The following is a 57552-nucleotide window of genomic DNA, read 5'->3' on the forward strand; positions in this document are numbered from 1 at the left end:
CGCTCCCGTCGGGTTCGGACTCGGCGTCGGTCATTCGGTCGGACCTACGCGACCGAAACCCATAAATCGTGTTATGCGGAATATTCGGTATATGGTGAATATAGGGAATCGAGTCCAAGACGGCTCCGAGACGTCCGACGGAAGAGAATCAAGCGACGAGTCAGACGGCGACGAATCGAGCGACGAACTGGCGGGCGACGTCGTGGTCCGCGGGCGAAATCTGACTAAGACGTACGACTCGCCGCTCCCGTTCACCCGTTCGGTCGAAGTGCTCCGGGGCGCGGACCTCGACGTTCGGGCGGGCGAAATCCTCGGCATCGTCGGCGAGAACGGGTCGGGAAAGTCCACGCTGATGAAGACGCTGGTCGGCGCGATGGAACCCGACGACGGCGAAGTGGTCGTGGACGGCGTTGCGGGGTGGTGCCCGCAAGACCCCCTGCTGTACGACCGACTGACGGTCGCCGAGACCTTTCGACTGTTCGGGACGGCCTACGGCATGACCGGCGAGGAGATTCGAGACGCCCGGGACCGACTCGCCGACCGACTCGGCTTCGAGGAGTTCCTCGACTACCGAGTCGACCAGTTGAGCGGCGGGAACCGCCAGAAGGTCAACCTGAGCGTCGCCGTCATGGCCGACCCGGACGTGCTGTTCCTCGACGAACCGTACACCGGGTTCGACTGGCAGACCTACCTCGCGTTCTGGGGGTTGACCGACGAACTGACCGACCGGGGCATCGCCGTCGCGGTCATCTCCCACTTCGTCAGCGAGCGCGAGCGGTTCGACCGCATCCTCGAACTGGCGGACGGCCGCCTGACAGACGTGACCGACGCCGACCTCGCCGACCGGCCGACCGAGGACCCCCGAGACCCGACCGGCGGGGCGAATGCCAAGGGGGACCAGTCGGCGCGGGAGGCAGAGACCGATGCCTGAGAGCGCGAATCCGGCGACCGGCGCCGGACGCGCGAGTCGCCTGCGCAGACTCCGGGTCGGGGTCGCTTCGCACGTCCGAGCGTTCGTCCGCACGCCGCTCAACGTCGCGCTGCTCGTGGTTCTCCCGGTAGTCGTCGTGGAGGGCTACGGGACCGCGATGTCGGCGTTCCCGCAGCTCCCGCACCTCGCCGGGGGAACGATGGCCGAGACGGGCCGGGTCAACGGCGCGATTTACGCCGCGGCCTTCCTCGCGGGCATCCTCGGCCTGTTCCAGAGCATCAGCGCGGTACAGGCCGACGAGCGACTGCGCATCTGCGGCTACGACCGGGCCGAACTGTTCGCGTCTCGACTGGCCTCGGTGGTCCTCGGGAGTACACTCGTCGCGGGCGTCTCGACGGCCGCCCTCTGGCGGAGCGTCGAACTCGCGGCTCCGACCGCGGCGTTCGGCGCGCTGACCCTCGCCGCGCTGATTTACGGGCTCGTCGGGATGCTGGTTGGCGCGGTCCTCCCCAGAGCCTTGGAGGGGTCGCTCGTCCTCGTGTTCCTCGTGGACCTCGACGACTTCCTCTCCAGCGGTCTGCTCGACGTGGAGTCGCCGGTTCTGAAGCTCCTGCCGCTTCACTACCCACACGACCTGTTCCAGTCCGCGACGTTCGAGGGGTCGGTGGCGACCGGCGACGCCCTCCTCGGGGCGGCGTACCTCGGTGGCGTCTTCCTGCTCGCGCTCGGGGTCTACGTCCGCGTGACCGGCGAGGGAGGTGTTCTCGCGTGAGTCGACCGCGGACGGGGAGGGCCCGGACCGCCTTCGAGATGGGCCTGCGCGAGTACGCCCGGACGCCGGTCCTGCTCGCGCTGTTGGTCTTCCTGCCCGCCTACTTCGTCGGCGTGTTGGTCTTCCTGCTGCCCGAGTCGTCGGTTCCGGTCGAGGTGGCGGGCCGGGGGACGGTCGCAGTTCCCTCGTCGGAACTCTACGGCATCCTGCTCGTGCCGCTCGTGAGCGGTCTGGTCGGCGGTGTCGCGGGCCTGTTCCTGATGCTGGCGGCGCGCTCGGCCGACGGTAGACTCGTCGTCGCTGGCTATCGCCCGGTCGAGTTACTGGTCGCGCGGGTCGGTCTGCTGGCGGTCGCCGGAGCGGTCGCGGCCGTGGTCTCGCTCGGCGTCCTCTCGGTCGAAGTGGTACCCGAGCGACTCGGCTGGTTCGCGCTCGCGTCGGTGCTGGCGGGGGTGACCTACGGACTGGTCGGCACGCTCGCGGGCCTCGTCCTCTCGCGCTTGGCGGGGGTCTATCTCCTGCTATTCGCGCCGATGGTGGACGTGTTCTTCTTCCAGAATCCGATGGTCAGCGACCCCCACTGGCTGGCGGCGTACCTGCCGGGCCACTTCGCGACCGAGGTCGCCGTGGACGCCGGACTCTCCGCGAGCGTGGCGCTCGAACCGCTCGGGTGGGCCGTCGCGTATCTCGCCACCGTCGGCGTCGTCACCGCAGTCGCGTACTACCGGACGATGCGAATCGGGTAGTGAACCGGGAGAAGCCGACCCCCGCAGTTTTATTACCCGGTAGTACAACCTAGTGATTCGTGACGCAGTTACAGCGCGCCCGCGAGGGCACGGTCACCGACGAGATGGAACGAGTCGCCGAGCGCGAACGGGTCGCGCCCGAGTTCGTCCGCCGGCAGGTCGCGGACGGCCAGGCAGTGATTCCGGCGAACGTCGAACACGGCCGACTCGACCCGATGATTATCGGGAGCGAGTTCGCCACGAAAGTCAACGCGAACATCGGTAACAGCGAGGAGGCGAGCGGCGTCGAAGACGAATTGGAGAAACTCCACGCCGCGGTCCACTACGGCGCGGACACCGTGATGGACCTCAGCACCGGCGGGGAGTTGAACCGGATTCGGGCGGCGAACGTGGAACACTCTCCGGTCCCGGTCGGCACCGTACCGATTTACGAGGCGGTCAAACGGGCCGACGCCGTCGCGGACATCACGCCCGAACTCCTGTTGGACGTAATCGAGAAACAGGCCCGGCAGGGCGTCGATTACATGACGATTCACGCCGGAGTCCTGATGGAACACCTGCCGCTGACCGACGGCCGCAAGACCGGCATCGTCTCCCGCGGCGGGTCCATCCTCGCGCAGTGGATGGAGGAGAACGGAATGCAGAATCCGCTCTACGCTAAATTCGAGGACATCTGCGAAATCTTCGCGCGATTCGACGTGACGTTCAGTCTCGGTGACGGTCTCCGGCCGGGTTGCCTCGCCGACGCGGGCGACGACGCCCAATTCGCGGAGTTAGAGACGCTCGGAGAACTCACCAGCATCGCGCGGGACCGCGGCGTGCAGGTGATGGTCGAGGGGCCGGGCCACGTCCCGATGGACCGGATTTCCGAGCAGGTCGAGCGCCAGCAGGAGGTCTGCGACGGCGCGCCGTTCTACGTCCTCGGCCCCCTCGTGACCGACGTGGCGCCGGGCTACGACCACATCACGAGCGCCATCGGTGCGACCGAGGCAGCACGCGCCGGGGCCGCGATGCTCTGCTACGTCACGCCGAAGGAACACCTCGGTCTCCCCGACGCCGAGGACGTGCGCGACGGACTCGCGGCCTACCGCATCGCGGCCCACGCCGCCGACGTGGCGAACGGCCGCGAGGGCGCACGCGACTGGGACGACGCCCTCTCGGAGGCCCGCTACGACTTCGACTGGGAGCGCCAGTTCGAGTTGGCGCTGGACCCCGAGCGCGCCCGGTCGTACCACGACCAGACGCTCCCCGGCGACAACTACAAGGAGGCGCGCTTCTGCTCGATGTGCGGCGTCGAGTTCTGCTCGATGCGCATCGACCAGGACGCTCGCGACGCTGACGGCGAGATGAGCGAAATCGAGACCGAGACCGACGTGGAGGAGTCGCCCGCGGCCGAGGTGAATCGCCCGCCTGTCGGCACCCACGAGGTCGAGGGCGCACCGCTGGCGGACGTGGACCTCGACCGCGAATACCCCTCGGCGGACGACTGACGGCGCGTCCGGACGATGCACAGGTACTGACTGCTCGGGAGTATTTCGACCGAAAAAAGAGGGGACGACCGCGTCAGGGGTCCGTACACTGGTAGTACGAGCAACACGACGCCTGCGTCGCCACGCGGTCTCCCTCGTACGTGACCGCACTCGACGCGTAGCACGACCCGTCGGCCTCGGGGGGACAGGCGTACTGGCTACAACTCTGGGTCGTCGCGGTGTCGTCGGCGTCGAGCGTTCCGACCTCGGGGTTGAACACGGTCACGGACTCGCCGTCGTCGAGGAGCGCGTACGACTCGCCGGTCTCCGGTTCGACCGAGGCGGTGAGCGTGCCCCCGGCGACTTCCGTCACGGTGACGAGTCTCGCCGGACTCACGCCGGAGTCCACGAACGCGGTCCCCGCTTCGCCGCGGAGCGGAGCGTAGGGTGAGGCCGGGCGGTCGGTCGCCAACTCGGCCGCGTCGCCGGCGTCGAGAACGCCCTCCTCGGAGAGCAACGCCAGCAGGTCGCCACCGTACGACTCCAGCAACTGCTCGGCCTCGGCGGGGTCGGCGGAGCGGCCCGGTCGGTCCGCGGCGGTCGCGCCGGCGCTTCCCGCGGCGAGTCCGGTCGTCGCGCCCGCCACCGCGACCTTCTTCAGGAGCGAACGTCGGTCGATGGTCGTGTCATTCTGTGTCATGGACGGCACGACTACGTATGCGGTTAATTTACTTATATTTCTAGCCTAAATAATTCGGGCTGGGCAGAATACTCCCGGGGTCACTCCACGCGCTCTAACACCACGCCGTCCTCGAACCGGCCGCGCTCCTCGGCTTTCTCCGCGCGAAGGCGCTCGACACGCTCGGCGTCGAACTCCTCGGCGTCCCGAATCGCGTCGAGGACTTCCAGCACGTCGGCGAGTTCTTCGGGGTCGCCGGACTCGCGGAACTCTCCGGCCTCCTCACAGAGTTTCTCGCGGAGGCGGCGTCGGTACTCGTCGCCGTCGGCGACGTGGGTGACGGGCGTCTCGCCGTTCTCGCGGACGACCTCCGGAATCCGGTCGCGCACGAGTTTGTCGTACTCGGTCACGCGGGAGACCGACTCCCGGCGGCGAAAAAGAGGTTACGGTCAGACCGCTTCGGCGCTGTCGGGCGTCGCCTCGCCCGCTTGGAGACACTCCTCGACGGAGTCGGTGAGCGCGTACAACTGCTTGCGGGCGTCGGGGATGTACACCCGCTCCTCGATGACGTCCCGCTCTTTCAGTCGCTTGATGGAACTCCGGACCGTCCGGGGCGAGAGCCGAGTCCGGTCGCTGATCTGCTGCTGGGTCAGCGCGTCGTCGTTGTATTCGAGAACTTTTACGACTAGCTTCGCGCTCGGTGGGGCGTCGTCGTCGAGGCAGTCAGACATCGTGTTCCATTCGTGGACGCCCACCGAATTATACGTTTGCTAACTCCGGTGAAACGAGGTTACTTCGAGGTAACCGCGAGCGAGACGGGCACGGCGGCCGCCTCGGGCCGAGGTCCGCAATCGAGCGCGGGCAAGAACTTTACCCGCTGGCCCACGGCGTTGCGGTATGTACCTCGCAGACCAGGCGTGGCCGGAGTTAAGCGACTACGTGGCCGAGGAGTCGGTGGCGGTCGTGCCGCTGGGTTCGACCGAACAGCACGGACCCCACTTGCCGCTCTCGACCGACCACAAGATTGCGGAGGGGTTGGCCCGCGAGGCCGCCGACCGGACCGGCTACCTCTGCACGCCGACCGTGAACGTCGGCGTGAGCGTCCACCACAAGCAGTTCCACGGTACGATGTGGGCAGACGCGCCCGAGTTCCGCGACTACGTCGAGAGCTTCTCCCGGAATCTGGCGTACCACGGCATCGACCGCATCGTCTTCGCCAACGCCCACGGCGGCAACCAGACCCACCTCCGGGAAGTCGGCCGCAGACTGCGCGAGGACGAGGTCGCCTACGCGGTCGAGTGGATGTGGGACGAGTCGATTCCGGGCCTCGTCGACGACCTCTTCGAGACCAACGGCCCCCACGGCGGGCCGAAGGAGACCGCGATGATGATGCACCTCGACCCCGAGAACGTGCGCACCGACGAACTGGAGGCGGCCCGCGACGGCGGCCTCGTGGACTGGGCCAACAGCGACGAGGCCTACGTCCACGGCGCTCGCAACTTCTACGACTCCATCGACAACACCGAGAACGGCGTGTTGGGCGACCAGACCGACGCGACCCCCGAGAAGGGCGCGGAGCTGTTCGACGCCGCGAGCGAGCAGTTGGCCGAGCTGCTGACGTGGCTCGACGACCGGCGGTTCGCCGACCTGATGGCGAAACCGCACGTCAACCCCCAACCCGGCAGTCGGCGGTAGCGTTCGCGACCCCGCGGCCCGAACCCATAACCCCGCTCCGCCCGTCCCTCTGCCCGTGAGCGAAACAGAAAACGTGACCCGGACGACCGACGGCGATGACGGTGACGGGTTCTGGGACTTCGGCATCATCACGACGCTGGTCCTCCTCGGACTCGCGCTCGTCGTCTTCCCCGAACCCGCGACGACCGTGACGGGCATCCTGATGGTGGGCGTCGGCGTCAGTCTCGCGGTCCTCAACACGTTGGGGTGACGCGTTAAGTGCGACCAACGGCCACAGGCCCTAACCCCGTCAGCGTCTAGTTTCTTGGCGTGAGCGACAACCCGTACACCGACGACGAGTACGACAGCACGTACAAGGACGTCCACGGGGACGAACCCACCCGCGACCAGTACACCGACGAGACGACCGACGACACGTTCTTCCCGTCGGGCGTCGGCAACTCGCTGTACCCCTCCGGGTGGGGAATCTGGCCCGCGGGCGACGCCAACGACGCGAGCACCGAGAACGAGGCAGGGGACGACTACGACCGGCGCACCGCCGACTACGACGACTCCGAAGGCGACGACGACGGATGGTTCGGCGAGGGCATCGCCGGGACGCTCCTGCTCATCGGCGCCGTGCTGTTCTTCTTCCCGGAGCCATCGACGTCCGCCATCGGAATCGGACTGATGGCGCTGGGCGTCCTCACGTGGGTCGTCGACGCACTGGCGTAGGGCCGCCGAAGACGGCCGGAGACCCGCGCCGCAACCTACAACCGCCCGGCGACCGTCCGTCGGGCATGGGCAATCTGAACCCCGACTTCTCCGATTCGACGGTAATCGTCACGGGCGCGAGCGCGGGCATCGGTCGCGCCGTCGCGCTCGCGTTCGGCGACGCGGGCGCGACGGTCGTGAACGCCGACGTTCGCGAGTCGCCGAAGGCCGACGGCGAGTCCACGCCGACCCACGAGCGAATCCGCGACGCGGGCGGCCGCGCCGAGTACGTCGAGACCGACGTCTCGGACCCGGACCAGATTCGGTCGGTCGTGGCGGCGGCCCGCGACTCGGGCGGCGTGGACGTGATGGTGAACAACGCGGGCGTCTACACCAAGCGCCGGTTCCGCGAGGTGACGCCCGAGGAGTTCGAGGAGGTCCACGCGGTCAACGCGCGGGGCACCTTCTTCGGCACGCAGATAGCCGCGAACGACATGATAGACCGGGGCGACCCCGGCGTCGTGGTCAACACCTCCTCGGACACGCAGGGCCGGGCGGCGTGGGACCACTCTCACTACGCCGCGACGAAGGGCGCGATTCGGATGGTGACCCGGAGCGCGGCGCTGGAACTCGCCGACGAGGGCGTGCGGGTCAACGCCGTCGCGCCCGGCCCGGTCGCGACCGAAATCCGGGAGGGCTGGTCCGAGGAGGCCGAGGAGATGGGTCCCGAGGGCGAGACGCCCGACCTCCCGCTCCGAGCCGCCGACCCCGAGGAGTTGGCCGGCGCGTACCTCTTTCTGGCGAGCGACGAGGCGTCGTACGTGACCGGCGAGACCGTCTGGGTCGACGGCGGCGGCCACGTCTGTTGAATCGCCGCGGCGTCGCTACGCCCTGTCCCCGAGGCGGAAACTCACCGCGATTCCCTCGCCCAGCGGAAGCGCCACCGTCTCGAAGTCGGGGTCGTCGCGCACCGTCAGGAGGTAGTCCGCGATGCCCCGCGTCTGGTCGTCCACGTCCGCGGGGTCGTCGCCTTCGAGCAGCGCGAGGATGGTCTCGAAGTCCTGAATCCCGCTCTCCATCGCGTTGTCCGCGATTATCACGCCGCCCTCGGCGACTTTTCCGCGCACCGCGTCGAGCGCGTCGGGGTAGCCGTCCTTGTGGCAGTCGACGAGTACCACGTCGAACGGACCGTCGTAGCGCTCGACGGTTTCGAGCGCGTCGCCGTCCTCGAAGGCCGCGCGGTCGGCGTAGCCGCCCCGCGCCAGATACTCGCGGGCGTCGTCGAGTTCGTCGGCGTCGTGTTCGGTCAGGACGATTTCGCCGTCGTCCGGGAGCGCCTCGGCGAACCAGTAGGCCGAGTAGCCGAACCCCGACCCGAACTCGAAGATTCGCTCGGCGTCGACCATGCGCGCCGCGAGTCGCAGGAACGACCCGACCTCGGGGCCGACCGTCGGGAAGCCGATTTCCTCGCCGTGGGCCTCCATCTCCCGGAGGGTGTCGTCGCGGTCGGGGACCATCGCGCGGACGAATCGCTCGGTGTGGTCTGGCAGCAGCGTCATGGTCGAACCGTCGCGCGTCGAAAAGTTAATTGTTCGTAAGGCGGTCGAGCGGGAGTCGAACCCCCGGTCTCACGCGCTCGGTGCGACCCGACTCGCGGTGGTCGTCGTGCCCCGGCGCGTCTCGTTGCCCACGATGACGAACGCGACTTGGCTGATGGGCAGGCCGTTCTCCTGGAGGTACGGCCGGTCGGTCGCGTTCTCGACTCCGACCTGTTGGGCGTTGGTGGCGTTGAAGCCGAACGTCTGGTCGCCGTCGGTGTCGAGGTGCGGCGCTGCGATGACCACCTGCGAGGCGTTGATGCCGGTGTCGAGCGGGATGGTCAGGTTCTCGTGCGTGCCGGGTTCGAGGTACGAGGTGTTCCCGAGGACCGTCCCGTTCTGGGCGAAGACGACGACGTACCCGCCCGCCGAGAGGTTCGTCTGGTTGACGGTGACGACCGACCCGTTGGTCCGCTGGTCGGTGAACGTCACGCTCGCGGACTCGTTGGCCGACTCGTTGCCCTGCGCGGTCGTGGTCTCCTGTGCGAGCGGTGCGGGCGAGGCGTCGGCGGCCCCGTCGGCGGTCGGATTCGCCCCGACCGCGCCCGATAGCCCCGTGGTAATCAGCAGTACTGTGAAGACGAGCGCACCGAACGTCGATTTTCGCGTCATTCTCGCGTCTGACCTGTACCTGACGACGAATAAACGAGGCCGACTGTTTCCGGTCGTTCACGCCCGTAACGCCCGAATACGACGATTACGCCCCGTCGAACGCCGGATTAAGTTCGACTTAGCGGGTGCAGACAGGTCGTGCCGCGAGCAGTCCGCTCGGAGGACGACCTTGCGGAACGATTCTTGTTTTCTTTAGGATGGAGAATGATTCTTTGGTAACGGTGTAACAGTCTAAGTCACAGGATTTTCCCGAAACGACCGCCAGCGGCCGACCGCCGGAACTAACTTCGCGGGTCGAGACCCGCCGACCGATGGTATCCGTCGAGGCCGCGAGGACCGCTCACGCCGACGGCATCGGCCGCGTCTGTGCCGCGAGTTGGCGCGACGCCTACGCCGACCTACTCCCCGACGAGTACGTCGAAGCGAACCTCCGGACGTTCTACCGACCCGAGCGCCTCGCCGACGAAATCGAGGAGAGGCGCGACGAACCCGGCGGCTGGTTGGTCGCGCTCGCCGCCGACGAGAACGCGAAAGCCGCGTCCCAGACCGTCGTCGGCGTGGTCCGCGACGACCGGCCCGAGGCGGGGGTCGGTGAGGTCTCGGCGCTCTACGTCCGCCCCGACCGGCAGGGCGAGGGCGTCGGCACCCGACTGCTCGAAAGGCTCACCGAGCGCCAGCGCGAAGCGGGCGTCACCGATCAGAGCGTCTCCGTCTTCGCCGGCCACGACGAGGCCGTCGACTTCTACGAGTCGAAGGGGTTCGCCGCCGACGAACGGTCCCCGGCGACGGAAGTGGACGGCGTGGACCCGAACTGCGAGGCGATTCGGTTCACGCAGGAGATTCAGAAGAGCGAGTAGACGGCCAGTAGGACCCCGGCGAGGACGATGCCGACGCCGCTACCACGAGGTGTGACCGGACCCTCCGGGTCAGTCCCGGGGACCGGAACCGGGTGGACGACTTGGAGGACGCCAACGGTGAGGAGCGTCCCCGGAAGCGCTAACCCGGCACCGGTTTGGGGGGACCAGAGCGTAAAGAACACCAGTCCGAAGAAGATAGCGGCGACGGCGAACGCCCGAGCGCCCGGCGTCACGTCCTCGTTGGAGAACGCGACGAACACCGCGGCGGGCCACCACCACATGAGTACGCCGATACCGAACCAGAGACCCCAAACAGGAGTATTCCGTTCATCGTGACGTTCCTATTTCCGGTCCTCTGTTAAAAATTCTTGCAATAATTATATGAGATAATTTAATCAAATCAGTATTCATGTATTTATTTCATGTGCTGCGTAAAATATCGAGTTCAGCTGTATATTTTCGATCTAGGAACGTTCGTAGACCTACGCTCCCGCCAAGTCCGCCAGCGCCCCCGCCAACACCCGCGTCGCGGTCGCACAGTCCTCCCAGTCGGTCCACTCCTTCGGGTTGTGCGAGACGCCATCGCGCGACGGCGCGAACAGCAGACCGGCGTCCGTCACCTCGGCGACGTGCATCGTGTCGTGGGCCGCCCCGGAGTGCATGTCGAGCGTCTCGATGCCGGCCGCCTCGCCCGCGTCGCGGGCCGCTTTCCGAACCCGGTCGCTCATCGGCGTCGGTTCGAGGTCGAAGGGCCGCCGAAATTCGGTCTCGACGCCGCGCTCGCGTTCGAGTCTCGCGAGGCTCTCGCGGGCGCGAGAGACGAGTTTCTCCATCGCGTCGCGGTCCACGTCGCGGATGTCCACGCCCGCCTCGACCGCGCCGGGCACGACGTTGGTAGCGTTCGGGCGCACGTCGAGGCTCCCGACGGTGCCGACCGCGGTCTCGCTGTCGGCGGCCGCGACCGCCTCGGCGGCCCGTTCCACGTCGAGGACGAACTCGCTGGCCGCCGCCAAGGCGTCGGTTCGGTCGCCCATCGGCGTCGCTCCGGCGTGGTTCGCCTCGCCGCGGACGACCGCCTCGCAGTGAGTGATGCCCGTAATCGAGGTGACGACGCCGACCGGCACCCCGGCGTCGGTCAGGCGCTCGCTCTGCTCGACGTGGAGTTCGAGCCATCCGTCCCACGCTCCGGCGTCGAGGCGGCCCTCGCCCCGGAAGCCGATTGCCTCCAGCGCCGATTCGAGTGTGGTCGTACCGCCCTCGCCGTCGTCGGCTTCGAGCGCGAGCGCTTCCTCGACCGACCGCTCGCCGACCGCGACCGACGACCCGAGCAGGCCCGACGCGAACCGCTGGCCCTCCTCCTCGGTGAACGAGACCACCTCGACCGGCCGGGCGGGGTCGAGGTCGGCGTCTTGCATCGCCCGGACCGCTTCGAGCGCGGCGTAGACGCCGAGCGGACCGTCGAAGATGCCGCCCTCCGGCACCGAGTCGAGGTGGCTCCCGGCCGCGACCGGCGCGGCCGCCGGGTCGGCGCTGTCCGGCGTCCACCGGCCCGCGACGTTGCCCACGGCGTCGATTCGCACGTCGAGTCCGGCGTCTTCCAGTCGCGCGACGAGGTACTCGCGGGCCTCGCGGTTGGCCTCGGTGCCGGTCAGGACGGTCCGTCCGCGGCCCTCGTCGGCATCGATGTCGCCGAACGCGGCGGTCCGCTCGATGTCCTCGCGCAGTCGCTCCCGGTCTACGTTCGGTCGGTCCCCGTCTGCGTCCATGCGAGAGGACTGGCACGCCGGGGTAATGAGTAGTGGGTTCGGGGCAGACGACGGACTCCGATTCGCGTCCAGATAGTCCGATAATAGCGCGAGTCGCGACCTCGCGTCAGTCGGCGGGCGTGACCTCGAACAGACCGCACGGGTGGACGTGTACGTCGTAACCGGCGAACGCGAACGAGATGCGACCGTCCACGTCGGGGAGACCGCCCTCTCCCACGAACTCGTCTATCGTCGCGGGGTCGACCGCGTCGTGGAGCGGTTCCAACTCCAGCGGGTCGACCTGGGCGACGTCGGCGACCCCGACCACGAGGACGTGACTCGGGGGCGCCGACGACGCCGGGTCGTAGGTAATCTGATGCGTCTCGGAACCGCGGTCAACAGCGTCGTTTCGCGTCTCGTCGCCGTCGATCATGCTCTCACTCCGACGACCCACCGAGGAGGTCCCCACCGTCCCGACTCGTCGGCCCCTTCGGTACGTCTAACGACGAACGAGTAGGACACCGTTCGGCATATACTTACCGGCTTCGGGGCTCAAATTAGAACGGCCGTCTCCGCATCGAATCTCGCCCGTTCTCGTCCGAAATCCGTCGGGTCGCTCAGTCGTCTCGGACCGCCTCGTAGAGTTTCAGACACGCCGAAACCCGGTCTCCGCCCCAGTATCGGACCGTCTTCGAGCGCGGGTCGTAGTCGACGAAGGCGTCGTCCGATAGCTTCGGGAGGTGGTTGTGGTGGAGCGAGATGGCGACCCGACGGCAGTACTCCTCGTCGGCGGCGTCTGCGTCGACCGACGACGACGCGACCTCTCGCTCGGCGACGTACTCCACGAGGTCGTCGAGTTCGGCGGCGTCCACCGAGGCCGAATCGAAGTACGACAGCACCAACCGCGACCGCCGGTCGGCTATCGTCTCGAACAGCTGGTCGATAGACCGTCCGTCGCGGTCCGAGAGGACACGGGCGAACGACGGGGCGTCGCCATCGTCGCCGCTCGAAGCATCACCACTACACATGATAACTAGTATCATAGTCATGCTACGCTTAATTCTGACGGGTAAACGCGCTCACACCGGTAAATTCAAATCGAGGCGTCCGGAGTGTTTACGTTTACGTAAACGGAAACATCAATCGGCGTTCACCGCAAGTCACCGGCGAACGGGTCCGTCGGTCGGTGCGCACGTTCGGCAGATATTCGCCGCAAGCGGCTATCTGCGGCCACAATTGTCCCGGAAGCAATACGTTGCGAGAGACCGACCGTCCGGACATGCGAGCCTACAAGTCGAAGGTCGTCTCCCCGATTCGTCTCCCCGACCGCGACGAGCGCGAATCTCAACTCGAACGGGCGGGTTACAACGTCTTCAATCTCGACTCCGACGCCGTGTTCGTGGACCTCCTCACCGACAGCGGCACCGGCACCATGAGCGAGTCACAGTGGGCCGCCATGATGTCGGGCGACGAGGCCTACGCCGGGAGCGCGAGTTTCGAGCGCTTGCGGGAGTCGGTCGCCGACGTGATGGGCTTCGAGCGCATCCTACCCGCCCATCAGGGCCGCGGAGCCGAGAACGTCCTCTACGGAGCGCTGGTGGAGGACGGCGACTACGTGCCCAACAACACCCACTTCGACACGACCCGCGCCCACATCGCCAACAACGGCGGCGAACCGGTCGACTGCCCGCACGACGACGCCCTCTCGGGCGACCGGGAGTTCGCGGGCGACATCGACGTGGAGCAGGTCCGAGCGCTGGCCGACGAGGTCGGAGCCGACAGGATTCCGGCGGTCCTGCTCACCCTGACCAACAACTCGCTGGCCGGCCAACCGGTCAGCGTCGAGAACGTCCACGAGGCCCGGAAAGTCGCCGACGAACTCGACGCCACGTTCGTCGTGGACGCCTGCCGGTTCGCCGAGAACGCCTACTTCGTCAGGGAGCGCGAGGCGGAGTTCGCCGACCGGTCGGTCGCCGAAGTCGCCCGCGAGCAACTCTCCTACGCCGACGCGCTCGTCATGAGCGGGAAGAAGGACGGACTGGTCAACGTCGGCGGGTTCGTCGCCCTGCGCGACGACCCGGCACTCGACGACCTCCACGCGAAGGCCCGCGAGCGGGCCATCCTCTACGAGGGGTTCACGACCTACGGCGGGATGGCGGGCCGCGACCTCGAAGCGATGGCGGTCGGCCTCCGGGAGGCGGTCGAGGAGTCGTACATCGCCGACCGGGTCGGACAGGTCCAGCGTCTCGGCGACATGCTGGCCGAGCGCGACGTGCCGGTCCAGCGCCCGACCGGCGGCCACGCGGTGTACGTGAACGCCGCCGAGTTCCTGCCCGAGATTCCCGCCGAGCGGTTCCCGGGACAGGCGCTGGTCTGCGAACTCTACCGCGAGGGCGCGGTCCGGGGCGTGGAGTTGGGTAGTTTCGCGTTCCCCGACACCGACCGGCCGGAACTGGTCCGACTGTCGCTGCCCCGCCGGACCTACGGCGCGGACCATCTCGAACACGTCGCCGAGACGTTCGAGAAGGTGGCCGAGCGCCGCGACGCGGGCGAAATCTCGGGCCTCGAAATCACCGACGAACCCGAGATGGCCGAGTTGCGACACTTCAGCGCAGAGTTGCGACCGGTCCGAGAACAGGAGACTACCACGGCCGACTGACCGCGGTTCGGCGTGCGCTAGCGCGCGGTCATCGCGCTCCGTCGAGACCGCGCACTGTCCTCCCGTCCATCTGCTAGGAAGACGAACCGCAGGGGTGGCTCAGACGCCGTCCACCGTCTCTCGGTAGGACCGAACGCTTTCGAGCGCCGACCCTACTGCCTCGGCGTGTTCACCGTCGAGGTCCGACCGCACGTCCTGAAGGTTGTGTTCGAGGCGCGCGAGTTGGCCGTGGTCCGGGCCTCGCTCGCCGTCGGCCATCCGCCGGAGTCTGTCGGCGAAGCCTTCGAGTCGGTCCTCGATTTCGGCGTCCGAAACCGCGTCGCCGAGTTCCGCGAGTTCGTCGGCGGCGCTCCGAAGTTCGTCCTTGTCGTCGGTCATACCGGGAGCTACGTCGAAGCGCAGGAAATGGTTTCTGTCGGTGCCGAATTCTGCCGGAAACATCTTTATTTCCTGTACGGAAATCTATTAGTCAGACGGTTGCCATATATTGGTGAAGAGAAGATAGAGTCATGAGAAATAGAATAAAAGCTGCCTTGTTGTTTACTATTGGTGGCATCCTCGGACTCACGTATCTGTTTGTGGTTATGGGTGACCCGTTTTCGATTTCCGGGCCGCAACGACGACCACCGATAGTTTACACTATCGTTATGATACTCGGATTGGCTACCGGAATCGGTCTCTTCATCGATATCGACTTTCTCGTCGACGTATTCGTCGCCGACGACTGAATCTGGCGGCCTTAGAGGGGGTTGGTAAACGAACTTTCACTCGGCGTACATCACCATCAGTAGCTCCAAGTAAACGAACTCGAAGGCGAAGCGGCAGAACGACACGACGTACGTGATGGCGAGTAGAGTCAGCGTCTTCGTGCGAACGGCGACCTTCGACAGGGATTTGGGAGGGCAGACCGGCGGACCGCCGGTTCGGCGTTACGGGCTTAAATCCGCGGGGAAACTTTCCACTGCTTCTGGATTTCGTAGCCGTCGCCGGTGATCTGTTGGCTCACCTCGAAATCGACGCACTCCCAGTCGAAGTCGTGGCCGTTCTTCCCCCTGAGTTCGGCCCCGACGCGGTACCAGCCCTCTCGCTCGACGGCGCAGGTCTCGGTGTCGTTGGGATTCGACACCCGGCAGTCCCACGGGACGGGACCCGCGCCGGGCGCGTTGTCCTCCATCTCCGAGGAACTCCCGAGGGAGGCCACGCCGAACGCCGAGACGCCGACGCCGTACTTCGTGACCGCGTCCTGGTGGTTGTCGTACCAGTTGACGGCGTAGTTGCCGCCGTGCCACCACGCCCGGCCGTGGTGAGTCTTGGGTGCGCTGCTGTACCCGCCGGTGGCGCGGCCGGTGGCACCGCGGCCACCGCCGCCCTTGCCCATCGCACGGACGCTTCCGACCGGGTTCAACCCGCCGACTTCGTCGGGGTCGGGGAGGGCGTTCTGACTCCCGCCGTCGTAGCGGGACTTGACCCACGTGTCGTCTTCGAGGGCGACCTGAATCTTCCCGTCTCGCGCTTCGATGGTCTCGAAGACGTTCGACTTGCGGGGTGGCGGGGACTTGCTTCCGGCACAACCGGCGAGGGCGGAGGCGGCGAAGATGCCGGTACCGGCGATGAATTCGCGGCGTCGCATGCGGAGAGCTTTCGGATGAGGCGTATAAATTCTTGTTGAAAAAACATCTTTTTCATAAAGGAGACGCCCGCAGAGAGGAAACGAAGAATCTCAGCGCGAAATCGCGCCGGTCGGCGCCGGAGTGCTCCTAGGATTCCAGCCACGGTATCCAGAGACTCGGGCCACGGCGTCCGCAGATTCAGACCATCGCGTCCGCCGACACGTCGGGGTGGTCGCGGTAGAACCGGACCAGTCGGTCCGCGTACTCCTCGAACGGCGGGCAGGAGACGCCGGTCCCGCGCAGGTCCCGGACCGCGTTCTGGCAGGTGTAACTCGTCGGGTGGACGAAGTAGTCGAGGACCGCCGGTTGGACGCCGAGCGCCGACGCGAGGCCGGGCGTCGATTCGAGCGCGCGGCGGGCCAGCGTCGCGCCGCCGGGCATCGGCACCCGAAAGACGCGGACGCCGAGCGCATCGCCGAACGCCCGGACCATCCCCGCGACGGTGGGCGGGTTCGGGTCGCAGAGCTGGTACACCTCGCCCGCCGAATCGTCGCGCCGACTCAGGCGGTCGATGGCGTCGACCACGAAGTCCCGCGGGACAACGTTGACCTCGTAGTCCCGCGGGTCGCCGAACACGGGCACGACGCCGACGCCCGCGCGGACGGTGGGTTGCCGGTCGAGGAGTCGCAGGACGTTGTACGGCCCGTCGTACTTCTGGGTCGCACCGGTCTCGCTGTCGCCGACCGCGATTGCCGGGCGGTAGACGGTGGCTGGCAACCCCTCGTCCATGCGGCGCTGGACCTCGACCTCCGCGAGGAACTTGGTCTCCTCGTAGTGGTTGTTGAACGACTGGCCCACGTCCAAGTCGCGGTGGGTGAACACGCCGTCGTGGCGCCCGCTGACGTAGCACGTCGAGACGTACTGGAACCGCCGGAGTTCGGGGGCGCGCTCGGCGAAGTCGAGGACGTTGCGAGTGCCCTCGACGTTGACCGCCATCCCCACGTCGCGGGCGACGCCGAGGTCGTACACTGCCGCGAGGTGGTAGACTTCGACCGCGTCGGCGGCGAGGGCGTCGTAGTCGCCGCCCAACCCGAGGTCCGATTCCGTGATGTCGCCCTCGCTGAGTTCGATTCGGTCGGGCGAACCCTCCGTCAGTTCCGCGGCGCGCTCCTCGGCGAGGTCCCGGTACTTCGGCTGGACCAGACAGCGAATCGCCACGTCCGGGGGATACCTGTCGAGCAGGCGCGCGACGAGTTCGGAGCCCAGAAATCCGGGGAACCCGGTGACGAACACCGACCGAGATGCGCCGTCGGCCGCCGCTCGGTCCCCGGAATCGTCCGCCATCTACCGCACCCCCGGAATCCGCTTCATCGCGTGTAGCGCCAGCGTCATCCCCTTCGCGTACCACCCGTCGGGCACTCCGCGCGGCGCGCCGACCGGCGGGCCGCGCTGCTCGGCGACGGTCTGGGCCTCGGTGTACTTCAGGAACCCCTCGTCGCCGTGGCGGCGGCCCATTCCGGAGTCCTTCATGCCGCCCATCGGCGCGTCCACCGAGGCCCACGCCGCGGCGTAGGCGTCGTTGACGTTGACGGTCCCGCACTCGATTCGGCGAGCGAGCGCCCGACCCCGCTCGCCGTCCTCGGTCCAGACGCTCGCGTTCAGGCCGTAGTCGGAGTCGTTGGCGAGTTCGACCGCCTCCGCGTCGGCGTCGAACGGACTGACCGCGACCACCGGGCCGAACGTCTCCTCGCGTCCGGCGTTCATCTCGTCGGTCACGCCGGTCAGAATCGTCGGTTCGTAGAAGTACGGCCCGAGGTCGGGGCGGGCGCGACCGCCCGTCAACACGTCCGCGCCCTTCGATACGGCGTCCTCGACGTGTTCTTCGACGGTTTCGAGTTGGTCCGGGCCGACGAGCGACCCCGCGTCCGGCCCGTAGTCGTAGGCCCCGCGGAGGTCGAGCGCGCGGGTCCGCCGGACGAACCGGTCCAGAAACTCGTCGTAGACTTCGCGCTGGACGTAGAGGCGCTCGAACGAGATGCAGAGTTGGCCCGCGTTGGTGAAACAGCCACCTATCGCGCCCTCGACCGCGCGTTCGGGGTCGGCGTCCTCCAACACGACCATCGGGTTCTTGCCGCCGAGTTCGAGCGAGCAGTCGGTCAGGTTCGCGCCCGCCCGCTCGGCCACCGTCCGGCCGGTCTCCGTGCTTCCGGTGAAACAGACGTAGTCGGCCCGCTCGACGACCGCACCGCCCGCCTCGCTCCCGGTGCCGGTCACGACCTGAAACGCGTCGTCGGGGACCCCGGCCTCCCGGAGCAGGTCGCGGAGTAGCAGCGCCGAGAACGGCGTCTCGCTCGCGGGCTTGAGTACGACGGCGTTGCCCGCCAGTAGCGCCGGAAGTGCGTCCGAAATCGCGAGAGTGAGGGGGTAGTTCCACGGCGAGACGATGCCAACGACCCTGACCGGCTTCCGGTGGACGGTCGCCCGCGTGAGCAGCGGGAACGCACCCTTCCGGCGGTCGGCGTCTAGATAGCCCTCGGCCCGGTGGGCGTAGTGGCGCGCGGTCGTCGCCACGTCCAGCACCTCCTCGAAGCCGTCGATTCGGGCCTTCCCGCTCTCGAGTTGGACGACGTCGAGGAGTTCGGCCCGGCGGTCCAACACGAGGTCGTGAAATCGCAGGACGATTTCGGCGCGGTCCGGGACCGGTCGGTCGGCCCACGACCGCTGTGCCTCGCGGGCGCGCTCGACCGCGGCCCGCACGTCCGCATCCGTTCCCGCGGGAATCGTTCCGATAGTCTCGCCCGAGTACGGCGCTTCGACCCGAATCTCGGGACGGTCCCCGTCGGTGGGGACCGAAGCCGCGAGTCGGGAGAATCGGGCCGAGTCGGCGCGCTTCGGAGTCGAGAAAGTAGTCATAGCTACCTATTTCACCGTCAGATTCATTAGGATTCTGCCGCGCCCGAGTTCCGGGCCGTACGGGCTCGTACGAGGACGGTGGTCGCGAGTCGCGTCACCCGCCGAGGTACAACCGACCGACCTCCTCGTCTTCCAAGAGTTCGGTCCCGCTCGCCGCCCGAGAGCATCCCGGCCTTCTGGTCGCGGCGCTCGTCGAATCGGGCAAACTCGCCGTAGAGTTCCTCGGTCCACCGGGCCGCCCGGTTGTCGTCGGCGAAGACGTACCCGCCCATCAGCAGGTTCTCGTGGACCGTCATGTCCGGGAAGACGCTGGACGACTGGAGGACGTAACTCACGCCAGACCGGAGGCTTTCCTGCGGACTACGGTGGGTCACGTCCTCGCCGTCGAACGAGATGCGGCCCTCGAACACGTCGGCGAAGCCGCAGATGGACTTCATCACCGTACTCTTGCCCGACCCGTTCGACCCGACTAGGCAGGCGATTTCGCCCTCGGGGACCGCGAGGTCCACGTCGTGGACGACCGTCGTGTTACCGTACCCCGCAGTCACGTCCGAGAGTTCGAGGAGCACGGCGGTCGCCTCAGAGTGGGTCTCGGCCATCTTACTCCCTCCCCAGAAAGGCATCGATGATGTGGTAGTTCGACCGAATCTCGTTGGTCGTCCCCGCGGCTATTCCTTCGCAGTGTGCGAGGACGTACAACCGGTCGGACACATCCAGCACCAGGTCCAAGTTCCGAAGTGATTCACTGCTTGAATATATCAGAACCATCACGACCCAAGATCAGGAGAGAACCATATTATGACTATTATCTTTTATACGGTGTTGAGTGGGGGTTGTGAAGGAAGGGGGGAGGCTAAACTAAACCAACTTCAGGAATATCAGCTTGGTCGATGGTTGCGGAAATCGATACCCGGAACTAGCGTCAAAACCACCAATGTAGTTGTGAATCTAACTAATGTGGTTCCGATACACTTCCTTCGGGGGATTTCGTACAGACTACTGCGCAGTTTTAGCTTGCCATCAGCATCGTCATCGCTTCTGGCATCCAGTATTTCGAGAGTCTTAACCAACAATCACCCCTACTTCAGCCCGTATATTGGTTAACTCCGCTACCCTCGATACTTACTGAAGATGAGTTCTCTAGTTCCGGCCTCGTCAGTCGACCTGCGAATGTGACACTACTCGGCGAGCAGAAGCCCATCAGTCAGAGTCGTCCGACGTCCGCGGGGACGAGTGTGAATCCGAGTGTCCGAAAGTCACTATCGAACGCGAAGATGTGGTTGATGTCGCGGCTTCCGGCGAGGACACTACTGGTGTGGTCGACGAACGAAATCTGGTGGTCGTCGTACTGGGCAAACTCATCGCAGGCCGCATTGAATGCGGGTTTGTCCACGGGAAGGATGTTGAAGCTCTTGGACGCTCGGATGGTCTCAAGCGTCTCTACGGCTTCAGCGTGCCCGACCTTCCGCAGTATCAACGTCGTGAGCTCTGAGAGAACTGACCGACTCGTGTAGAGCGGACGGTATGGGAGGTCGCCAGCGGCGATCGCATCGCATACGTCTCAACCGCGGTCGTGACGTTTGGCCTGCTCGTAGGCCCACGCGAAGAACGTGCCTGTATCGATGAACAACGGGATTGTACCTGTACCATTACGATTCAACCGCGCCGTAGAGAATATCATCGATGTCGTCCTCGCCGACGAGTTCGTCCTCATCACCGGCGTGCGCCTCGGCATCCCAGAACGGGTCGTCTGGATTAATCTCGGCTGTGGTGTCCTCGGTGTCGGTGAGCCACCAGACGACGGCGTTTGCGCCGACGGTGCGGCGTTCGACTCGGCCTTGTTCGTGGAGCGTGATCAGTTTCTGGCGGGCGGCTTCAGAACTACAGTCGAGAAGTTCACCGAGTTCTTTCGCGGTGGCGACGGGACTGTCAGTTTGGCGGATGGCTTCGAGGACATCCTCAAGGGAGATTGTCCCGATATATTGGCCGTGGTCGTTCCGTTCGCGGTCCTGGCTCATGACTACTCGTTCGTTAGCTACCTACCTAAACCTATTGCCACGAGACAAGAGGCCTCATATAGACAATTTTCACGTTGGTAGAGTCTATACAGGTACAGTATTTTCCATTACTTTGATAGCGCTAGAAACTAGGATGAGTAATCCTACTGCACGACCTCTTATCGTATAGTACCGGCAATCTCGGAAAAGGTGTCCATCGAGGCGATTCGACCTGACGATCATTTGTTACACGAAGTCAAGATCACTCATGACGAACTACTCGGCGGGAATCACACGGCCTCGGATCGACGTTCGCGCCATGTCTGAACGAGCGGGAGGAGCAACGACGCGATCGCTAACAGGAGAATGGCGAGTGTGAGCGGTTTCTCGTAAAAGATACCGAGTGATCCGCCGGACAACTTCAGCGACCGCCGGAGGTTCACCTCGGCAATTGGCCCGAGAATCAGCCCTAGCACCATGGGCGCTAATGGATAGTTCTCGGCCCGCATAACGTATCCAAGCACGCCCGCCCCAAACATGACCCAGACATCAAGCATATTTCCTCGTAGGGCGTAGGCTCCCACGAATGACAGCACGAGGATTGACGGCCAAAGGTACTTCGCCGGGAAGTCAATAATCTTCGCCCAGTAGCGTGCGCCAATCAACCCGATAGCGCCGACGACCAGATACACGACAAAGAAGCCCACAAAGATGGCATACACTAGTTCTGGCTCGGTCTGGAACAGTTGAGGCCCAGGACGGATACCGTGAACCATCAACGCACCGATGAGGATGGCCGTGACGGAGTCGCCTGGTATACCCAACGTCAGGGTCGGGATGAGTGCGCCGCCCGTACTTGCGTTATTCCCCGATTCGGCCGCTGCGATGCCCCGGATGTCGCCGTCGCCGAACGAGGTTGCCGTGTCGTGCGCCCAACGCTTGGCTTCGTTATACGTGATGAACGAGGCAATATCACCACCGGCACCCGGGATGGAACCAATAAATGTACCGACAATACTTGAACCGAGCACGATGGTCTTAATCTCGTTGAGGTCGGACATCTCCGGCAGTAGACTCGCGATCTCCTGGGAGGACTCTTGATGGCCGAGACCGCTTCTATAGCGGTGCAATCCCTCAGCGATACCGAACAACCCAATCATCACTGCGATGAACTGGATACCTGACGTGAGCGGTTGGTATCCGAATGTGAACCGCGGGTAGGCCAGAATTGGGTCTAACCCTACGGTCGCCAGAAGCATCCCAAGCAGTCCCGAGATGAGCCCCTTAACGAGTGAGTCCCCACTTACACTGGCGATAATCGTCAATCCAAATACTGCCAGCGCAAAATACTCGGGCGACCCGAACTCAAGTGCGACGGCGGCGATCTGCGGTGAGAGGAGTGTAAGGAACACCACACTAACAGCACCACCAACGAATGAGGCGACTGTGGCGATGGTAATCGCCCGGTCAGCTTCCCCGCGCTGGGCCAGCGGGAAGCCATCGAAGACGGTCGCCGCGGCGCTCGGCGTGCCGGGTGTTCGGATGAGGATCGCAGGAATTGAGCCTGCGTACAGCGCTCCACCGTAGATGCCAAGTAGCAACATCATCCCTTCAACAGCCTCCATGCCGAACGTGAATGAAACGAGCACGGCGACGGTCATCGTCGCAGTCATTCCCGGGAGCGAACCCATCGTGATGCCGATGAGCACGCCGAGGATGATGAGCGACAGCGGGAACGGCTGGAAGACGATGCCGATAGCCTGGATGAGGTTTGTGAGGAGGCTCACAGTAACACCCCGCTCACAATAGGTAATGGCGGTAACCACCGAGCAACCGGAAGTATGCTGCCTGCAGGTAGTGGGACGTGAAGGAACTCCACGAACACGTATTGGAGAACTAGCGCGATACCTGCGGCGAGTGGCGCGACTGTTCGGGCCTCGGTCGCGCCAGAGTACCACATTGTCACGATCAGGAAGGCGAAGGTATCGAGTAGGAATCCCAGTACCGGCAGGAGGAGCGCATATCCGACTAGGAGGGCTATCGGCACTACCACTCGTTTGGTCTCCTCGGTCGTGATTCGCTGAGTTCGATCGTCGCCTGTTGTGACGCTCCGTATAAACAGGAACGCCGCGACCCCTGCGATGCTGGCAGCAATGACTCGCGGGAAGAATGCGGGACCCGGAGTTCCCGTGATACCGCTTGGGAAATTACGGCTCGCAACGAACACGCCTGCCGCAAGTAGTATCAACAGGAGGGACGCGACCTTGTCTATATGCCTAATTTGGAAGGCCATTGGTGTAGGAGTACAAAACAGTCAAATGAGATTACTGCCCGATGCCGAGCGTTTTGATCAGGTCCCCGAATCGTTTGTACTCAGACTGCATGAACTGGTCGTACTCGTCGGAGCTACGATACACCATTCCGAACCCGTTGTTTTTCATGAACGTCTTGAATTCCTTAGAGTCGTAGACAGACTTGAACGCCTCGTTGAGAGCGTTGACCCGATTTTCGGGCGTTTTCACGGGAACGCCGAGACCACGCCATGCCCCGCTCTTCACATTGAATCCCTGTTCCTGAAGCGTTTTTGTCTCCGGGAAGATGTTGACCCGGTTTTCGCCCATGACGCCCAGTATCTTCAACGGTCCGTCCTTCACGAGCGGCGCAACCTCGGCCGCGCTGGTGGTCGTAGCGTCAACTTCACCGCTGGCAACCGCCTTGGCTGCTGGCGCGCCGCCGTCATAGCCGACGTGCTTGACCTTGTTGGAGATGCCAGCCTCTTGTGCGAACATTGCCGCCGAGAGGTGCCAGATGGCACCAATGCCAGAGTTGGAGAAGGCAAGCTGTCCAGACTGGTTCTTAACGTGTTTAACGAATCCCTCAACCGTGTCATACGGTGCGTCCTGGTGGACAGTCAGCGACGCCGGATCGAAGTTGTACTGCATTACTGGCGCAAAGTCGTCCGGGCGGATGTTCGAGATGTTGAGGTGCGAGATTGTGCAAACCTCAACTGTGAGAACGCCCACGGTGGTCCCGTCGGGTTTGGCGTTCGCAGCCCGACGAAATCCGGCGCTCCCACTTCCACCCGTGATATTTGTTACAAAGTACGACGCGTCCGTCTGATTCTCGGCAAGTGACGCGAGTTTCCGTGCCGTTCGGTCCGTCCCACCGCCAGCGGCCCATGGGACAATAAGCCTGATCTCCCCGCTCGGGAACTCGCTCTGTTGACCTGCGGCCCCGGTCACTCCGGTGGCCCCCACGGTAGCGCCCACGCCGAGTGCTTTAATAAACTGTCGCCGCTCAACCGTAGAGTCTGTTTTGGTACTCCCCCACATACTCCCGTCGTCCAGTACCATATTTTACGTAAAAAATATTGTGGCTAATGGCCCGAAGATGAAGACAATAGGTTCTACACCGTGTATATGAGATTTAACACGCCTAATCGGGTACCCCGATTGGCCAAGTAGAAATGAGACGCATCTGGTGACGATATGTTCGCTGGCACTTACTGATGAATACAGCCCCTGTGTTCAGCATACCTACCAAGTTCAAAATCTCCAACAGTTCTAAGTTAACCAACATCCAAAGCTAAGATGGTCGGATGCGATGGTTAAGGCAACGATGGTCGAAGGTATCTCGCTACCGGAGGACCTCGAAGAGTTGCTTGAGAGTCTGACGCCCGAGGAGTTGGATGACGTAGAGCGGGCGGTTGCACGACTCGCCGAGGAGAAACGTCGGCAACAACGCATCGAGGAAAAAGAGGCAGAGCAAGAACGGATTGAGGCGGAGAATGAGACACCAGCGGGTGTGCCACCGAAGGCAAACAGAGTCGTCAAAACAATCAACGAGAACGACGATTATTATTGGCAATGGCGGGAGGGCGATTCTGTCAAGTCAGAATACGATAAGCCAGTTAGCGATACAGAGTAACAACCGCTCTTTCTTAGCTTCGACTACATTTTGGCTTTCAGGTCTATACAGCATGAAAACGCCGAGAGATATCGAGTACAGTTGACCTGACAAGGATTGCTCAGAGCAATTAAGACAGATGGCTTCAATACCAAACTTACGGTGCATATATTCCGAGAATCCCCGACTAAACCGATAAAACGAGTAGTAAATATAGATATTCTAGAAGTAGTATTCCCATTATCGTATAGTTCTGTTCCTCACGGAGAGCAGACGCCGGTTAGCGGCGGAATATTCGGTTTGAGTCACTAAGATGGGAGGCCGAGACACGCAGGTGACGGTGTACGTTACTGACGAACGAAAGACGGAACTCGAAGAACGTGCAGACGAGGCGGACACCTCACTCTCTGGCATCATCAATAATATGCTCGACCAGCAGCTCCAGCAAGAGGCCCAAGACGCGATTGCGTCTGAAACACGCGCCGAGGAGCGCATCCAAGAGTTGCTGACTGTTGGAACAGAGGAAATGGTGGAGACCGCACGAGAGATTCGAGAGATGAACGCGAAGTTCGGGGCCTACGCCATTGCGAACTTCGAGTTGATGAAGCACGAGCAGTCTGACCACGTCCGCAAAGACGCTCTCAAAACCGGTGCGCGTCGCATCCGCCAAGATATCGACACAGGAATCGACGGTCTCGACGGCGAAACAGCATCGACAGAGACAGACGCAGAGTCCACGACTCCGACCTCCAAAACCGTGACTGCAACCTCGGCCACATCCGACTCACACGTCGATACGAGCGAGCAGTCTGGTCACAGTAACGAACTGGACTCACGCCAAACTGATACTGAGACACCCGTCTCGACCGAGAACGCCGACAGTCCTGAATCGGTTGGAAGTACTGCGAACGATACCGAGAACGGTACTGAAACTGAACCGAGTGACGGGAGCGATGGCGCTGACGACTCCAGGGATGACGATAGCGATGGGAGTAACGGGAGTGATCTGTTCGATAGGCTTCGGCGAGGACGGAGATGAGGGTCTTTACGGATACTAACTACCGTGAGCATGGGGCCCGCGACCTCGTCGAGTACCTCGACAAAGAGCAGGGCCTCGAAAATCGCTTCGGTGAGCAGATGACCGAAGAGGAAGTTACGGCATTCATCGAGAAATCCGAGGAGTACGAGTTTGAGCGCGAAATTATCCTCTCACCCTCGAACGGGAGCGAGCTCTCGGACGAGCAGTTGAGCCTGCATACCCGACAAGTGATGAGCGAGTTCTGTGAGGGCCGGAACACGGCGACATACTGTTATGCAATTCATCGCGATACGGACCACCCACACACGCAGGTCGCGGTCACGGGCACGAAACGCGACCTCTGGATGGACGTCGAAGACTGCGAGGACCTCCGTGAATGCGCGACCGAACACTTCCACGACCACCACCGCGAGCTCACGAACGAACTCGGCGAGCAATTTGAAACCGAACTTTTGCAGGAAGCCGACTTAGCAATGGACACCGAGCTACACCCAGACCAAGACCACGATCAAGATTGGAACCAGGACGCCGACCACGCAGATGAACAGCAACAAGGGCAGGCACAAGAACAAGGGCAAGACCGAGGTCAAGCGCAGAGTCCGGGTGTCGACCGCGAGCGGACGCGAGGGCCTGAGTCGTGACGACACGAACAGGGTCACGCTCAGGGTCAAGCGCTGGTTCTGGGTCGTCGTCCGGGTCGTCCTCAGGGTCAGGGTCGGGGTCGGAGGCAACCTATGAGCATGATGAAGTTGAGATATTCTTCATCATCGCGCTGGTGTCAGCCACGGCACTCCTCATCCCATGGATTTACGCGATTTTGGAGCGCGCGAATCTCTCCGGACTAAAATTCGAAGGATTGCACCGGAGTCGTGCTCTCTGGGTCCTTCCCGTGTTCTATGGGTTCGGCGCCCTCGGGACCGTCCTCCTGTTTCCGGCGCACCTCCAGTTGTTCTGGGCATTCCACATCCTCTTGCTCGCACAACTCGCCGAACTCGCCATCCACGCAACCGGAAACTTGGTGGGAATGTCACTCCCGCTCGTCGAGCAGTTCACGCTCTGGCGTGTCGGCGGCTTCCTCCTCCTATTCGTAGGGACGGTGCGTGCTGGTCTGTGGTTTCGGACGTGGGATACTGCTCGGGAGTGCCGCCGCCACATCTCGGATGGAAAGTATGTGCTGCCGTTCCGCCAGCCCTCGGACTCAAGCGAACACATGAGCCTGAAGCGGTTCGTCCCACTCGAGAAAGACCGCTCACTCCTCGTGCTTGGCGAGACCGGTGCGGGTAAGACCGAGACGATGAAGCTGTTCGTCCATCAGATGCGCGCGAAACTAGACGAAGCGTTCGTCGTCTTCGACTACAAGGGTGAGTACCGCCAGATATTCACAGAGGCACAGGGCGAAGAGAACGTGATTTGCTTGTCTTCACGGGGTGAGACGGTGTCGTGGAACCTGTTCTGTGAGATCAAGTACGAGCGAGATATCGAGGAGATCGGGCGAGCGCTCTTCCCCGAGACAGATGAAGGTGAATTCTTCGAGAATGCGGCCCGCCAGTTGTTCGTCGCGGTCGTCACCTACCTCCATCGGGAGGGCCTAATGAGTAAGACGGTGCCGACGAACGCGGATTTAGTGGCGTTCGTCGAGCAGACTGACAAACAAGAGCTGTATGAACGATTGGCCGAGTATCCAGATTTGGTTGCCGCGGCGTCAGCAATCGATCCTGATGCCGACCGCCAGGCAGCGGGTGTCTACGCGAATTTCCAGCAGGTGATTGCAGACCTCTTCCGGGGTGACCTCGCAGATGATGGCGAGTTCTCGATCCGAGAGTACATGGAGGACCCACAAGGCCGGACGTTGGTGTTGGACTTCCCGATTACGGAGGGTGAGGCGGTACAGCCTGCATTCCGGTTTTTCATCGACTGGGCAGCACGATTCGCGCTCTCAGACGACCGGAACACGTACTTTGTTCTCGACGAATTCGCACGGCTACCAAAACTCCGGAAGATAGGGGATCTGATTAACGCTGGTCGAAGCCGGAATACACAGCTGTTGTTGGGAGTGCAGTCAGTTGCGCAACTCAACGATACGTATGGTAGAGACCGCGCAAGCGCGCTGTTGAGTGGGTTGGTGCAGTCCGTAGTGCTACGGGTTGGCGACAAAGCGAGCGTCGACTACACGCGTTCCCAGATTGGTCGCGAACACCAGCATCGGTCGGTGCCAGTGCGTGGGCGCTCAGGGCGGTCGGTTGGTCGCCAAGAGCTCACGAGCGAGACGCATCCAATTGCAGAAAACAGTTTGCAACGGCTTGGGGATGGGGAAGCTATCGTCATCACCTCGAAGGGCTGGATACGCGGCCAGATTGCGCGCTTCCAAAAGGTTCGGAGTGCACTCGACCGAGCGATTGACCGCGAGCCAGAATAGTAGTCGACCGCTGAATTCAGGATTCAGCTGACCAAGCAAGTAACCATGGGAATGTTTCCATAGTATTTTAGGGGTCCATTCTTCCGTCACCGAATATACGTCTCTACGGTCTCAACGACAGTATCGACGAATTCCTCCGTGACTCGGCCTTGCCACGTGATCAGGTCCTCGGTACGAGGTGAGTGGATAGCCCACGGGGAAACGAACGACTCCTGTGGGACACCACCAGTCTCCCAAACGTCAGACTGTAACGAAATCGAATCGGAGTACTTCTTCGTCGAAATAGCGACAGCCACATATTGCTCTTCACCGAATGGATGCGATTTATTGTTGACGATCAGCCACGGTCGTTGGCTGTCTTCGCCCAACTTGAACGGGTCCGAACTCCGGACGACATCCCCTCGTTCCGGTTGCATCTATTCGTCTCGCTCGCTGGGATGGGTTTCGTCCGGAGTGGCTGTGTCCCACTCTTCGGGATCGATTCCTCCATCACCCTCATCAAGCCGTTCAGTAATCGAATGAAGGGTATAGGCGTCCGCTACCCGGTCGAGATCGTTCGTTATCGCCCAGTACTCTCCCTTATGCCTGACAAGATTGCGTTGTTTCAGCCGTGAGAGGGCTGTTCCGACTGTATTCGGATCTTCGTCGGTGCCAGTAGCGATTTCCGAGCGAGTGAACGCCTTATCCCGGTTCGCGTACAGATACGTGAGTATCTGTTCTGGCACGCTCGGACCGCTTGGGAGTTCCCCGCTCTCAAACTCCTCGATGCGAACAGGCATATGCTGTACTTGACGTGCCAACGTAATCAATGTACGGGTGTACTCTTAGTGACGCAAGTTGAGGAAGAAGATCCAGGGATACGACGCCAAAGACGACGATAACGCATGGCGTACACCCATATCAGTATGGTTGCATCTGAATGGGCATGAAGAATCACGTATAGGAGATGAATCATGAGCGCGAGGGACGCTCTTAATCCACCAACAGAGGTCCGAGTAGTCGACGATTTCGCGGCTAGGCTGACGCCGTCGTCAGCACCAGACTTACTCACCTCGTCTCCTCCACTCGCTACTACTCTCTATTAACGTGACGGGACTGCCTAGTCTCGCCAGTACAAATAGGTTGCTTGCACATGGGTTGTGTATAGTGCGTTAGATGTGGATGCTCTCTTGAGCGTGGGTGCTGACGGGCATCCCTATGTGTGGGCTGACGACGCTGTCACTCGCTGTGTCGAGGTGTGCTTCGAGAGGAATGCGTCGTGTTGTTTGAGCATACGTCCATGCCGGTCATGGTCAAAGAACGTCACCGTGCCTTGCGAGAGTTGTTCAAGCCGCCTGCAGGCTCGGTACACCTGCTTCCACGCGAGGCGTTCATCACACGCCGTCGAGAGTAATGATTTGAGCGAGTCCGCAGTCTTCAACAGTTGACCTTTCGGGGTGGTGGTCGACCACTCCTCCCAATGCTCGAAAAGCACGACTGCACGCCGATCACTCGCCGTTACGTGGTCGTCCAAAGCATCTTCACCGATTGTCGCGAGGCGTTCAATTGGCGTCCACTCATCCGTCGGTTGCTGGTCACTCGTAGTGGACGAGGAGTCGCCTGTGTTAACGCTATCTTCGAGGTCCGCGATGTCGTCGTTCGCGCTCTCGATTCCCATGCCAAGCGCGTCCAAACGCTTCTCATGGCTGGTCTGGTGGGCCTCGAGGTCCTCGACGCGGTTTTCGAGAGTTGAAATCTGCTCGTCCTTCGCCGTGAGTGCTGATTCGAGTTCCTCGATGCGGTCAACGTACTGGGAATCCTCTTCAGGATGGTCAAATGACTGTGTAGTATCTTCTTGACTATGGGAATTGTAGGCGTCTGTGCGGCCGGCATTCGCATTAGATTCCTGTGTGATTTCTTCGATGGTAGAATCTTGCTCGGTCTGCTTGCGTGCTTGGCGCTCGCTCTGGAGGTCACTCCGGAGTTCCTCAATCACGGTTTTTTGGCGGTCTATGGTTGCTTGTTGGTCTTCGAGGTCGCCTTGGAGGCCTTGGACCTCGGTGTAGAGGTGGCGGATCTCCTCGGTGAGTTCCGCGATAGTCATTGTAGACACAGATGTCTCGGAGTCTATTTCAGACGGCATGCTGGCTCACCACCGATTCACTGACTGCATTGGGACCTGAGAGAGATTGGCGAGGCGATTCAGCTAGTCGTGCGGGGGATTCAAGTCCCCGCGTCGTGATTGCGTACATGGCTTCCGTACCAGACTTACGGAGGCTCACGCGGATCCGATGGCCTAACATCGGGGTCCGCTTCTTAGAGGATCCATCAGCGAGCGACAGGTCCGTGTGTAGCTTCCGTAATACTCCATTTGCATGGGGGTGCGATAAATCTTGGTCATTTTTGGCTCACTTGGGCCAATTATAACCAATAAACTTTCATATTCTCATTCGCCGGCAGTATTCAACAAGAGAGTGTCTGACGTGCCAGGGAACGTAGATTGGGAAAATAGTGCTACACGACCAGTTTTGAATCTCCTTGATGAGTCTAATGTAGCCATCTCGCCGGGCGGAATAACCCTGAATCTGGAACAACAGATGCAGCGACCGCCTTCCCGTTCGACAGTTACGAGGGCGATTGAGCAATTACTGAAGAGAGAGCTAATCGAAAAACCTGACGAGAGCAAGACCTACTATCGGATCACAGAGAAAGGTCGGCAGTATCTCGCTGGAGATCTCGACATAGGAGAATTAGAAGGCGACGAAAAGTGAAAGTCACACAGTAAGACAACTTGACCCTCAACCAAGAGGAATCAAGGCGTCTTAAGCTTTCGGCGGATGCGTATGATCCTCTTGACGCTCCGGGCGTGTGGCACCGACACGTTGCCTTCGGTGAAGTCGATACCACTGCGTTCGTCGTCGGAGACCAGGACCTGTCCGCCGTCGGCCGTAACACTGTCGAAAAACTAGTCGAGGGGTCCTTGACGAACGTGACGGTCCTACGACGTTAGTCGTTGCCCAAAGCAATGCACTCAGGATGGCTCTCCCGGTAGTCATCGGTGACAGTCCGGCCGAGTAAACGAGGTTGTGGCTGCGCGCGCAGCGAAGCGAGCACGGAGCGGTGGGTGGGGAGGCGGGCGATGGGTGGATGGTATCGAAAAAGAAGGAACCGTCTGTTCCGCTACCCCAGTCTTACTCCGTCGCGCTCATGTTTGAGCACGACCGCGGGCGCTGCTCGGCCGTACCGGGCTTCGTAGGCATCATGCAATTCACGGGAGTACCGCGCAACCACACCCTTGGAGGTCGGACACACCCTGCTCGCCGCTTCTGCCACCTCCGCTTGAGTCACAGTCTTTCCATCGGTCAACCGATCTGCCGCGTACACAGCCGCCCCAGCCACAGCCACTCGCGACGTGCCTGGTCCGACTGGCTCAACGTCCGCCAGCTCAAGCAGATGTCGTCCAACTCGTGCGAACTCCAAGACCGTCTCCACGTCCAGTCCATCGAACTCGGCCAACACGTCGTCCAACGCCTCGCCCTGCACCGGCGCATACTCATTCACCACCTCACACTCGATCCGTATCTTCCGCGCGGCCGCGCACGCTCGCTCATGCGTCGACTTCGCGTACTCCGCAACCACCTCCGTCTCCCGAGGGAACCCTGCCCGTCGCGCCGCCAACAACACTGCGCCCGCCGCCAGCGACTCCCAGGCCATCCGCCCGCCCGGCAATCGCCGCTCAGCCGCCTGCTTAACTAGTATCCCAGCATCCGCACACACGTACGTTGGGAGTCCGACGTTCTCACCGACGCTTTGGACGTCCCGAAGCGCCTCATTCAATCGCCGGTCGCGCGCCTCCATCCGCTTGTCCAACCGCCGAAGCCGCCCAAGCCGCCGCTTTTTCTCCGCCGAAAGTGGCCGACCACGTCCATCTGTCCCGAGATTGAACTGTGACCCGAGTCCCTGCCCAACCCGGAACACCGTCGTCGGCTCAACCGCCCATTCGACGGGACCGCCACGCCGCCGCGGCCCGTGCGCACTCGGCGACACACCCTGATCGATGTCGTCCGTCCGAACTACCAATCCACAGTCGTCACACACCGTCTCGATACCGCCCGCAACGAGTTGGCCCTTACATTCCGGGCACTCACTCATGTCTACCGCACTATACGAACCTTCATTACCGAAGCTGTCGCTAGTACTCATTGCTGTTTAGTTCCGAAGGCGCTCCTCCTACGGCGTCTTCTCCGAGAGACTCACTCCTACCTGAGTCACAACTCTACACCATCCTACGGCTCGTCTACTACGTTCTCGCTCGCGCCTTCAGTGCAGTCTGGGCGCGAGCGAGAACGACACGCGAGCCCACACAATCAAACACGCGCGCCGTCTCGCCCGGAGCGAGCGGCCAGGTTTAAGCCGTTTTCGCGTCCGTCGACCAGCGGGAGACGCAACCGAAAGCGCGCTTAATGCTGGCGTCGAAACCACACGCCCGGACCGGTGACCGAGCGGTGCGTATCGGTCACCGCACGCCCGGACTGGTCGGTCGCGAGCGACGCGGAGGTCTCGTGAGCGAAGCGAACGAGACATCGGTGAGCTTGCTCACCGGCAGGCGGCACGCGGCGCGCGGGTGGACGGGTTCGATCAACTGCATCAGCGCTCTCGCAATGGAGTATCGCCACTACCGTACTCACAGGTCGTTTACAGCGAGAATAGTTCTTAGATTCCCGGACGTATCGCTCTGTGGCGGCGTTGGCGTAGATTAAAGCAGATGGGCTAGATACGTAGTGTATGCTTGAGTCCGTCGTTGGTGAGTGGCTGGCAGGTCTTCGTGCGGGCACCTGCGGTTTGTCGTCGGGACGTGGGCGGTCAGCCTAATGTTCTATTTCGTACTGCCACGGTATCTGTTTCGAGCCCAATGGCTGTTCGCGGACATAACCGGAATCGACCTGTTTGGAACACGGAGTACACAGACACCAGCAGTTCGCGCTCTAGACAGGGATTCACCGGAGCCGTATACGACCGCAGACTTGGTGAAGATGGAAGATCGTGAGACGACAACGGCACACGAGCACGCTCAAAGAATGCTCGAATCGTGTGTCGTCGCCCCGACGGTAGAGGAGGCCGTGTTTCGCGGGCTTCCGTTACTTATCGCTACGATGCTCACAGGACATGTTGTGGCGGTCCTCCTCGTTGCAAATGCAGTATGGGCGTACCTGCACGTCGTGTACGGGCGAGCAACTCACATGGTGCCACATTTTCTCGGCGGGCTTTTGTCGGTGTATCTCTGGTTGCACGGACTGGGCATCCTTGCGGTCATCGTCCACGCGATGCACAATCTTGCTGTGTTAGTATTCCTCCTTGGAACGGACATGAAACAGCGTCGCAATCAAAAGGTGTTCTCACCGGGCGAGGAATATGAGGTCACAGTCAGTAGAGGTCTCCCCGACGACCGGAAGCTGTCTGAAGCAGAGACGGCGGATGGGCGTACGCTCAGAGTCGCGGATGTCATCCCTGACGAAGAGTGTCGAGTCCGGGTTGCAGCAAAGCTCGGGTGGACTGGATATGCATATCCGCTTGCACGGTCGGACGAAGACAAGTGGCAGGAGAGAACTGACTAGCACTTTTGGAACGCTCGAAAAGTGCGGAATGGCGATAGATGAGTCCTTGCTTAATGCAATATCGCCACGCTACGCCAGCGCATTTAGATTCACGAAACTATAGCACCGATACCCGGCCTTTTTGTTATCTGTCTTGGATGTCTGGCCTGTGAGCCACAATCATGCTGATCCAGATGCTACTGGACAACTCCATCACGTCGAACTCGATGCCTCCGACCTTGACGCATCGGTAGCTTTCTGGGGCTGGTTACTCGACGAACTCGGATACGAGGTGAACAACAACTGGGACAGCGGTCGTTCATGGATCAATGGACGACGTACGTTGTACTCGTACAGGCCGACAACGCAGACCACCCATTTGACCGACAAACGGCTGGACTGAACCACCTCGCATTCCACGCTGGCTCTCGCGAGCAGGTCGACGAACTCACCGTGGGTATTCACGAGCGTACAGATGCAACCCTTCTCTACGGGGATCGCCATCCCTACACTGGCGGCTACTACGCGCTCTACTGAGAAGATCCAGAAGGAATGAAAGTCGAGGTCGTCGCCCCTGAAGAATAGGACATGCTATCTGGTACGCTCTGATACTTCGATCGCACCGAGCGCGTTTACTCATGGGGCTTCGTTTTAACCAACACTCACAAAGAAGTAGGCCAGATTGTTGGTTAAGTTCTTGTCCGAGTGTTTGCTCTTGTTGACGGAGTCAGTCCTCGCTTTATTGTGGTAGTTGAGCACTCCTTGGTGGCAGTATAGGTTTACTGGAAATGGTGGGGTTCGGCCGTAATGGCAGTTACGCTGGAACAGTATCGTTATCCGCGACGGGACTGAATTTCCAAATAAGATTCGAGTTGTATTCTCGTGATGATATGGAGGACACACACCGTCTCGCAAGTGTCAGCCGGTAATAGGGCAGGTCACATTTTTTGCTCTTACTCGGTTGGTTGCCTCCCATTGTATTCTCTATTTGTGCAGTATAGCGGTTATTCCGTGCAATAATAGCGGATATACACTTGCGAGACGGTGTGTTCAGGCTAGCTAGTAAATAGCAATTTTTATTTAGATAGTGAAGTAGTTACACTTGCGAGATGGTGTGTGGTCTTGTTCAAACAAGCAACCCCAAACGGTTCTGTAGTCTCACCTCTTCTGCGGTTACACTTGCGACGCGGTGTGTGTGTCTGAACTTCGGTTAATCTCTTCCAGTCAACCCTACCGTTACACTTGCGAGACGGTGTCTCTGTCCGACTTACCTACCAAAATCCATCTTCGGATACAGGACTATCGCCAGTTGTCGAACCGACTATCAGATACGAGGACCTCTTTCACGATATCTGTCTCTTCGAGCAACCGATGTTCCTTGTACATTCCCTTTCCTCGACCACGACTCGTCCGCTCTGCTTGAATCACGTTCAAGAAGTCTTGTTCTTCGAGGAGCTCCCCAACACGGCGCTCTGAGAGACAGTCCATATCGATTTGGCCCGTGATTTGCTCGTACGCGTTGTAGATGCTCCGAGTTGAGTGACCGTCCGAATCGGTTTTCTCCGTAAGTAGTGTGAGCGCAAGCAGAATCGCTTTCCCCTGTGGCGGCGTCCCACGTATCAACTCGTTAAACCGGTCCATCTCAGCCCGCTCTTTTCCTGCATAGACGTGTTCTTCCGTTACCTTCTCCTTGTCCTGCTCTCGGGCGACCTTCCCAGCATTCCGGAATGTGGACATGGCTTTGCGAGCGTCCCCATGTTCCTTTGCACAGAGGGCCGCACAAAGCGGAATCACGTCTTCGCTCAGAACCTCATCTTTGAATGCATCCTTTCGTTTTCGGAGTATTTCACGAAGCTGGTTCGCGTCGTAGGGTTTGAACACGATATCCTCGTACTGGAAGCTGCTCTTGACGCGCTCACTTAATGTGTCGGAATAGTCTATCTTGTTGCTGACCCCGATGACGCCGATGGAGGTGTTGGTGACGTTGTTGTCCTCACCAGCACGTGAGAGGTTCCGCAGAATTTCATCGGATTTCAGCTTGTCAATCTCGTCCAGAATGAAGAACACCACGTCACACTGTTGCTCTACGACTTCCCAGAGTCGGTCATAGTAGTCACCAGTTCCAAGACCCTTTTCCGGCACCGAAACTCCCGTTATTTCTTCGTCGTTGAATTTCCGGGCGAGTGTCTTGACAGCCTCTGCTTCGGTACTCCGAGTTCCACAGTCGATTCGAATCGTCTCAACATCAATGTTCTCGCGGGCGGCCTCGGTTGAGAGTCGTTGCGTGATGTGGCGAGCAATGAGTGACTTCCCGGTTCCGGTCTTGCCATAGATTATGAGGTGTGTCGGTGGGCTGTTGAAGAGGACCGGATTGATGGCGCTCGCCATGCGGCTGATATGCTCGTCTCGACCGACGATTCGCTCGGTGCTTTCTGGGACGTGGTCCACGTCGAGGAGTTTCTCGCGTTGAAATATTTTGTCCTCGTAGATGAACACAGGATCCCGTTCGCTCTCGTCTGGTGGGGCCGATTGATTGGATGTCGTCTCGTCGTCCATGCTTGTACACTCTAGTATGGCGCCAATAAAACTAACCAACTACATCGCAAGTGTATACGCCGGAAATGGCACTATCTGACGTCCCTAGAACATTTTTAGAATCCAAGACCCACCCGGTCGCAAGTGTAATCGGGCACCGTCTCGCAAGTGAAAACAAAAACACTAAATTACGACTGTCGCTTTGAAGCACATTCCTCGCGCAAGTCCGATAGGTATCTACTAAGCAAAACAACTAGTTGGACAGAAGTATCGCCGCCCCCAATTTTCACAACCGTGACAGAAATGCTGGTGTTCTTGTTAGTTACGTTCATAGCACTAGCTAATGGATGAGCCGTAATCATCGCAACCGCGACCACAATATGTGGAGGAAGTCCTTGAAGTTCTGGAACCCGAGGCCACGTCAAGAATAGACGGGCTTTCACAGAAAACGGCAGAAGCATACTGATACGAAGAGGGCTTCGAGTCCTCCACGATTAGCGCAGCACTCAACACGTTGCAAAATCGCGGGTACATTTACGAAGTAAGCGGCCGAATACGGCTTACTGACATCGACTCATTGGCGTGTCTTGGTCAGAAAAGGTATATTAGTGCAAAGACGAACATGCTATTAACCAACATTATGCCGCTAAGGCTGACCGATTGTTGGTTAAGAATATTGGGCAGGAGCCAATTCGTTTCACGAGGGATATAGTCGACCAGAGAACCGATACTCGGTTCATGTTGATGTGTAAGTCGAACTCCCTCTACCCGTTATCGATGTGTAAATGGGTGGGCCTTGTTTAGACGCGGTGAAGATTATCCTCGACGACCGTTTCCAGAGAACGAAATCAGGTAGAACGACGCTGATGAGCTGATTCTGTTCCCCTAGCAGAGCCACTCACGAACATCTTCTGGAGCGTCTAAACACGGCCGGTGGGTTGGTGAATTACTCCGCAAAACACGTGTGGACGCGAGAAAACAACCGGTAGTGACGGTGAGACAATCGAACGCGTGAAGAGCAGGAAACAACAAAAGACAGGAGGTATTTCTTGGAGAACTCGTTCGGTTGTTCAAGAAAACCCCCTTCACTATCATGATAGTTGTACTACGGATTCGGTTATCGTTGTAGCAGTAAAACCTTGCTTTAGGGATAGTTCTCTGTATTAAGCAGATTTGTCCGCTCTAATGCATCTACCTGCGTTCTGTAGCGTTTCTAGGTTCTTCCTTGTGTTTTGTGTTCACCCCCACCATATTATCTAACCTTGACACACCGATAACGGGTCCTATTTTTCGGTTGTTGATCCTATCGGTTATCACCGTCTTAGTCGTGGCCCGATACCGGTACGGGTTTGTAGGGTTCTTCGAGATACGCCACGTCGCTGGCCGAGAGGTCGATTTCCAGCGCCTCCACGGCGTCCTCCAGATGTTCGACGCTGGTGGTGCCGACGATGGGCGCGTCCACCCAGTCCTTGTGCAGAATCCACGCCAGCGAAATTTGGGCCATCGTGACGCCCTTGTCTGCGGCGAGTTCCTGCACGCGTTCGTTTATCTCCTTGCCGCCGCCCTCGCGGTAGGGGTGGTCGTACATGTGTTCCTCCGTCTCGCCGCGCGTCGTCGCGTCGATATCCTCGTGGGGCCGAGTCAGGTACCCCCGCGCGAGCGGACTCCACGGCATCACGCCGACGTTCTCCTTCTCGCAGAGCGGGAGCATCTCGCGTTCCTCTTCGCGGTAGACGAGGTTGTAGTGATTCTGCATCGTCTGAAACCGCTCCAGTCCGAGGCTGTCGCTGATGTGGAGCGCGTCGGCGAACTGGTGGGCCCACATCGAGGACGCCCCGACGTGGCGGATCTTCCCGCGGCGCACCGCGTCGTCCAGCGCGCGAAGCGTCTGCTCGATGGGCGTGTCGTCGTCCCACCGGTGAATCTGATAGAGGTCAATAGTGTCCATCCCGAGACGGTCAAGGCTGTTCTCCAACTCCTTCTCGATGGCCTTCCGGGAGAGTCCCCCGGAGTTGGGGTCGTCCTCGTCCATCTGGAAGTAGCACTTCGTCGCGACCACGCTCTCGTCGCGCCGCCCGTCGAGCGCATTGCCGAGGACGCGCTCGCTCTCGCCGTTCGAATACATGTTGGCGGTGTCGAAGAAGTTAATACCCAACTCCACGGCGCGCTCGATTATCTCCTCGCCCTCCTCGGGGTCCAGCACCCACGGCCGCCAGTCGCTGGACCCGAAGCCCATGCAACCGAGACAGATTCGGCTTACTTTGATCCCCGTATTTCCAAATGTTGTGTATTCCATACTGTCCGAAACGGAAGCGCACTTCAAAAAGATTGACGCGTGTTTCACGCACAATTGCTGACTCCTACGACCGGGGAGTGTACAAATATGTGAGAAGAAATAAACAGTACTCAAGTGTCGACTGAGAGGATTGAATATTGGCGAATGGGGGGTCATTCTTGATAACGAAATTAGGTCGATATCTGTACGGTAAAATCCTGAGTCGATTGTGGTTTGGTTCGACCAGAGTGCGTTTGACGATGAATCTGGTGAAGACAGAGCTTCCTGATATAGGAAAGCTGTTATGGGACAATAATCACTGAGAAATTTTATCCAGTACCGGGAAAGTGAGAAGTCCAGTGTATCGAATTCTATACTCGTATAATTTATTTCATTTTAGTTATGAATTTTATTTAATATGTATGAGTACATGAGGGACTACAAGTACGGCGGTTTGCACTTTTGCATAAAAATATACCTTCCGGCATATATTATGTCAATATATGTATGGTATTAACGGCCCCATACATTATCCAATATGCCATTGTCGGGACGGCCATCTCAAAATAGAACATGACGACACAACAATTGGGACGTATCCAGCGAACACCAAGAGCCAGTTTAGAGTAGAGAACTGACTACATTGAGTATTTTTATAAGAGAGGACCATCTTGTTTTTCTCCTTCACAGGGGTGGTTCACCGAGCATTTCCTACATGCGCTCAACATCCAAGCGTAATTGAACCACGGCCGACAGGTGGATGCAACAAGATATCTGGCATACAAATATACGATTAATCATGGTTAACGGAGCTTAAACCGGGATTCTCGTTATATTAGAGAAAACATTAAGTGCTGTCATAAAGTCCACAGAGGGGGATACGAATGACCGAGAAACGAAGCACTGACGGTAGTAGCGGACGCGATGAGATTTTCACTACCGAAGACGCCATCAAACTTTACACTGAGCGAGTACAGGACTCGACTCTGTTCCCCGCAGAGCAGAAGGCGGTAGAGCGGTATTTCACCGACCCTAACGCGTCGGTGCTGGACGTTGGCTGTGGGGTCGGTCGCGTTTCCCATCTGCTCGACGAACGAGGGTTCGACGTTACCGGAATTGACATCAGCCAGCCGATGATAGAGAAAGCCCGATCACTTTTTCCCAACCTTGACTTCCAGGTAGCAGATATCCGAAACACCACCTTCAATTCCGGTGCGTTTGATTATGTTGTATTCTCCTACTACGGGCTAGATTACATTCTCCCAAAGGCCGAACGAGTGAAAGCGCTCCGCGAGATTTATCGGGTCCTGCGGCCCGCCGGAATCATCGTGTTCTCGTCGCACAACAGCTGGTACAAACCTCTTCGTCGGGTAGCGGGGGACTTCATAGAGCACTATTTCGAGGGGGAGAAGCGCGGAAAGGTCTTCTCGCGGTACAAAATTGACAGCGTGCCCTTAGGCGAGGTGGAGGTCTACCTCTCGAATCCGGTTCACCAATGGCTACAGCTCCGCAAATGCGGATTCACGCTCCTCAATGTCACGGGGGAGTCTGAAGGACGAGGACGGTTCTTCGAGCGAGACCCCCACTACGTTGCCAAGAAGTAACCTGGTTTTAAGCTCGATGATACTACGGAACTTGATTCCACTCCTTTAGAAGGCGAACGGCCTGAAATGGTAAGTAAGTCCGCTTGCTCTACACACCGGTTCTGGTGGGAGACTGATGGACGTGAGTATTCGAACAGCGACAGAGGCATTAGATACGAGAGAGGTAATCATGGACTGTTCAAACACCACATGAGTTTTGACCGAGGAGGAACCGGCGGTCCTGCCATCGCCGAACGAGGACCACCGACGGTGAGGACGTTCTTGAACGTGTCACTGACCATAGAGCGCGGCCTCATTAAGTCCGAGTGTTGTGAGCAGGTCGCCAATCTACTGGAGTGAGCCGGACTCGGCGACCGACAGAGCCACCACTCCGTGCTATCGCGCCGGTTCCCATCGCTACTTTCCACCTATTACTGATGGTCTACAGACCCGTGTCTCAGCGCTCATCAGGATTCTGGACCCGCCATACTTGGCGGCGATGGAGAACTGGACCGATGACCTGACAAAAGTGATTCGGTGACCACACCCCGAGTCCCGGTCTCGGTCGCGGCCAGTCAGTTGCGCCACAACCACACCCGAACAGTTACTAGCGGTGGTCGGCATTATGGTGACCGTCCTTTCATAATAAACAGTAGTGTTATTATCCCACGAGGAGCTACTGACTTGGCCCACACTTAGGACTTCCATATGTAGTACTGAATGAGAATCAAAGCATCGAACCCCGAATAAAGGGTTTTGCTACTACCAATAAAAGGAGTAGGACGTCAAGGACTCCCCTTCAACCCTCATTCCGAACTACCACAACAGTGAATCTACCGCGTCAATTGTATTTTTATGGACGTTACTTCATAAAACGGAACGGTTAGCCCTATATGGTCATGTGAAGGACCAGTAGCTTGAACAGTCTCAGTAGCGTGGAGGATAACATGGAAGCGACGCGCCGTTACTAACAGAAACTGGAGATGGATTTCGAGTTTGTCGCCGTCGGAGCAGTAACCGTCTTCGGAATGTTTGTCTTTCCGACGTCCCGGACGATTTTGTTCGCTCCCTGGGGATTGGTCTCTTTGGTGGAATACTGGCATACTATCTCCCATCTGATGGGTTCGTCGCTGCACAGACCGCCGAGCGGATGTACGTGCCAGCACAGACACATGACGAGTCTTTCGTCGGTATTCGGATGTTCATCCCCAAGCACACCGATTACTCGGTGCTGGACTCCAAGCAGTTGGGTTCGCTTTTCGTCGTAGATAGCACCGAAACTGAGCGTTGCGTCTCGGTATCGACGACTGAGACGCCTCTTTACCGCAAGTTTTAAACTGCCATGACCGCCGACTTTCTGATGGAATTGAGACGTACACCTCTCTATAGACGGCGGTCCAGTGCGGACGCTACGCGCTCAATTCGGTCAGTAACCCAGTCCGGATAGAACGGTTGTGACTACTTTGCGAGTATCGGACAGCCTATTTGGCGTCGGTTAGTCGGTGAATCTTCTCAGGTCCACTGTACGAGGGGTGGAACGAAACGACGAGAGTAGTTGGCCCAGACTGCGACTACGGTGAACGTTGACAGGACAATTACGACCCGAAGGAGAAGAGATTCTCGAACATGGATGATAGAGAGCGGGAGCGACGGAATTGATTCTCTGTACGAGGCGTCGAACAGGAGACCGTTCTGACCCGACAAGAGCGGGCAGGCGAACGACCGGTTGCCGGGCCAAATCGAGCACCCCGTTGATCGAGACGCTCGAATCGCTCACTACGACAATGAGACCCCTCGTCGCGCTATTCCACGGTCACAACGGGTTAGGATGCAAGCGTCTCGTCAGGGTCAAGCCTGCGGTTGGTGTTCGAGTCGATGGGGGCGTACTGAAACGTAATGGCGAAGGGCGTCGTGCCGTTAGGCCGAATCATGGTGGCGTAATTCAGCATCACCCGTTCGGAGTCAAAAACGAAAGGGTGGTCGCTCGTTCGAGTTGCGTCGGCCTCGACGGCATCCGAAAGTTCGACTAATGGTCTCGAAGCGATCGGCCGTCCATCTGCGTCGACGCATTAGAACAGATTGTTGATGTGACAGCCAGCGTCCGTCGTGACAAGGAGAGTGGCGCCGTCGCGGACGAACTTCCGCACGTCGGCGTCTTCGGGCGGTGATACGATGGGATGGGTGGAGAGAACGACGGTGAAACCACCGTTGGTAGGTATCGAACGGTAGGTCGGCGAGTTTCGAGAGACCTGTATCTCGATTATACTCGTGCCATCCTGTTCAGGGAATTCGCTAGTTTCCTCCCGATCAGGGTTATAAAGACTGAACGCCGCAGCCGAATTGCTCGTCGCCGAGACGAATGCTATCACTACGGCTATTGCCAAGACGCTTACGACAACCCGAGAAACGGTGTCGTCTGACAGGCCTACCACCGTTTACCCCCTTCGAAGCAGAATTCCGAAATCGGAAAGACGAGGCGATGAGTAGGTCGAACTAGGATAGCCATCTTCAGGACGGACACACTGGCCAATTTTTACTACGATGCGGATTTTCACGGAGGGATGTGGTTGTCGTCTCTCGTCAGCGTGGAAGACAACACTCTAAATGGAGAATTGAGCGACAGCGACAGTCGTCCCGACTATTCACCGAATTCCGAGAGGTAATTGGAAACCGTATCGCCGTACCGACGAAACGCCGACCGCCCGATACGGTAGGCGTTCCAACGGACAGGGTCATAACCGCGCTCCCATTGAAGAATTGGAATCGGGTCACCGCCGAACTGCTTCTTAAACGAAAAGATACCATCCCGAAAGTCACCACTGGTCGAACCGAAGTCGTACTCCTCAAATTCGCTATCGATTCCCCATTGTATCGCGTGCCCATGGAGAACGGCCGATGGCGAGTACTGGAGGTGTTCATCACAGATAGCGGTAAAGAGGTGATGCATGGTTGACCGCCCTTCATCGAGGACGTACAGGTGTTCGCCAACGATTTCGCCGTCCCGTTCCATTGAGAACACCTGTATAGAACTTTCGAGATCTTCGAATATCCTTGCGAAGAACTGTTTCGAGTATGGAACACCGCCGAGTCGAGCGAGTGTCTCCTGATACGTGTCGTAGAATCGGTCAAGCGTTCGGTCGTCGAGTTCTGCGATAGAGACCTTGATTCCCCCCTGAAATGCCTTCTGGATATCTTTCCTCCGGGAAGTGGAGAATCCGCCGAGGAGGGAATCCCAATCAGTAGTGAGGTCAAGCACGAAACGGCAACTGTTCAGCGATGGTCGATAACCCATTTTTGAGAGCAAATATGAGTATTGGACATACTCCAAATCCGCGACGATGACCCTGTGAGCAACCACCTCGTCGTTGGTTTCACATTTAAGTTCTGATAGGGTTTTTTGCAGAGCCATCTCCTTCTTTGAGGAGAATACAATACCTCCGAATCCGGGTTCGATCGAACTCAAAACCCGAAAAACGGGGTCAATTGGCAAGCGATTAAGTGCATCCGGAACGTCGATTTCCGTAACAAAGTTCGGGCAGACAGCTAGGGGGTTACCGTCTTTGCTAACGACCGCGTGACGCGGGTCATCGCCGATACCACATTCTACGGCGGACAACCACTCATAGCTATGAAACACCGATCCAGTGCCCGACTGGGTGATTAGATTGTTCCACTGATTTCGATCCACCTCTGAAATGCTATCGTAAACGCGAGCAGTAAGTCCCCCCATGTATCGAATTCAATGTCGTTATTCACTCATTCACCTGCCAAATACGTAAAGGTAGGTGGTGGCCTAAGTGTATCCCAGTTCTTCGAGTCGGTCCCTGACCGTCTTCGAAACTTGTGGGGTGGGCTTAATTGAATCCCAGGACGGCGGAAGCGCATCGAGTAATTCGGACTCGATGTCTTCAGGAATCTGCCTGAACTGCTCGCCGTCTTGAACTACCTGAGCGGTGAGCGTCACGTCGTCGGTCTCCGACCGGATGAGTTTTCTAGGTCCGCAGTACGCAGCCTTGCGTTCTGTTCCGAACCGCGACGCTTCACAAAAGACCGTTCTGTCCTCCGGTATGGGCTCCTGCCACCGCATACCCGGAAAAGGGTTCTGTTCCTCATCGGTGACCGACGCCAGTACAGTCCCCGGAAGGTCAATAAGGTTCGCCCACCCGCCGACAGGTAGGAACGCCGGTTCGTCTGGAGTCAATATTCCAAGAGGAACACGAGCTACGGAGTCGAACGGGGTTCCGCCGTGACCAACACCTGCGTTAGGCCTGGAGTCTGTGAACTGGTAGTCGAGTTCGTAGTGTTCGCCCACGGCCTCGCCGTGGTCACCGGTGACTACGATGAGTGTATCGTCGCGGACTTCTTCGATGAGCGGCCGCAATTGGTCTTCGACGTATTTGAGGGCGCACTTGTACAGTTCAAGCCGGCGTTTCCGGAATTCTCGGCAGTCGGGACAACCATCGTACACTTCACAACGATTAGAGTGTCGTAGTTCGTGTGTACCGTCGTCGGTTAGCACGTACTCCTCGCCTGGGAGGCCTCCTCGATAGCGTTTTGGGGGCGAAATCGGCGTATGGAGGTCGGAAAGGTGGAGATACGCAAATGATCGGGTCTGGTTCCGGCGCCAGTTCCGGTATCCCTCCAGCACGACTTCGCTCCGGGCATTACGGTATACCCGATGAGTCTGATACCACCCGCGAAGTGCAAGAAACGGAACCATGAACGCGCACCCGGCGTAGGTGTCGTAGCCCACAACTTCAAACTCAGCAGGGAGCGTCCGTATATCGGTAGGTTGGGCCGGAATCGCGTAGCTCTCATCGTCGGGATAGGTGTGGGCTATCGCCTCGTGTTCGTGGGGGTACAACCCCGAGTGAATGCTCGTCACTGAGGGAAACGTCCAAGTTCCGGGAGTAATACACGTCGTGAATTCGAGGGGAAGATTCGGGGCGGAATCTGGGCGGAGTGCATCAATCACTATGACGAGGACGTGTTTCGGCGCATCTCGCCGTCGAGGCTTACGAACCCGTGGTGGGTCATGTTTCCAGTCGGCACGCTTTGATTGATAACGGAAGTAGGCCGGTGCGACTGCTCGCCGGATACCGCCGGAAATACATTCGTACAGGGTGGACGGGAGTTCCCCAGGAAGTGAGCGTCCTTGAAGGAATTTCATCTAGAATACAGACAGCACGCCCACAAATTAGCATTATCAAATATTATAGACATACACGAGTGAAGTTGTATCGGTATGCTCAATAATTAAAACGAGATCTCGCATCCAACAGAAGATACGCAATAGTTTGCGAATTAGATGAAAGTCTAAGTGGCGTTAGGATGTTATGAGACTAAAACAGGTCTAGACATCGTTCGCACAACTGGCGAAGACAAGGAGTGTTGGGACGCCCAGATGGGGCCGAGCAGACGACCCCTTCTGCCCCTTCGAAGTATAGATCACAATTGCCGATGAGACCAATTCTGTGGTTTATCCGCTAATGGGTCTTAAAGACGGAGAATTCGTCAGATTCTTTTCTGTTTCGACCTCACAAAGTGGCCGTTCCGACTTGCCACTCCTCGGCGTAGAGTATCGATCTGCCAACTCTCGGTCCGGCCCTTGTGAACCCCGAAAAATGAAAGCAACGAAAGGCCGAGCGAATCATCTACGCTTCATTGGGGGTTACACCCCTACTTCGAAACGGAAATTCGACTAGGTAACGTGTCCGTAGGGTGTGCTAACCGATATTAGGACGTGGGAGCGTAAGTCGGGGAGATGGAGCAATTCAATCGAGACGACCGGGGAAACATCCGCAAAACGCCGGAGGACCGATACGGATCGTTAAGACCGACTGGCTTCGACCAATATAAGAAATGGTTCGACGATGGGTCAAAGCGCAGGGTACGACCGACGGCGTCCAGATGGAACTCGTTGAGACGCTCGGAAACGTACTCCGCGAGGACTTTCCATAGATACGCCTGCAACGTCGATGGCGAGTTCGACGGCGGTAACACCGTACTCAAAGAGGACGCCATCTATTGGTGGCAGGGCGATGGCAAGCCCACGTCCGACTTGTTAGTGACAGAGCTGTTAATTCGAGACATCATCTGAGCAGAAATGGAACCGGAACGCAAGCGGTTTGAACTCGTTGGCGAATTGGAACCGTCGGTGTGCGAGTACAGGTTGAAATCCAACCCTTGTCTAGCGCGACTCTTCCACGCGCAGTGCATGCCTCTTCACATGAAGGAAATCGTTTCGGCGTACTGCAGCGTCAATCGCGACCTCTCCGTACTTACTCACGACCTCGGAAGAAAGACGTCGGACAGCCTTCAGACCACTTTCTATCCCCATACATATAATATAACAATAATATTATTGAATTTTACTTTATACATATTTATGTATTAAAATTATATAATTATAGTTGTAAATATCTAAGAGGAACAACTCCCCGTTTGCTTTGGCATTTCTGGCGACGTTCAAAGCGACTTTGGCAGCCGTTCGTCTGTAAATTCCTGAACACCGCCGTTAAGAGGGTCAATAATAATAAGAGTTCAGGTTGTGGTGTAAGACTATGTGTGGTATCGCCGGGAAGGTGTCTTACTCGGAGCAACCGAGCGGGGAGTTAGGGGAACGAATGGCCGACTGTCTGACCCATCGCGGGCCAGACGCTGAAGGTATCTACGTTTCCGACTCCGCGATGTTAGCCCACCGCCGACTCAGTATCCTAGACCTGAGTTCGGCGGGCCGACAACCAATGTCGAACGCTGACGGGACGCTCCATATCGTCTTCAACGGAGAGATTTATAACTACCGGGAGTTACGAGAGCGCGTCTCCGACCGGACCTTTCGGTCGGAAACCGACACAGAGGTGCTGTTATATCTCTACGAGAAGTACGGCCCAGATTGTTTGTCGCTGCTCCGGGGAATGTTCGCGTTCGCAATCTGGGATGAGAGGCGCGAACGACTGTTCTTGGCCCGCGACCCAGTCGGGCAAAAACCGCTATTTTACCACCGAGACCCCAAAACCGATACGTTCGTGTTCGGTTCGACAGTGATGGCGATTCTACAGGATGAAGCGGTCAAGGCCGACCCCGACTACTCAGCAATTCGGTCGTATCTAACCTACCAGTACGTCCCGAATCCGGCGACGGGATTTAAGGGGATTCGACAACTTCGGCCTGGCGAGTACGCAATTGTCGGAAAAAACGGCCTCTCGAAGCAAACCTACTGGCAACTCTCATTTGCCGACCAATTCCATCCGAAACCTCGTCGTATCGCAGATCTACTTCGGGAGCAACTCCGCGAAGCGACGCGGCTTCGGCTTAGAAGCGATGTGCCACTTGGCGTCTTCCTGTCCGGCGGTATAGACTCGTCAGTGGTAACCGCAGTTGCGTCTGAGGTATCCGACGAAGCGGTCTCGACCTATTCAATCGGCTTCGAAGAAGACGCGTATAACGAACAAGAATTCGCCAGAACGGTCTCACAGCGATACGGCACGGACCACCATGAGCTGACGGTCACGTCAGGGTTCATCGACATATTACCCAAACTTGTCCGGCACTACGAGGTTCCGTTCGGCGACCCGTCAATGCTTCCGACATACTATGTCTCCCAAATCGCTTCGGACTACACCACTGTCGCCCTCACGGGTGACGGCGGGGACGAGAATTTCGCGGGCTACGACCGATACACGTGGGACCGCCTCGCCACAGCAACCAAGCGAACTCCAGCGGTTGTCCGGACCGCGACTGACCGCGCCCTCGAACTGGCTCCAAAGGTGAACGGATTCGAAAAGTCGAGCGAGTACGGGCGAGCGGTTCGTGACGCGCGTCGGTTTCTCGATGCTACGGAGCGAGACCGAATCGGCCAGTACGCGACATTCGTCTGCCATGCACTCAACGACGAACTCGACGCTATCTGGAACGGTCCCGCAGAGAAGGCCGAACTCGCCGAACTCCGAACTGCGTTTGAGGCATCCGACGGGGCGACTCGACTCGACCAACTGATGCACGTGGACATCACGACCTACCTACCGGACGACCTGTTAGTGAAAGTAGACCGTGCCAGCATGGCCCACTCGATGGAAGTCCGCTCGCCCTTCCTTGACCACCGATTTATCGAATTCGTAGCCCGAATCCCCGCCCATCTCAAGTGGCGATGGGGCGAGAAGAAGTGGCTGTTGAAGCGGGCGTTCGAAGACCTGCTCCCCGATGAGATTTATAACCGGTCGAAGCAGGGGTTCGGGATTCCGGTCAACGAGTGGTTCAGAGGCGAACTCCGTGATTGGGCCGCCGAGAGGCTCCAGCGGTTGGGCGACCGCCCGGCCTTCGACCGAGGGGGTCTCCAATCGACGTTCTGCGACCACCAGAAATATAGGACCGATGCTGGCTATCGAATTTGGGATCTCGTAACGCTTGAAACGTGGTTCGAGGAGTTTATTGATCCGCCAGCAGGTGAGTTGCGACGATGAGACAACTCAAATCCACGACCCGACGAGAATCCGAGCCGGGTCGAAAACGACTCGCCTTCTTCCTCCCGAATCTGTACGGCGGAGGTGCCCAACAGGTCACGGTCACGCTGGCAAACGAACTCGCCAAGCGAGGCTATCAAGTTGACCTCCTCGTCGCTTACAACGAGGGTGAGCTATGGTCAGCGGTGGACGAGAACGTAGCCCGAATTGACCTCAACACGCCCCGTATACCAATTGTGGGGTCGGGTGCAGCAATGCCAAGGATACAGAGATATCTCTCGTCCAATCGCCCGACGGCATTGATTTCGGCCATGGCTTACGCCAACGTCTCCGCACTCATAGCGTCTGCTCTCACCCGTATGCCGAACCGGGTCGTCGTGACGGAACACACGACGGCAGGGATGCAGACGGGGAGAAAGGACCGGATCGTCAACCGGGTCGCCACGCGATTATACCCTCTCGCGGACGCCGTGGTCGCAGTTTCCGAAGGTGTCGCTCGGGATCTCGCAGACAGTAGTCCGGTCAAACGCGAAGCCATCAAGTGCATTCCCAACCCCATTGTGAGCGAGAAGTTAATCAGACGGTCGTTCGAAGATCTCGACAATCGGTGGTTGAGCGCCGACGAAAAGACCGTCGTCCTCTCTGCTGGTCGCCTGGAACCCGAGAAAGACTACGAAACCCTCATCCGCGCATTCGAACGAATCAGCGACGAACACGACAACGCTCGACTCGTCGTTCTCGGCAATGGAAGCGAGAAGCGACAACTCGAATCCCTGACGCGCGAGCTCGGAGTGAATGACCGCGTAGCCTTCCCGGGATACGTCTCGAATCCCTATTCGTGGATGCGGAACGCTGACGCCTTCGCCCTCTCATCCCGGTTCGAGGGGCTTCCGACCGTACTCGTCGAGGCAATGGCCTGCGGTTGTCCGGTCGTCTCGACCGACTGCCCCCATGGACCGCGGGAGATACTTCGCGGTGGCGAGTACGGGCCGTTAGTCCCAGTCGGTGACGACGTTGCGCTGGCAGAAGCACTGTGCTCCGTCCTCGAACGGCCGCAATATGACGACGTTCTTCGCGATCGGGCCAGTGACTTCTCTGTGGAGGCGGCCGTAGACGAGTACGCAAACCTCATCGAGACCCTCGACGCGTAGATTCTAGCTCTCCACCTCGTTCTCGGTGAGACATCGGTACAGATTCGAGATGGACTGGACCATTCGGTCGGTGGTGTACTTATTCTGAGCGCGCCGTTGTGCGGCCGTTCCGAGCGACGAGGCCAGTTCTGGGTTATCTAGCAGTCGAATTCCGGCCCAAGCGATTTCTGATGGTTCCCCCGGCGAGACGTACACGCCGTGACGGTAGTTCTCTACGAGTTCCCGGTTTCCATCAACCGGAGTCGTGACGATGGGGAGTCCGCTTGCCATCGCTTCTATAAGTGCACCGGGAAGACCTTCGAAGTACGACGGGAAAACGAATACGTCGAACGTTGATAGTATTCTAGGGATGTCGTCACGAACACCCGCAAAGTGAACCGAGTCTTCGCAATTCAGTTCGCTCGCTCGGTGACGGAGCGCCTCACGCTCTGGGCCCTCACCGACTAGGACCAGTGCCGCCGCGGGATAGCGGTCGAGTATCGTGGGCATAGCGGCTACGAGGTCGTGATGGCCCTTCCGTTCGATAAGCCGACCGACCGTGCCGAATACCGGGGCGTCAGGGGCGATACCGAACTCCTCTCGGAAAAAGCCCTGGTCGGCCTCGCGGAACACGTCTATCTCGCGGCCGTTCTGAATCACCGTCACGTCCCCCGGGTTCGCACCGCGAGCGCGGGCAAGGCGGGCCCCAGCCTCCGAGTTCGAGATGATGGCATCAGAAAGACGAATAGTCGTCCGCTCGACAGTCTCGACAGACCATCGAGTTTCGTTCGGGACTGACCGAACTCCGGTAATTACGACGGTTTCCGGTGAGACCAGTCCGGCGAATCTGGCCATTACGTTGTCGTAGAAGAGAAAAGACTGTACGAGATCTGGCTCCTCTCGCCGGACCGCTCGAAAAAATCGGACCGGCGCACGGACGTAGTCGAGCGAGTTTGAGGCCCCGGTAACGTAGTGGTTTCCCTCGTCGGGTGTGATGCCTTCGACGCCGAGCGTTCGCAGGGTCACTTCGTCGACAAGGTTGGCCGCTAGGGGGTTCTGGTCGAAAATCGTCCAGATAGTAACGTCGAATGTCTCGTGGTCAAGGTCGTTTGCGAGACGAACAAGCGTCTTCTCGGCACCCCCAACCGAGAGTGCGGTGATGAGGTACCAGAGCGTGTGTCTCGGCTTACTCATGAACCTCCTCCAGCACATTATAGTACTCTTCAGTTGTCCTCGCAACGGTCTGCTCCCACGAGTATTTGGCCCGAACGAGTTCACGGCCGCGGGTAGCCATCGAACGCCGCGTTTTGTCGTCGGCCAACAGCCGAACTATCTCATTAGCGAGTGTCTCAATATTGTCCGGGGATACTGTCCTGCCGACACCGTCGAGTGCCGCTTTGAGTTGCGGCAGGTCAGAAGTAATCGGCGGCGTCTCACACGCCATCGCCTCCAGCACGGTCCTAGGGAATCCTTCGGTCTCGCTCGGAAGTACGAAAACAGCGCTCTCGTCGTACATCTCGGGGAGTTGCCGATTCTTCACACGCCCGGCGAACTTGACTGTCTCCGAGATTCCGAGGTCCACTATTTGTTCTTTTAATTCGGGTGCGAACGGACCATCTCCGACGATTTTGAGACGAGCCTCGGGATACTCTCGGTGTACTCGGGCGAACGCATCTACTAATTTATCCACACCTTTGGTCCGGTTCAAGCGGCCCACGTACAGAACTTGCGGTCGTTCCTCGACGTTGGAGTCCGGCTGGAAGTGTGAGCAGTCCACGCCATTCGGAATGACGCTAATTGAACTGCTGATGCCCCGCCCATTTAGTCGGTCGCGGTCGGTTTCGCTGTAGCAAAGGACGCGCTCCGCGGAGTTGAACGTAAACCGGGCAACGGTCGACAGGAACAACTCCTGAATCCAGTGGGGTGCCGACTGGGAGTAGAGTCCGTGGTTCGTCACCATCAGCGGTGTGTCTATTTCACGTGTCAGTGCTGCAGTGAGGTTTGTGCTGAAGTAGAGATGCGAATGAGCGTGAATAATGTCGTAGTCGTCTGCAACCCGGCGGAGCGACTTGAAGAGGCCCGGCGTTATCGTATTTCCGAATGGGCGACAAACCTCCTTGAAGCGACGAAGGTCGTATCCGTCGCGGTGGTCATGGCGTGGTGCGTCGTCGTCACCGTAGTCGGATGTGAACAGGGTTACGTCGTGGCCCATCTCTGCCTGTCGCTTCGAAAGAAGGTGGACGTGGATGGCTCCACCGCCCACACGTTCAGGGTACACGTCACCTGCGACGCGGAGGATTCGGAGAGTATTTCGATTCATGACTGCGTGTGAATGGCATGGAGTATGATGCTAGTGATGGAGCTGAGGATGCCCAAAAGGAGGCACAGCGTCGAAATAATCGAGACTCCTAGCGGAAATCTCCCGGATTTGATAAAGTTGATGACCGTCAGATAGCCAAATCCGAGACCGAACAACGTCAGTATTAGGCCCGGCACTCCGAAAAGTAGGATTGGGTGTTCCTGTTCTACGGTCCGGAGGATGTTGCTCACGAGGATTAATCCGTGAGAAACCGGATTCTGACTACTTGTATTATCGACACTGTATCGTATCGTTGTCCCGATTTCTTGGATGTCGTACCCTAAATTGTTGGCGTGGTAAAGGATGTCTGTACTTGCGTTCATACCGTCCCCGATGTCGGTGGATTCTGCCAGTGTTTGGAGAACTGAAGAGTTGTAAGCGCGGAATCCACTTTGGGTGTCTCGAATCCAAGCCTTTTGATTGAATCCGAGACTGAGGTTCGTGAGAAAATTCACAATCCATAGTCCGAATATCCGATAGCGAGGAATACCCCTCGCATTTCCGGTCTGATACCGACTTCCGATAACGATATCGGCCTTGTCGTTCTCAATTACTTCAAGCATTTTTGAAATATCTTTAGCGTCGTGTTGCCCGTCCCCATCAAGGGTAATGAGCACCTTCGGGTCAAACCGGCGGGCGACGCGGAAAGCCGTCTGAATCGCCGCACCATAACCTCGGTTCTCGTCATGCGAAATTGTATTGGCGCCTGCCTTTTCGGCCATTTGTACGGTATTGTCGTCGCTTCCATCGTCAATCACGATGACGTTGTCCGTGTATTGGTTAGCCTGATGTACCACCTCTCGGATGGACTCCTCTTCATTGTATGCAGGAATAGCCACAAGACAGTGACACGAGTATGGCTGTATTGCCGTAGGCAGCGAAATTGATTCTGATCCGTATCTTTCATTCAGTTTAAAATTCTCCTCGGTCTGTTCGTAATCTATATATTCAGTTATACATTTATGGAATATAATACCCGGATGGCCCTGTTCGCGAGCGACCTTCGCAAGGATTTCCCGCGTACTATGGTCAGTAGCATCATGAGTGGATGGTGACACAAGTTCAACATTTCCTAGTGAGCGGAAACCTTCTAAAGATAGAGTATCCTTCTGGCCGGTCCAAATGAACACTTTAACTCCACGGTCATATGCTCGGAGTACGACCCGGGCCAATGCGTCCACGTTTTTCGTAATTGGGATACCGATAGCCAGTCGTCGCCGATATTTCGCTTGAGATTCCCATTTACTGTTCTCAGTAGTGGTCATTTCATCCCCACCTCCATATTGCTATGGCTTTCTCAACAATACAAAATATATATCCGTACGTTTGTTTAGCCCCACAAACGGTACTTATCCTCAGGAAACGTGGGATTTCCTGAGTCGAAATCCAATGTCGGAAGAGGGCGATTTCTCTCCAAGTGTAAATATAATAATTTTTCTATAATAAATTAATAGTGGAGAAGGAAATGTGAAGTTTCGCGTGATCGATCACGTTGGTAGTCGTACTTCAGCTTACTCGGTCAATAAGCGCCCGTTATCCACTTTCCCCAATGTAGTCTTTTGAGTTTGAAACTATTGACAAGGGAAGTACCTCCGGCTGTTCAAACGTGCGTGCTTATCGTAAAGCGGGTGACCGATGCGGAAAGATACTTAGCGGATTAGATATCCTTATAAGAAAGGTTAGAAACATTGAAGTGGAGTGATGGAGAATCCTGGATTGGCTGTAGAATATATGGAGATCAAAATCCATCCCTATGACCCAATAATAGATACGGAGTAAGAACAATGACGAATAACCACAACTACAACACCCCCTCCAAGGGGACTACCAACTGGCACACCCCACTGAACGAGAACTTCGAGCGTATCGACACCGACATCGAAATTCGGGATGCGGAGTCAAACCTCGATAGCTACAAACCCAAACAGGGCGCCAAGTTTCTGGCCACCGACACAGAGAACGAGTTCATCGGCGACGGAACCTCGTGGTATCAACTGGGTTCGTCCGGGCAGAATCCAACGTTTCAGAGCGTGAGCGCGGCAAACGCTGAAATCGGTTCGGCCGCTGGAGAGACTGGCTGGGAGAGCCGACCCTTCATCACCAACGGTCCGAAGAGTATCAATGTCCCCGACGACTACGAAACGATTCAAGGAGCACTCAACAGTGTCCCGCTATTTCTACGGCATAAATACAATATCAATATCAACGCCAACAAGGGGCCGTACGATGAGAACATACAGGTTCCGTCCGTATTCTCCATTGACCACGTCGGAGACCGAGGACTGCAGGCTGGATTGATGATTAACGGGATTAATGGCAAGCCAGAGGTTAACAGTATCTTCGTCACGAATATTGTCGGTTCTGCAGTCGCATTGTCGAACCTCCGACCGACGAGCACGACCGGCGTCGTCGACCCGACTAACACTGCCGCAGTACAAGTCCACTCCACGAGCGGTGTTGTGTACATGAGCGAGATTGACTTCACTGCCTTCTCAGACCTCTATCAGGCGATACTTCTCTACAAGTCCGCACAGATGGAACTTGTAGATTGTGACTTCGGCTCTGGTAACGTGGCGAACGGAGTCCGTCTGAAGCAAGGCCACACCAGCCTTTATGTCCGTGGTGGTAACACTGGTGATTTAAGAGGTCACAAGTACAAGGTTAACGGTGGCAGAGTCTTCGAGAACAAAGCGCAGACTTCGTCGTGGTCGGCGTCTGAAGGCGTTGCCGACATCGAAAGTGGATTAGTCATAGACGACCAAGGTGAGATCTACACATAAGCTTATTTGTGATTTACGGGTAATAGACGAAACGAAATACTCGTTTCTTTTTATGGATATTTAACCGTGATTAAAGCGGGAGTATTATTGTGAGGCGTAGAGTATGAGTGACGGGCGCACGGATATTAGATGGTCGCGGATTCGTTTCCCACATCACCCGAAAGCCGGCACCAGTAGCTCTCAGCCAATGTTCAGTAGCGATGGCTTCAACATCCCTAATCGCTAATTCATATCCTGCACAAAACTTGGTCACTACTCAAAACGATGGCTGACGTAGACTCCCTCTCTATCGGTCGGCAGGCCTTCGGCGCTACGATAGCGAAGGCGACACTCCATATCGGAAGCCTCATCGGGAGTATCATTTTCGCACGTATCCTCGGAGCGAAAACCTTCGGCGGTATGGCACTGCTGTTCGTTCTCCTTCAGTTTGCGAATCAGCCGATGAAAGGTGGTGCAGTGGCTGGGAAGAAGCGCCTCTCCGAGGAAACAGAACGAACTGGCGAATTGATAGCGATACAACTCCTTTTCAACCTGATTTGGATTCTCGGTCTTAGTGTCGTTCTTTTCGCCTTTGAGGACGTAATCAAACAATACACCGGTCTCCAACACACCGTCGCGTTCATCCTGCTCTTGTTGATAACGGAGGCGAACTTTGAGACGCTACTCCCTCTGATTCAAGCACGAGGGGGAATAAATGTGTCTCACTGGCTCGAAACCCTGCGGTCGTACATCCGTCTGCCCATCCAGATTGGTTTAATCGTGATGGGGTTTGGGGTAGCGGGAATAGTGTACGGTATTGTTATCGCGTCCGCCTTGATGATTCCTATCGGCCTGTACATTCTCTACAGGTTACCGAAAGCGCCGACCACCGACCTTATTAAGCGGTATTGGAAGTACGCTCGTTACAGCATCCCCCAGCGGTGGATTGGCTCGCTGGCGGGGCGAACCGACATCTTCCTCCTCGGAGTTCTATTGACGCCAACTGTGGTTGGGTACTACGAGGTGGCTTGGAAGATTACCCTTCCCGGAATGTACCTTGCTCGGACCATCGGCGAAGGACTTATGACCAAGATTTCTGCGCGCTCGGCCAAAGGCCTGAACATCTCGGAGGATATCACGAATTCGGTATCGTACGTTGGCATCCTATCAATTCCGATTCTGTTCGGCGTGCTGGCGCTGGATACCGAACTCGTAATTACGGTTTTCGGTCCAGAGTATATCGGAGCGACACCACTCCTCGTCGGCCTCGCCGCCCATCGCGTCCTACGGTCCTTGACCAGTCCGCTGATTCAAATCATACAAGGACTGGACCGTCCAGACCAAACGATGAAAATAATAGTTGCCGTTCTCATCGTGAACACTATTACCGGGATTTGGCTCATTTCGTGGCTTGGAGCCATTGGAGCCGTTCTGTCCACGATTGTGGCCGAACTCGTCCGGTACGCATGGTCGGTCCGGTTTCTGCAGCAAAAAGTAAGTCAGTTCCGGATCGTCTCAAGACCGTTTGCTGAACAGACGGTTGCCGCAGTGCTGATGTACATCATGATTTCTGTCCTGAAGTGGGTTCTTAAGCCGGAGTCATGGGAAGTAGTGGGAGGACTCGTCGCGATCGGGGTAATTACTTACACTGTTGTATTAGTCTTGTTCGGTCGAAACCATCGAGTCATCGTTCAGAATCTCCTCAAAAATTACAGAATCTCCTGGTGAGCCGATTTCATATATTTCTACACCTTGACCACGGTGGCAATTTACATATAGCCCATGTCACGGAGTCGAGAGACTGTTCCCTCATCCAACTTCCTTGTGTCGAAATCGGTGTCCTCCGCGAGAATCCGATCGATTTTCGAGCGCGCTGTTTCAGCAGAAAAGTTCGGCGAGTCGTAGATTCGATGTCCAGGCATAAATCGGGAGAGTAAATCCAACCTATCATCGTGGCGGAGTATTTGACGCCCCTCGGGTGTCATTGACAGCAGTCCCAAAAACAGGACTCCTACTCTAGGGTGTGAACCTTCAACGAAAACATGTCCGCCGTCCTTATCCCAAAGACTCAGACTTTTACGGCCTGTGAAGAATCCGGCGGCCCGTTTGACTACATCAGGGAGATAGCGGTACGTAACGTGTTCAAAATAATTAAACCCCATTGTCCGTCCTTTGCCAAACGGAGTGCCGTGAGTTCGGCCGATATCGAACTCGTCGTCAGTTACAGTCTGAATGCTTGGAAGAACGTCTACGTGGTGGAGAAGTTCAGTTCCCCGCGAAACGGGAAGGTCGGGATGTATGAACGTCGTCGGAACGTATACTACTTCAGGGGTGGCCAGATGTGTATGTCCGAAGTATCCGTATTCTCCGAGTAACTCTCCGTGGTCGCTTGTGAATATTATCAACGTGTCGTCCAGCAGGTTTCGTTCTTCAAGGATGTCGATGTTCCGTTGGAATTCAGCAAGTGACTGCTGGACGGCGTTCTGATAATCCTCGCGTCCCTTTTTAGGATCGTCTGTAATGTTATAGAGGTACTCCT

At 58.6% G+C, this 57552-nt stretch carries 54 protein-coding genes and 1 pseudogene (2 of these 55 only partly in view); 23 read left to right on the plus strand and 32 right to left on the minus strand.

The window, feature by feature from the left end; all coding sequences use genetic code 11:
- Window positions 1–34, minus strand: partial view of a GbsR/MarR family transcriptional regulator gene (locus M0R89_RS18835; RefSeq protein WP_248652623.1) — the 5' portion only. 560 nt of this gene lie to the left of the window's left edge; 34 of the gene's 594 nt are visible here — the first part of the coding sequence; the start codon lies at window positions 32–34; its stop codon lies off the left edge, out of view.
- Window positions 35–91: 57 nt separating this feature from the next.
- Here M0R89_RS18835 and M0R89_RS18840 point away from each other — a divergent pair, with 57 nt between their 5' ends.
- From M0R89_RS18840 to thiC, 4 genes are read left to right on the plus strand one after another with little or no spacing between them, the layout of a single operon-like run.
- Window positions 92–931 carry an ABC transporter ATP-binding protein gene (locus M0R89_RS18840; RefSeq protein ID WP_248652624.1) on the plus strand — a complete coding sequence of 280 codons (840 nt, stop codon included), beginning with the start codon at window positions 92–94 and terminating at the stop codon, window positions 929–931.
- A complete protein-coding gene (locus M0R89_RS18845) occupies window positions 924–1703 on the plus strand; it encodes a hypothetical protein (protein WP_248652625.1) in 780 nt (259 codons plus the stop codon). Before M0R89_RS18840 ends, M0R89_RS18845 begins: the two co-directional genes overlap by 8 nt.
- A complete protein-coding gene (locus tag M0R89_RS18850) occupies window positions 1700–2449 on the plus strand; it encodes an ABC transporter permease (RefSeq protein WP_248652626.1) in 750 nt (249 codons plus the stop codon). Before M0R89_RS18845 ends, M0R89_RS18850 begins: the two co-directional genes overlap by 4 nt.
- A gap of 59 nt (window positions 2450–2508) precedes the next feature.
- On the plus strand, window positions 2509–3939 hold the full coding sequence (thiC, locus tag M0R89_RS18855; protein ID WP_248652627.1) for a phosphomethylpyrimidine synthase ThiC: 1431 nt from the start codon (window positions 2509–2511) through the stop codon (window positions 3937–3939).
- A gap of 73 nt (window positions 3940–4012) precedes the next feature.
- On the opposite strand, the gene M0R89_RS18860 is transcribed toward thiC, so the two are convergent.
- From M0R89_RS18860 to M0R89_RS18870, 3 genes are all read right to left on the minus strand, one after another.
- Window positions 4013–4618, minus strand: coding sequence for a hypothetical protein (locus M0R89_RS18860; RefSeq protein ID WP_248652628.1), 606 nt, complete (start codon window positions 4616–4618; stop codon window positions 4013–4015).
- 80 nt (window positions 4619–4698) lie between these two features.
- Entirely contained in the window at window positions 4699–5007 is a 309-nt protein-coding gene (locus tag M0R89_RS18865; RefSeq protein ID WP_248652629.1) for a nucleoside triphosphate pyrophosphohydrolase, read from the minus strand.
- A 39-nt stretch (window positions 5008–5046) separates the two neighbouring features.
- Window positions 5047–5328, minus strand: coding sequence for a winged helix-turn-helix domain-containing protein (locus M0R89_RS18870; RefSeq protein WP_248652630.1), 282 nt, complete (start codon window positions 5326–5328; stop codon window positions 5047–5049).
- Between the two features lie 166 nt (window positions 5329–5494).
- Between M0R89_RS18870 and M0R89_RS18875 the strand changes: the two genes are divergently transcribed.
- From M0R89_RS18875 to M0R89_RS18890, 4 genes are all read left to right on the plus strand, one after another.
- The gene (locus M0R89_RS18875; protein ID WP_248652631.1) at window positions 5495–6292 is read left to right on the plus strand and encodes a creatininase family protein; all 798 of its coding nucleotides are present in this window, start codon (window positions 5495–5497) and stop codon (window positions 6290–6292) included.
- 55 nt (window positions 6293–6347) lie between these two features.
- Window positions 6348–6542, plus strand: a complete 195-nt coding sequence (locus M0R89_RS18880) for a hypothetical protein (RefSeq protein WP_248652632.1) — start codon at window positions 6348–6350, stop codon at window positions 6540–6542.
- A 59-nt stretch (window positions 6543–6601) separates the two neighbouring features.
- Window positions 6602–7006, plus strand: coding sequence for a hypothetical protein (locus M0R89_RS18885; protein WP_248652633.1), 405 nt, complete (start codon window positions 6602–6604; stop codon window positions 7004–7006).
- Between the two features lie 65 nt (window positions 7007–7071).
- A complete protein-coding gene (locus M0R89_RS18890) occupies window positions 7072–7854 on the plus strand; it encodes an SDR family NAD(P)-dependent oxidoreductase (protein ID WP_248652634.1) in 783 nt (260 codons plus the stop codon).
- 15 nt (window positions 7855–7869) lie between these two features.
- Here the strand turns inward: M0R89_RS18890 and M0R89_RS18895 are convergent, their stop codons facing one another.
- Window positions 7870–8544 carry an O-methyltransferase gene (locus M0R89_RS18895; RefSeq protein WP_248652635.1) on the minus strand — a complete coding sequence of 225 codons (675 nt, stop codon included), beginning with the start codon at window positions 8542–8544 and terminating at the stop codon, window positions 7870–7872.
- Window positions 8545–8613: 69 nt separating this feature from the next.
- Window positions 8614–9195 carry a DUF7282 domain-containing protein gene (locus M0R89_RS18900; protein WP_248652636.1) on the minus strand — a complete coding sequence of 194 codons (582 nt, stop codon included), beginning with the start codon at window positions 9193–9195 and terminating at the stop codon, window positions 8614–8616.
- A gap of 311 nt (window positions 9196–9506) precedes the next feature.
- On the opposite strand from M0R89_RS18900, the gene M0R89_RS18905 reads away from it, so the two are divergent.
- Complete coding sequence (locus M0R89_RS18905) at window positions 9507–10052, plus strand: GNAT family N-acetyltransferase (protein ID WP_248652637.1); 546 nt, start codon at window positions 9507–9509, stop codon at window positions 10050–10052.
- Here M0R89_RS18905 and M0R89_RS18910 read toward each other — a convergent pair.
- From M0R89_RS18910 to M0R89_RS18925, 4 genes are all read right to left on the minus strand, one after another.
- Window positions 10037–10333 (minus strand): hypothetical protein, encoded by a 297-nt coding sequence (locus tag M0R89_RS18910; protein ID WP_248652638.1) that lies wholly within the window; start codon window positions 10331–10333, stop codon window positions 10037–10039. The two genes, M0R89_RS18905 and M0R89_RS18910, sit on opposite strands and share 16 nt — an antisense overlap.
- A 201-nt stretch (window positions 10334–10534) precedes the next feature.
- A complete protein-coding gene (locus M0R89_RS18915) occupies window positions 10535–11818 on the minus strand; it encodes a M20 family metallo-hydrolase (RefSeq protein WP_248652639.1) in 1284 nt (427 codons plus the stop codon).
- Between the two features lie 106 nt (window positions 11819–11924).
- Entirely contained in the window at window positions 11925–12230 is a 306-nt protein-coding gene (locus M0R89_RS18920) for a HalOD1 output domain-containing protein (RefSeq protein WP_248652640.1), read from the minus strand.
- A 184-nt stretch (window positions 12231–12414) separates the two neighbouring features.
- The gene (locus M0R89_RS18925) at window positions 12415–12840 is read right to left on the minus strand and encodes a DUF7344 domain-containing protein (protein ID WP_248652641.1); all 426 of its coding nucleotides are present in this window, start codon (window positions 12838–12840) and stop codon (window positions 12415–12417) included.
- Between the two features lie 236 nt (window positions 12841–13076).
- Between M0R89_RS18925 and M0R89_RS18930 the strand changes: the two genes are divergently transcribed.
- On the plus strand, window positions 13077–14456 hold the full coding sequence (locus tag M0R89_RS18930) for a tryptophanase (RefSeq protein ID WP_248652642.1): 1380 nt from the start codon (window positions 13077–13079) through the stop codon (window positions 14454–14456).
- A gap of 99 nt (window positions 14457–14555) precedes the next feature.
- Here M0R89_RS18930 and M0R89_RS18935 read toward each other — a convergent pair whose 3' ends face one another.
- The 10 genes from M0R89_RS18935 to M0R89_RS18980 all read right to left on the minus strand — a co-directional run bounded on the left by M0R89_RS18935 (window position 14556) and on the right by M0R89_RS18980 (window position 24329).
- Window positions 14556–14834: a DUF7553 family protein gene (locus M0R89_RS18935; RefSeq protein ID WP_248652643.1), complete on the minus strand. Its 279-nt coding sequence runs from the start codon at window positions 14832–14834 to the stop codon at window positions 14556–14558.
- Window positions 14835–15393: 559 nt separating this feature from the next.
- On the minus strand, window positions 15394–16086 hold the full coding sequence (locus tag M0R89_RS18940; RefSeq protein WP_248652644.1) for a hypothetical protein: 693 nt from the start codon (window positions 16084–16086) through the stop codon (window positions 15394–15396).
- Window positions 16087–16264: 178 nt separating this feature from the next.
- The gene (locus M0R89_RS18945) at window positions 16265–17410 is read right to left on the minus strand and encodes an SDR family oxidoreductase (protein WP_248652645.1); all 1146 of its coding nucleotides are present in this window, start codon (window positions 17408–17410) and stop codon (window positions 16265–16267) included.
- Window positions 17411–18979 (minus strand): succinic semialdehyde dehydrogenase, encoded by a 1569-nt coding sequence (locus M0R89_RS18950; RefSeq protein WP_248652646.1) that lies wholly within the window; start codon window positions 18977–18979, stop codon window positions 17411–17413.
- Window positions 18980–19005: 26 nt separating this feature from the next.
- Entirely contained in the window at window positions 19006–19578 is a 573-nt protein-coding gene (locus M0R89_RS18955; RefSeq protein ID WP_248652647.1) for an ATP-binding cassette domain-containing protein, read from the minus strand.
- Window positions 19579–20183: 605 nt separating this feature from the next.
- On the minus strand, window positions 20184–20456 hold the full coding sequence (locus tag M0R89_RS23475; RefSeq protein ID WP_368408901.1) for a type II toxin-antitoxin system VapC family toxin: 273 nt from the start codon (window positions 20454–20456) through the stop codon (window positions 20184–20186).
- A gap of 172 nt (window positions 20457–20628) precedes the next feature.
- A complete protein-coding gene (locus tag M0R89_RS18965; RefSeq protein WP_248652648.1) occupies window positions 20629–20997 on the minus strand; it encodes a helix-turn-helix domain-containing protein in 369 nt (122 codons plus the stop codon).
- A 269-nt stretch (window positions 20998–21266) separates the two neighbouring features.
- Window positions 21267–22763, minus strand: coding sequence for a tripartite tricarboxylate transporter permease (locus tag M0R89_RS18970; protein ID WP_248652649.1), 1497 nt, complete (start codon window positions 22761–22763; stop codon window positions 21267–21269).
- A complete protein-coding gene (locus M0R89_RS18975; protein WP_248652650.1) occupies window positions 22760–23269 on the minus strand; it encodes a tripartite tricarboxylate transporter TctB family protein in 510 nt (169 codons plus the stop codon). Before M0R89_RS18975 ends, M0R89_RS18970 begins: the two co-directional genes overlap by 4 nt.
- Window positions 23270–23300: 31 nt before the next feature.
- Entirely contained in the window at window positions 23301–24329 is a 1029-nt protein-coding gene (locus M0R89_RS18980) for a Bug family tripartite tricarboxylate transporter substrate binding protein (protein WP_248652651.1), read from the minus strand.
- A 250-nt stretch (window positions 24330–24579) separates the two neighbouring features.
- Between M0R89_RS18980 and M0R89_RS18985 the strand changes: the two genes are divergently transcribed.
- The 4 genes from M0R89_RS18985 (at window position 24580) to M0R89_RS19000 (ending at window position 28337) form a co-directional block, all read left to right on the plus strand.
- Window positions 24580–24903 (plus strand): hypothetical protein, encoded by a 324-nt coding sequence (locus tag M0R89_RS18985; protein WP_248652652.1) that lies wholly within the window; start codon window positions 24580–24582, stop codon window positions 24901–24903.
- Between the two features lie 313 nt (window positions 24904–25216).
- Complete coding sequence (locus M0R89_RS18990) at window positions 25217–25921, plus strand: hypothetical protein (protein ID WP_248652653.1); 705 nt, start codon at window positions 25217–25219, stop codon at window positions 25919–25921.
- Window positions 25918–26562, plus strand: coding sequence for a relaxase/mobilization nuclease domain-containing protein (locus M0R89_RS18995; protein ID WP_248652654.1), 645 nt, complete (start codon window positions 25918–25920; stop codon window positions 26560–26562). The genes M0R89_RS18990 and M0R89_RS18995 overlap by 4 nt, the downstream gene beginning before the upstream one ends.
- Window positions 26559–28337: a type IV secretory system conjugative DNA transfer family protein gene (locus tag M0R89_RS19000; protein WP_248652655.1), complete on the plus strand. Its 1779-nt coding sequence runs from the start codon at window positions 26559–26561 to the stop codon at window positions 28335–28337. Before M0R89_RS18995 ends, M0R89_RS19000 begins: the two co-directional genes overlap by 4 nt.
- 416 nt (window positions 28338–28753) lie before the next feature.
- Here M0R89_RS19000 and M0R89_RS19010 read toward each other — a convergent pair whose 3' ends face one another.
- Window positions 28754–29116 carry a hypothetical protein gene (locus M0R89_RS19010; RefSeq protein ID WP_248652657.1) on the minus strand — a complete coding sequence of 121 codons (363 nt, stop codon included), beginning with the start codon at window positions 29114–29116 and terminating at the stop codon, window positions 28754–28756.
- A gap of 416 nt (window positions 29117–29532) precedes the next feature.
- Window positions 29533–30459: a coiled-coil domain-containing protein gene (locus M0R89_RS19015; protein ID WP_248652658.1), complete on the minus strand. Its 927-nt coding sequence runs from the start codon at window positions 30457–30459 to the stop codon at window positions 29533–29535.
- Window positions 30460–30790: 331 nt separating this feature from the next.
- On the opposite strand from M0R89_RS19015, the gene M0R89_RS19020 reads away from it, so the two are divergent.
- Window positions 30791–31087 (plus strand): winged helix-turn-helix domain-containing protein, encoded by a 297-nt coding sequence (locus tag M0R89_RS19020; protein ID WP_248652659.1) that lies wholly within the window; start codon window positions 30791–30793, stop codon window positions 31085–31087.
- 409 nt (window positions 31088–31496) lie between these two features.
- Here the strand turns inward: M0R89_RS19020 and M0R89_RS19025 are convergent, their stop codons facing one another.
- Entirely contained in the window at window positions 31497–32468 is a 972-nt protein-coding gene (locus tag M0R89_RS19025) for a transcription initiation factor IIB family protein (RefSeq protein WP_248652660.1), read from the minus strand.
- Between the two features lie 719 nt (window positions 32469–33187).
- Between M0R89_RS19025 and M0R89_RS19030 the strand changes: the two genes are divergently transcribed.
- Both M0R89_RS19030 and M0R89_RS19035 read left to right on the plus strand, forming a co-directional pair.
- Window positions 33188–33931, plus strand: a complete 744-nt coding sequence (locus M0R89_RS19030; RefSeq protein WP_248652661.1) for a CPBP family intramembrane glutamic endopeptidase — start codon at window positions 33188–33190, stop codon at window positions 33929–33931.
- A 148-nt stretch (window positions 33932–34079) separates the two neighbouring features.
- Window positions 34080–34447: pseudogene (locus M0R89_RS19035) on the plus strand (VOC family protein).
- A 762-nt stretch (window positions 34448–35209) separates the two neighbouring features.
- On the opposite strand, the gene M0R89_RS19040 reads toward M0R89_RS19035, so the two are convergent.
- Together M0R89_RS19040 and M0R89_RS19045 are read right to left on the minus strand one after the other, a co-directional pair.
- A complete protein-coding gene (locus M0R89_RS19040; RefSeq protein WP_248652662.1) occupies window positions 35210–36466 on the minus strand; it encodes a Cdc6/Cdc18 family protein in 1257 nt (418 codons plus the stop codon).
- A gap of 1300 nt (window positions 36467–37766) precedes the next feature.
- Window positions 37767–38741 carry an aldo/keto reductase gene (locus M0R89_RS19045; protein WP_248652663.1) on the minus strand — a complete coding sequence of 325 codons (975 nt, stop codon included), beginning with the start codon at window positions 38739–38741 and terminating at the stop codon, window positions 37767–37769.
- Window positions 38742–39604: 863 nt separating this feature from the next.
- Between M0R89_RS19045 and M0R89_RS19050 the strand changes: the two genes are divergently transcribed.
- Window positions 39605–40324 carry a class I SAM-dependent methyltransferase gene (locus M0R89_RS19050; protein ID WP_248652664.1) on the plus strand — a complete coding sequence of 240 codons (720 nt, stop codon included), beginning with the start codon at window positions 39605–39607 and terminating at the stop codon, window positions 40322–40324.
- A gap of 1054 nt (window positions 40325–41378) precedes the next feature.
- A complete protein-coding gene (locus M0R89_RS23645) occupies window positions 41379–41639 on the plus strand; it encodes a DUF7982 domain-containing protein (protein WP_497007469.1) in 261 nt (86 codons plus the stop codon).
- 733 nt (window positions 41640–42372) lie between these two features.
- On the opposite strand, the gene M0R89_RS19055 is transcribed toward M0R89_RS23645, so the two are convergent.
- The 3 genes from M0R89_RS19055 to M0R89_RS19065 form a co-directional block, all read right to left on the minus strand.
- Window positions 42373–42735: a hypothetical protein gene (locus M0R89_RS19055; protein WP_248652665.1), complete on the minus strand. Its 363-nt coding sequence runs from the start codon at window positions 42733–42735 to the stop codon at window positions 42373–42375.
- A 206-nt stretch (window positions 42736–42941) separates the two neighbouring features.
- Window positions 42942–44033, minus strand: a complete 1092-nt coding sequence (locus M0R89_RS19060; protein WP_248652666.1) for a lipid II:glycine glycyltransferase FemX — start codon at window positions 44031–44033, stop codon at window positions 42942–42944.
- 63 nt (window positions 44034–44096) lie between these two features.
- Window positions 44097–45473, minus strand: a complete 1377-nt coding sequence (locus tag M0R89_RS19065; protein ID WP_256478571.1) for a sulfatase-like hydrolase/transferase — start codon at window positions 45471–45473, stop codon at window positions 44097–44099.
- A gap of 1393 nt (window positions 45474–46866) precedes the next feature.
- Between M0R89_RS19065 and asnB the strand changes: the two genes are divergently transcribed.
- Both asnB and M0R89_RS19075 read left to right on the plus strand, forming a co-directional pair.
- Window positions 46867–48765 carry an asparagine synthase (glutamine-hydrolyzing) gene (asnB, locus tag M0R89_RS19070; protein ID WP_256478572.1) on the plus strand — a complete coding sequence of 633 codons (1899 nt, stop codon included), beginning with the start codon at window positions 46867–46869 and terminating at the stop codon, window positions 48763–48765.
- Window positions 48762–49916: a glycosyltransferase gene (locus M0R89_RS19075; protein ID WP_248652669.1), complete on the plus strand. Its 1155-nt coding sequence runs from the start codon at window positions 48762–48764 to the stop codon at window positions 49914–49916. The genes asnB and M0R89_RS19075 overlap by 4 nt, the downstream gene beginning before the upstream one ends.
- 3 nt (window positions 49917–49919) lie before the next feature.
- Here M0R89_RS19075 and M0R89_RS19080 read toward each other — a convergent pair whose 3' ends face one another.
- From M0R89_RS19080 to M0R89_RS19090, 3 genes are read right to left on the minus strand one after another with little or no spacing between them, the layout of a single operon-like run.
- Entirely contained in the window at window positions 49920–51089 is a 1170-nt protein-coding gene (locus M0R89_RS19080; protein WP_248652670.1) for a glycosyltransferase, read from the minus strand.
- Window positions 51082–52215, minus strand: coding sequence for a glycosyltransferase family 4 protein (locus tag M0R89_RS19085; protein ID WP_248652671.1), 1134 nt, complete (start codon window positions 52213–52215; stop codon window positions 51082–51084). Before M0R89_RS19085 ends, M0R89_RS19080 begins: the two co-directional genes overlap by 8 nt.
- Entirely contained in the window at window positions 52212–53519 is a 1308-nt protein-coding gene (locus M0R89_RS19090; RefSeq protein ID WP_248652672.1) for a glycosyltransferase family 2 protein, read from the minus strand. Before M0R89_RS19090 ends, M0R89_RS19085 begins: the two co-directional genes overlap by 4 nt.
- Before the next feature lie 519 nt (window positions 53520–54038).
- Between M0R89_RS19090 and M0R89_RS19095 the strand changes: the two genes are divergently transcribed.
- Together M0R89_RS19095 and M0R89_RS19100 are read left to right on the plus strand one after the other, a co-directional pair.
- Window positions 54039–55034: a hypothetical protein gene (locus tag M0R89_RS19095; protein WP_248652673.1), complete on the plus strand. Its 996-nt coding sequence runs from the start codon at window positions 54039–54041 to the stop codon at window positions 55032–55034.
- Between the two features lie 264 nt (window positions 55035–55298).
- Window positions 55299–56741: a lipopolysaccharide biosynthesis protein gene (locus tag M0R89_RS19100; RefSeq protein WP_248652674.1), complete on the plus strand. Its 1443-nt coding sequence runs from the start codon at window positions 55299–55301 to the stop codon at window positions 56739–56741.
- A gap of 41 nt (window positions 56742–56782) precedes the next feature.
- On the opposite strand, the gene M0R89_RS19105 is transcribed toward M0R89_RS19100, so the two are convergent.
- Window positions 56783–57552, minus strand: partial view of a sulfatase-like hydrolase/transferase gene (locus M0R89_RS19105; protein ID WP_248652675.1) — the 3' portion only. It continues 421 nt past the right edge of the window; 770 of the gene's 1191 nt are visible here — the last part of the coding sequence; its start codon lies off the right edge, out of view — the gene reads right to left on this strand; it ends in the stop codon at window positions 56783–56785.

It is taken from the genome of Halorussus limi (genome assembly GCF_023238205.1).
Classification (GTDB): Archaea; Halobacteriota; Halobacteria; order Halobacteriales; family Haladaptataceae; genus Halorussus; species Halorussus limi.

Excerpts from the sequence above, each read along its gene's own strand:
- M0R89_RS18910 (WP_248652638.1), bottom strand. The coding sequence starts at position 10,333 with ATGTGGTGGTGGCCCGCCGCGGTGTTCGTCGCGTTCTCCAACGAGGAC.
- M0R89_RS18900 (WP_248652636.1), bottom strand. The coding sequence starts at position 9,195 with ATGACGCGAAAATCGACGTTCGGTGCGCTCGTCTTCACAGTACTGCTG.
- M0R89_RS18930 (WP_248652642.1), top strand. The coding sequence starts at position 13,077 with ATGCGAGCCTACAAGTCGAAGGTCGTCTCCCCGATTCGTCTCCCCGAC.
- M0R89_RS19060 (WP_248652666.1), bottom strand. The coding sequence starts at position 44,033 with ATGGGGGGACTTACTGCTCGCGTTTACGATAGCATTTCAGAGGTGGAT.
- M0R89_RS18905 (WP_248652637.1), top strand. The coding sequence starts at position 9,507 with ATGGTATCCGTCGAGGCCGCGAGGACCGCTCACGCCGACGGCATCGGC.
- M0R89_RS18975 (WP_248652650.1), bottom strand. The coding sequence starts at position 23,269 with ATGGCCTTCCAAATTAGGCATATAGACAAGGTCGCGTCCCTCCTGTTG.
- M0R89_RS18845 (WP_248652625.1), top strand. The coding sequence starts at position 924 with ATGCCTGAGAGCGCGAATCCGGCGACCGGCGCCGGACGCGCGAGTCGC.
- M0R89_RS19010 (WP_248652657.1), bottom strand. The coding sequence starts at position 29,116 with ATGCCTGTTCGCATCGAGGAGTTTGAGAGCGGGGAACTCCCAAGCGGT.
- M0R89_RS18875 (WP_248652631.1), top strand. The coding sequence starts at position 5,495 with ATGTACCTCGCAGACCAGGCGTGGCCGGAGTTAAGCGACTACGTGGCC.
- M0R89_RS18935 (WP_248652643.1), bottom strand. The coding sequence starts at position 14,834 with ATGACCGACGACAAGGACGAACTTCGGAGCGCCGCCGACGAACTCGCG.
- M0R89_RS18840 (WP_248652624.1), top strand. The coding sequence starts at position 92 with ATGGTGAATATAGGGAATCGAGTCCAAGACGGCTCCGAGACGTCCGAC.
- asnB (WP_256478572.1), top strand. The coding sequence starts at position 46,867 with ATGTGTGGTATCGCCGGGAAGGTGTCTTACTCGGAGCAACCGAGCGGG.
- M0R89_RS19095 (WP_248652673.1), top strand. The coding sequence starts at position 54,039 with ATGACGAATAACCACAACTACAACACCCCCTCCAAGGGGACTACCAAC.
- M0R89_RS18955 (WP_248652647.1), bottom strand. The coding sequence starts at position 19,578 with ATGGCCGAGACCCACTCTGAGGCGACCGCCGTGCTCCTCGAACTCTCG.
- M0R89_RS18925 (WP_248652641.1), bottom strand. The coding sequence starts at position 12,840 with ATGATACTAGTTATCATGTGTAGTGGTGATGCTTCGAGCGGCGACGAT.
- M0R89_RS19050 (WP_248652664.1), top strand. The coding sequence starts at position 39,605 with ATGACCGAGAAACGAAGCACTGACGGTAGTAGCGGACGCGATGAGATT.
- M0R89_RS18950 (WP_248652646.1), bottom strand. The coding sequence starts at position 18,979 with ATGACTACTTTCTCGACTCCGAAGCGCGCCGACTCGGCCCGATTCTCC.
- M0R89_RS19045 (WP_248652663.1), bottom strand. The coding sequence starts at position 38,741 with ATGGAATACACAACATTTGGAAATACGGGGATCAAAGTAAGCCGAATC.
- M0R89_RS19090 (WP_248652672.1), bottom strand. The coding sequence starts at position 53,519 with ATGACCACTACTGAGAACAGTAAATGGGAATCTCAAGCGAAATATCGG.
- M0R89_RS18940 (WP_248652644.1), bottom strand. The coding sequence starts at position 16,086 with ATGCGACGCCGCGAATTCATCGCCGGTACCGGCATCTTCGCCGCCTCC.
- M0R89_RS18915 (WP_248652639.1), bottom strand. The coding sequence starts at position 11,818 with ATGGACGCAGACGGGGACCGACCGAACGTAGACCGGGAGCGACTGCGC.
- M0R89_RS19015 (WP_248652658.1), bottom strand. The coding sequence starts at position 30,459 with ATGCCGTCTGAAATAGACTCCGAGACATCTGTGTCTACAATGACTATC.
- M0R89_RS19085 (WP_248652671.1), bottom strand. The coding sequence starts at position 52,215 with ATGAATCGAAATACTCTCCGAATCCTCCGCGTCGCAGGTGACGTGTAC.
- M0R89_RS18995 (WP_248652654.1), top strand. The coding sequence starts at position 25,918 with ATGAGGGTCTTTACGGATACTAACTACCGTGAGCATGGGGCCCGCGAC.
- M0R89_RS18985 (WP_248652652.1), top strand. The coding sequence starts at position 24,580 with ATGGTTAAGGCAACGATGGTCGAAGGTATCTCGCTACCGGAGGACCTC.
- M0R89_RS18860 (WP_248652628.1), bottom strand. The coding sequence starts at position 4,618 with ATGACACAGAATGACACGACCATCGACCGACGTTCGCTCCTGAAGAAG.
- M0R89_RS19025 (WP_248652660.1), bottom strand. The coding sequence starts at position 32,468 with ATGAGTGAGTGCCCGGAATGTAAGGGCCAACTCGTTGCGGGCGGTATC.
- M0R89_RS18965 (WP_248652648.1), bottom strand. The coding sequence starts at position 20,997 with ATGAGCCAGGACCGCGAACGGAACGACCACGGCCAATATATCGGGACA.
- M0R89_RS18890 (WP_248652634.1), top strand. The coding sequence starts at position 7,072 with ATGGGCAATCTGAACCCCGACTTCTCCGATTCGACGGTAATCGTCACG.
- M0R89_RS18945 (WP_248652645.1), bottom strand. The coding sequence starts at position 17,410 with ATGGCGGACGATTCCGGGGACCGAGCGGCGGCCGACGGCGCATCTCGG.
- M0R89_RS18920 (WP_248652640.1), bottom strand. The coding sequence starts at position 12,230 with ATGATCGACGGCGACGAGACGCGAAACGACGCTGTTGACCGCGGTTCC.
- M0R89_RS19075 (WP_248652669.1), top strand. The coding sequence starts at position 48,762 with ATGAGACAACTCAAATCCACGACCCGACGAGAATCCGAGCCGGGTCGA.
- M0R89_RS18895 (WP_248652635.1), bottom strand. The coding sequence starts at position 8,544 with ATGACGCTGCTGCCAGACCACACCGAGCGATTCGTCCGCGCGATGGTC.
- M0R89_RS19080 (WP_248652670.1), bottom strand. The coding sequence starts at position 51,089 with ATGAGTAAGCCGAGACACACGCTCTGGTACCTCATCACCGCACTCTCG.
- M0R89_RS18980 (WP_248652651.1), bottom strand. The coding sequence starts at position 24,329 with ATGGTACTGGACGACGGGAGTATGTGGGGGAGTACCAAAACAGACTCT.
- M0R89_RS19040 (WP_248652662.1), bottom strand. The coding sequence starts at position 36,466 with ATGGACGACGAGACGACATCCAATCAATCGGCCCCACCAGACGAGAGC.
- M0R89_RS19030 (WP_248652661.1), top strand. The coding sequence starts at position 33,188 with ATGTTCTATTTCGTACTGCCACGGTATCTGTTTCGAGCCCAATGGCTG.
- M0R89_RS19065 (WP_256478571.1), bottom strand. The coding sequence starts at position 45,473 with ATGAAATTCCTTCAAGGACGCTCACTTCCTGGGGAACTCCCGTCCACC.
- M0R89_RS19100 (WP_248652674.1), top strand. The coding sequence starts at position 55,299 with ATGGCTGACGTAGACTCCCTCTCTATCGGTCGGCAGGCCTTCGGCGCT.
- M0R89_RS18870 (WP_248652630.1), bottom strand. The coding sequence starts at position 5,328 with ATGTCTGACTGCCTCGACGACGACGCCCCACCGAGCGCGAAGCTAGTC.